The 57,671-nt window shown below is 71.4% G+C and carries 40 protein-coding genes and 1 pseudogene (2 of these 41 cut by a window edge); 13 read left to right on the top strand and 28 right to left on the bottom strand.

What is annotated here, in order from left to right; all coding sequences use genetic code 11:
* Nucleotides 1–155: the 5' portion of a DUF5133 domain-containing protein gene (locus J8N05_RS44335; RefSeq protein ID WP_210894349.1), read on the bottom strand. 136 nt of this gene lie to the left of the window's left edge; 155 of the gene's 291 nt are visible here — the first part of the coding sequence; the start codon lies at nt 153–155; its stop codon lies beyond the left edge, outside the window.
* Nucleotides 156–463: 308 nt separating this feature from the next.
* Between J8N05_RS44335 and J8N05_RS44330 the strand changes: the two genes are divergently transcribed.
* Complete coding sequence (locus tag J8N05_RS44330; protein ID WP_210893399.1) at nt 464–976, top strand: pep a2; 513 nt, start codon at nt 464–466, stop codon at nt 974–976.
* Nucleotides 977–1,087: 111 nt separating this feature from the next.
* Here J8N05_RS44330 and J8N05_RS44325 read toward each other — a convergent pair whose 3' ends face one another.
* The 5 genes and pseudogenes from J8N05_RS44325 to J8N05_RS44305 form a co-directional block, all read right to left on the bottom strand.
* Nucleotides 1,088–4,111: a glycosyl hydrolase gene (locus J8N05_RS44325; RefSeq protein ID WP_210893397.1), complete on the bottom strand. Its 3,024-nt coding sequence runs from the start codon at nt 4,109–4,111 to the stop codon at nt 1,088–1,090.
* Nucleotides 4,112–4,287: 176 nt separating this feature from the next.
* Nucleotides 4,288–4,884, bottom strand: a complete 597-nt coding sequence (locus J8N05_RS44320; protein WP_210893395.1) for a hypothetical protein — start codon at nt 4,882–4,884, stop codon at nt 4,288–4,290.
* Nucleotides 4,885–4,945: 61 nt separating this feature from the next.
* The gene (locus tag J8N05_RS44315) at nt 4,946–6,859 is read right to left on the bottom strand and encodes an AMP-dependent synthetase/ligase (protein WP_210893393.1); all 1,914 of its coding nucleotides are present in this window, start codon (nt 6,857–6,859) and stop codon (nt 4,946–4,948) included.
* A gap of 129 nt (nt 6,860–6,988) precedes the next feature.
* Nucleotides 6,989–7,819: pseudogene (locus J8N05_RS44310) on the bottom strand (ThuA domain-containing protein); the annotation flags it as partial.
* 44 nt (nt 7,820–7,863) lie between these two features.
* A complete protein-coding gene (locus tag J8N05_RS44305; protein ID WP_210893390.1) occupies nt 7,864–10,059 on the bottom strand; it encodes an RICIN domain-containing protein in 2,196 nt (731 codons plus the stop codon).
* A gap of 382 nt (nt 10,060–10,441) precedes the next feature.
* Between J8N05_RS44305 and J8N05_RS44300 the strand changes: the two genes are divergently transcribed.
* Nucleotides 10,442–11,329 (top strand): alpha/beta fold hydrolase, encoded by an 888-nt coding sequence (locus J8N05_RS44300; protein WP_210893387.1) that lies wholly within the window; start codon nt 10,442–10,444, stop codon nt 11,327–11,329.
* Nucleotides 11,330–11,352: 23 nt separating this feature from the next.
* Here the strand turns inward: J8N05_RS44300 and J8N05_RS44295 are convergent, their stop codons facing one another.
* Nucleotides 11,353–12,147: an NPP1 family protein gene (locus tag J8N05_RS44295; RefSeq protein WP_383943011.1), complete on the bottom strand. Its 795-nt coding sequence runs from the start codon at nt 12,145–12,147 to the stop codon at nt 11,353–11,355.
* Nucleotides 12,148–12,334: 187 nt separating this feature from the next.
* Here J8N05_RS44295 and J8N05_RS44290 point away from each other — a divergent pair, with 187 nt between their 5' ends.
* Together J8N05_RS44290 and J8N05_RS44285 are read left to right on the top strand one after the other, a co-directional pair.
* Entirely contained in the window at nt 12,335–14,188 is a 1,854-nt protein-coding gene (locus tag J8N05_RS44290; RefSeq protein ID WP_407700011.1) for a phospholipid carrier-dependent glycosyltransferase, read from the top strand.
* Between the two features lie 108 nt (nt 14,189–14,296).
* Nucleotides 14,297–15,211: an endonuclease/exonuclease/phosphatase family protein gene (locus tag J8N05_RS44285; RefSeq protein WP_210893383.1), complete on the top strand. Its 915-nt coding sequence runs from the start codon at nt 14,297–14,299 to the stop codon at nt 15,209–15,211.
* Here the strand turns inward: J8N05_RS44285 and J8N05_RS44280 are convergent.
* Nucleotides 15,181–16,929, bottom strand: coding sequence for an acyltransferase (locus J8N05_RS44280; protein ID WP_210893381.1), 1,749 nt, complete (start codon nt 16,927–16,929; stop codon nt 15,181–15,183). The genes J8N05_RS44285 and J8N05_RS44280 overlap by 31 nt on opposite strands.
* Nucleotides 16,930–17,107: 178 nt before the next feature.
* Between J8N05_RS44280 and J8N05_RS44275 the strand changes: the two genes are divergently transcribed.
* Nucleotides 17,108–17,752 (top strand): DUF6629 family protein, encoded by a 645-nt coding sequence (locus J8N05_RS44275; protein ID WP_210893379.1) that lies wholly within the window; start codon nt 17,108–17,110, stop codon nt 17,750–17,752.
* A 551-nt stretch (nt 17,753–18,303) separates the two neighbouring features.
* Here J8N05_RS44275 and J8N05_RS44270 read toward each other — a convergent pair.
* From J8N05_RS44270 to J8N05_RS44250, 5 genes are all read right to left on the bottom strand, one after another.
* On the bottom strand, nt 18,304–20,661 hold the full coding sequence (locus J8N05_RS44270) for a M4 family metallopeptidase (protein WP_247706948.1): 2,358 nt from the start codon (nt 20,659–20,661) through the stop codon (nt 18,304–18,306).
* 296 nt (nt 20,662–20,957) lie between these two features.
* Nucleotides 20,958–21,962, bottom strand: coding sequence for a helix-turn-helix transcriptional regulator (locus J8N05_RS44265; RefSeq protein WP_210893377.1), 1,005 nt, complete (start codon nt 21,960–21,962; stop codon nt 20,958–20,960).
* A 121-nt stretch (nt 21,963–22,083) separates the two neighbouring features.
* Nucleotides 22,084–25,899: a S8 family peptidase gene (locus tag J8N05_RS44260; RefSeq protein ID WP_210893375.1), complete on the bottom strand. Its 3,816-nt coding sequence runs from the start codon at nt 25,897–25,899 to the stop codon at nt 22,084–22,086.
* Between the two features lie 145 nt (nt 25,900–26,044).
* Entirely contained in the window at nt 26,045–26,995 is a 951-nt protein-coding gene (locus J8N05_RS44255; protein WP_210893373.1) for a TauD/TfdA dioxygenase family protein, read from the bottom strand.
* 46 nt (nt 26,996–27,041) lie between these two features.
* On the bottom strand, nt 27,042–27,746 hold the full coding sequence (locus J8N05_RS44250; protein ID WP_210893370.1) for a TetR/AcrR family transcriptional regulator: 705 nt from the start codon (nt 27,744–27,746) through the stop codon (nt 27,042–27,044).
* A 204-nt stretch (nt 27,747–27,950) separates the two neighbouring features.
* Here J8N05_RS44250 and J8N05_RS44245 point away from each other — a divergent pair, with 204 nt between their 5' ends.
* Nucleotides 27,951–29,477 (top strand): APC family permease, encoded by a 1,527-nt coding sequence (locus J8N05_RS44245; protein WP_210893368.1) that lies wholly within the window; start codon nt 27,951–27,953, stop codon nt 29,475–29,477.
* Between the two features lie 29 nt (nt 29,478–29,506).
* Entirely contained in the window at nt 29,507–31,165 is a 1,659-nt protein-coding gene (locus J8N05_RS44240; RefSeq protein ID WP_210893366.1) for an amidohydrolase, read from the top strand.
* Between the two features lie 45 nt (nt 31,166–31,210).
* Here the strand turns inward: J8N05_RS44240 and J8N05_RS44235 are convergent, their stop codons facing one another.
* From J8N05_RS44235 to J8N05_RS44225, 3 genes are all read right to left on the bottom strand, one after another.
* Nucleotides 31,211–31,684: a carboxymuconolactone decarboxylase family protein gene (locus J8N05_RS44235; RefSeq protein ID WP_210893364.1), complete on the bottom strand. Its 474-nt coding sequence runs from the start codon at nt 31,682–31,684 to the stop codon at nt 31,211–31,213.
* Nucleotides 31,685–31,801: 117 nt separating this feature from the next.
* Nucleotides 31,802–32,335: a GNAT family N-acetyltransferase gene (locus J8N05_RS44230; RefSeq protein WP_210893362.1), complete on the bottom strand. Its 534-nt coding sequence runs from the start codon at nt 32,333–32,335 to the stop codon at nt 31,802–31,804.
* Between the two features lie 158 nt (nt 32,336–32,493).
* Nucleotides 32,494–32,934 (bottom strand): MarR family winged helix-turn-helix transcriptional regulator, encoded by a 441-nt coding sequence (locus J8N05_RS44225; protein ID WP_247707018.1) that lies wholly within the window; start codon nt 32,932–32,934, stop codon nt 32,494–32,496.
* Nucleotides 32,935–33,191: 257 nt separating this feature from the next.
* Between J8N05_RS44225 and J8N05_RS44220 the strand changes: the two genes are divergently transcribed.
* Nucleotides 33,192–34,160, top strand: a complete 969-nt coding sequence (locus tag J8N05_RS44220; protein WP_210893358.1) for an alpha/beta hydrolase — start codon at nt 33,192–33,194, stop codon at nt 34,158–34,160.
* A gap of 39 nt (nt 34,161–34,199) precedes the next feature.
* Here the strand turns inward: J8N05_RS44220 and J8N05_RS44215 are convergent, their stop codons facing one another.
* The 5 genes from J8N05_RS44215 to J8N05_RS44195 all read right to left on the bottom strand — a co-directional run bounded on the left by J8N05_RS44215 (nt 34,200) and on the right by J8N05_RS44195 (nt 44,981).
* On the bottom strand, nt 34,200–35,969 hold the full coding sequence (locus tag J8N05_RS44215) for a PP2C family protein-serine/threonine phosphatase (protein WP_210893356.1): 1,770 nt from the start codon (nt 35,967–35,969) through the stop codon (nt 34,200–34,202).
* A 193-nt stretch (nt 35,970–36,162) separates the two neighbouring features.
* Entirely contained in the window at nt 36,163–36,549 is a 387-nt protein-coding gene (locus tag J8N05_RS44210) for an STAS domain-containing protein (protein WP_210893354.1), read from the bottom strand.
* 245 nt (nt 36,550–36,794) lie between these two features.
* On the bottom strand, nt 36,795–39,197 hold the full coding sequence (locus J8N05_RS44205) for a SpoIIE family protein phosphatase (protein ID WP_384271712.1): 2,403 nt from the start codon (nt 39,195–39,197) through the stop codon (nt 36,795–36,797).
* Between the two features lie 187 nt (nt 39,198–39,384).
* Nucleotides 39,385–43,665: a HAMP domain-containing protein gene (locus tag J8N05_RS44200; RefSeq protein ID WP_210893352.1), complete on the bottom strand. Its 4,281-nt coding sequence runs from the start codon at nt 43,663–43,665 to the stop codon at nt 39,385–39,387.
* Nucleotides 43,666–44,102: 437 nt separating this feature from the next.
* Complete coding sequence (locus J8N05_RS44195; RefSeq protein WP_210893351.1) at nt 44,103–44,981, bottom strand: RNA polymerase sigma factor SigF; 879 nt, start codon at nt 44,979–44,981, stop codon at nt 44,103–44,105.
* Between the two features lie 492 nt (nt 44,982–45,473).
* Between J8N05_RS44195 and J8N05_RS44190 the strand changes: the two genes are divergently transcribed.
* Together J8N05_RS44190 and J8N05_RS44185 are read left to right on the top strand one after the other, a co-directional pair.
* A complete protein-coding gene (locus J8N05_RS44190) occupies nt 45,474–46,337 on the top strand; it encodes a SigB/SigF/SigG family RNA polymerase sigma factor (RefSeq protein ID WP_210894344.1) in 864 nt (287 codons plus the stop codon).
* A gap of 350 nt (nt 46,338–46,687) precedes the next feature.
* Nucleotides 46,688–47,632, top strand: a complete 945-nt coding sequence (locus J8N05_RS44185; RefSeq protein ID WP_247706947.1) for an anti-sigma factor RsbA family regulatory protein — start codon at nt 46,688–46,690, stop codon at nt 47,630–47,632.
* Nucleotides 47,633–47,696: 64 nt separating this feature from the next.
* Here J8N05_RS44185 and J8N05_RS44180 read toward each other — a convergent pair whose 3' ends face one another.
* Complete coding sequence (locus J8N05_RS44180) at nt 47,697–48,269, bottom strand: Dps family protein (protein WP_210893350.1); 573 nt, start codon at nt 48,267–48,269, stop codon at nt 47,697–47,699.
* Between the two features lie 39 nt (nt 48,270–48,308).
* Entirely contained in the window at nt 48,309–48,479 is a 171-nt protein-coding gene (locus J8N05_RS44175; RefSeq protein WP_210893349.1) for a hydrophobic protein, read from the bottom strand.
* Between the two features lie 301 nt (nt 48,480–48,780).
* Between J8N05_RS44175 and J8N05_RS44170 the strand changes: the two genes are divergently transcribed.
* A complete protein-coding gene (locus J8N05_RS44170; RefSeq protein WP_210893348.1) occupies nt 48,781–49,152 on the top strand; it encodes a PRC-barrel domain containing protein in 372 nt (123 codons plus the stop codon).
* Nucleotides 49,153–49,385: 233 nt separating this feature from the next.
* Nucleotides 49,386–49,868: an ATP-binding protein gene (locus tag J8N05_RS44165; protein ID WP_247706946.1), complete on the top strand. Its 483-nt coding sequence runs from the start codon at nt 49,386–49,388 to the stop codon at nt 49,866–49,868.
* 81 nt (nt 49,869–49,949) lie between these two features.
* On the opposite strand, the gene J8N05_RS44160 is transcribed toward J8N05_RS44165, so the two are convergent.
* A complete protein-coding gene (locus J8N05_RS44160; protein WP_210893341.1) occupies nt 49,950–50,384 on the bottom strand; it encodes an ATP-binding protein in 435 nt (144 codons plus the stop codon).
* A gap of 287 nt (nt 50,385–50,671) precedes the next feature.
* Here J8N05_RS44160 and J8N05_RS44155 point away from each other — a divergent pair, with 287 nt between their 5' ends.
* Nucleotides 50,672–50,848, top strand: coding sequence for a hypothetical protein (locus tag J8N05_RS44155; RefSeq protein ID WP_210893339.1), 177 nt, complete (start codon nt 50,672–50,674; stop codon nt 50,846–50,848).
* A gap of 130 nt (nt 50,849–50,978) precedes the next feature.
* On the opposite strand, the gene J8N05_RS44150 is transcribed toward J8N05_RS44155, so the two are convergent.
* From J8N05_RS44150 to J8N05_RS44135, 4 genes are all read right to left on the bottom strand, one after another.
* A complete protein-coding gene (locus tag J8N05_RS44150) occupies nt 50,979–52,721 on the bottom strand; it encodes a dolichyl-phosphate-mannose--protein mannosyltransferase (RefSeq protein WP_210893337.1) in 1,743 nt (580 codons plus the stop codon).
* Nucleotides 52,722–52,761: 40 nt separating this feature from the next.
* Nucleotides 52,762–54,816 (bottom strand): glycoside hydrolase, encoded by a 2,055-nt coding sequence (locus tag J8N05_RS44145; protein ID WP_210893328.1) that lies wholly within the window; start codon nt 54,814–54,816, stop codon nt 52,762–52,764.
* Nucleotides 54,817–54,902: 86 nt separating this feature from the next.
* Nucleotides 54,903–56,945: a beta-galactosidase gene (locus J8N05_RS44140; protein WP_210893326.1), complete on the bottom strand. Its 2,043-nt coding sequence runs from the start codon at nt 56,943–56,945 to the stop codon at nt 54,903–54,905.
* A gap of 99 nt (nt 56,946–57,044) precedes the next feature.
* A protein-coding gene (locus J8N05_RS44135) for an ABC transporter substrate-binding protein (RefSeq protein ID WP_210893324.1) crosses the window boundary here: on the bottom strand, nt 57,045–57,671 show its 3' end. It continues 714 nt past the right edge of the window; only the last 627 of its 1,341 coding nucleotides appear in the window; the start codon falls outside the window, past its right edge; the stop codon is at nt 57,045–57,047.

The raw sequence follows: 57,671 nt of genomic DNA, 5'->3' as shown, positions 1-57,671 counted from the left end.
GCGCAGCGTTTGCCCATGAGGACGCAGAGCGTGTAGCCCGTGTCCTCGAACTTGCCTCGCGCGCCGTGGTCGGCGGGGGCCGCGAGCATCATGCGTTCCCAGGTCCGGTACAGCTCCAGCAGCCTGGCGACCTCGTCCTTGGCAGGCAGCAGCATCTCACCGGTCACCTTCCATTCCCTCGGATGCGCACGGTTCGCCCGGATGTGCGTGATGACCGTGCACGCGGAGACATCGACCGACCACGTCGGCCGACACCCTCACTCATGGTGCACGTGCGGCCACTCAACGTCCTGTTGTCGCTTCAACCACATGGGGCCGTCGCTCGGGTTGCACGAATGGAGTACCGCTCGCACTGTGGGAATGACTCAGAAGCGATCACTGCTCACGCTCTGCACTGAGGGCCCAGGCCCCGGGGCGAGGAGGAGCGAGAGCTTCGCCGGTTGCCGGTGAGGAGCCAACGACGATGAAGACCGTAGTCCCCTGCTACTACCACCTCGACGTGGAGGTCAGTCCGGAGCGGGTCGATCGGGTCAGGCGCATTCTGGCCGCCCACCTCCGGTACTGGAACCTGGAGAACCTCGTCGAGCCCGTCTGTCACTGCGCGGAGCTGCTCCTGCGGACGATCGACGCGCACGCGACGGACAAGAACACCACGCTGGAGATGTGGTGGAACGGCCAGCACCTCATCACCGCGATCGCTGACATCGACGGGAAGTCCCACCCGGAGGCCGCGACGCGGGGCTGGCTGGCGCACGTCGCCGCGCTGAGCGACGGCTGGGGGTGCTGTGCCACCGGCAGCGGCGGACGGATCGTCTGGTTCTCCCGCCGGGCCCGTGCCATGGAACGCTCCCCGCTGGTCCCGACCACCCCCGCGCCCAGCCTGCGCGAATCCCGGCACGCGCCCCGCGAGTTGCCGGTACCGGCCGTGGCGGCGCCGGCGCCCGAGGAGCCGCTGGTGGGCGCGGCGACCGAGTGACGACGGCCGTTCGGCCCGCCACCGCCTGGGCGGTCGCGGGCCGTCGGTCTGCCGTTCGAAGAGACCGACCGGACGCCGCGGGCGCGGCGCCCCGGTCGGCCGATGGTCCGATCAGGCGATCCGCGCCTCCCCGTACGGGACCAGCCGGACCGGGCCCAGCAGGCCGTACGCCGCCCGGGTCAGACCGCCGTACACCGCGGGGTCGCTGATGCGCAGGCGGTTGGCGAGCGGGGTGGCCACCTCGACCTCGATGGTGTTCGTGCCGCGTTCCAGCAGGTCGCCCAGGTCCACCACGGGGTGGATCTGATCGACCGGGTCGAGCCGATGGCCGTTGACCGTCACCCGGCAGGTGTCCGTGACCGAGCCCAGCTCCAGACGCGCACGGTGTCCGCCGGTCCAACCGCGGCCGAGGGTGAAGGTCGTGCGGTAGCGGCCGATGCCCGAGACGTCCGCCAGTTCGGGGATCTGCGACCAGGGCACCAGCGCGTCCAGCGTCACCTCGTGCTCGACGACGAACGTCCGGGTGGCCGAGGCACCCGGACGCCAGTCCTGGACACGCAGCTTCCACGACGTCAGCTCGCTCGGCTCCGGGATGTCCTTCAGCGTGGCACTGACGGCGCGCCCCTTGGAGAGCGAGGTCCGGTACGTGCCCGCGGCCGTGGCCCGCACGGTGAGACCGGCGTCGGTGAAGCGCACCTCCTCGGCCTCGCTGGCGACGGCGTACGGGCGGGAGCCGTTGCGGTCGCCGAAGAGCCCCGGCCTCCCGATGGCGACGATCAGGGTCTCCGCGGGCTGGAGCGTGACCCGCACGGTCACCGAGTCGCCGTCCTCCGTGTACCGGGCGACGCGCTCCGCCTTCCCGGTCCACGGGTCCAGCAGGTACGGCACAGCCTTGGCCGTGGTGCGGTGCAAAGTGACCTCGTGGTCGATCGCGCCGACCGCCGGCTTGACCGTCTCGGCGTGCTTGCCGTTGCACAGGTAGTAGTAGTCGACACCGTCGGCCACCCGGTGGGCGTTGAGAAGCGTCGAGGCACTCGCGTACGTGACGTCGGGCCGCACTCCGAGCGCGGTGAGCGCGTCGCCGACCAGGGTCTTGTCGGTGACCGTGCGGACCAGCGGCCGGGCCAGCAACTCCTTGACCACGGAGCGCAGTTCGTCGCTCTCGCCGGTGTCCGGGACGCCGGGCGGCACCACCGTGTCCCAGGCGCCGAGCAGCACGATCGGAAGTCCGGCCCGGCTGAACCGCAACAGGGCGCGCGCGTCGCGCAGGGCGAGCGTCACCGTGGACCCGTAGAAGAAGTCGCCCTCGACGAACAGGGCCTTGTACGCGGGGCCGTCCGGTGCGAGCCGTCCCTTGCGCACGACGGCCGAGGGCAGGTCGAGCAGCGGGCCGCTGAGGAACTGGTGGCTCCAGCCGAGGGTGATGCCCGTCGCGGTGAACCAGGACGCGCCGATACCGGTGGCCGTGTAGCCGGTCTGCCGGAACACCGCCACGTCCGCCCTGGCCCTGCCCGTCTGCAGCACCTGGTGGACCCGGCCGAGGTAGCCGGCGACGTCCGGGACGTGCTTCCAGGTGGGGTGCCTGGGACCCCAGGACTCGCCGTACCCGGCCACCCCCTTGTACGGGGTGAAGGCCGCGTAGCCCGGCCAGTTGACGCCGGGGAACTCGGCGTAGGAGAAGCCGTGGACGACCGTCTGGTTGACCCCGGCGGCATAGGCGCCGCCCATGGTGCGCAGGAACTTCTGCCAGGTGGTGCTGTACGCGCCGCCCGCGTACGCGCCGGCCTCGCACGAGAGCACCGTGTTGCCGGCCATGTCACGGCCGCCGGCCAGGCAGCGGTAGTCGTCGAGGTTCTTGAAGCCCAGCGACTCGCCCTCGGGGATGTCGAGGACGGCGGCCGAGGCGATGGCGTCGGTCTGCAACCCGTAGGGCTGGGACCGCAGTTGGAGTCCGAGCGAGTGGGCCCAGGTGCGCAGCGCCGTGACGTGGTGCTTGTTGAAGAGGGTGGAGACCGTCTCCCAGAAGTCGTGCCGGATCTGGCGGGTGACGGCGGCCTCGAAGGCGTACACCTGGTTGCTGTTGTCCAGGACCAGGGCGGGCAGCAGCGGCAGCAGGGAGCGGCCGGTGTGGTCGCGGAACGCGTCGGGCAGGCCCGGTGTCCACTGCAGTCCGTCGGTCTCCAGCTCGATGGAGTCCTCGAAGAGCGCGCCGCCGGACACCTTCAGCAGACGGCGGACGGACTTCGTCAGGATGTGCTTCTCCCAGAAGTCGGTCACCGCGCGCGTGCCGGCCGCGCTGAAGTGGTCGACGACGTAGGCGGGCGGGTCGGTGTGCGGTCCGGCCTCCGGGGTCTGGCCGGAGCCTCGCACCCAGTACGAGATCACGACCCAGGTGCCGTCGTCGGGCGCGGTCCAGTCCAGGGAGCCGCCGCTGACGGTGGAGGTGAGGTCGCGGACCGAGTCCAGGTCGAGGCCGGTCTCCTTGCGGGTGGAGTTCGCGGTGTTCACCCGGGCCGCCTGCACCAGGAGCAGCCGCTGCGCGGTCACACCCGAGGCGGCCTCGTGCACGGGCTTCGGGACGGGTCCCGAGAACGTGGCGCCCGGGGCCAGGGTGGCCGCTCCGTGGGCGAGTTCCTTGACGGCCGCGTCGCTGTCGGGGGTGATGCCGGGCACGGCGGCGGGCCAGCTGGGCCCGACGGTGAGGTCCACGGTCAGTCCGCGCCGGGCGGCCTGGCTCAGCGCGGCCTCGACTCCCGCGACCCAGGCGGCGGTTCCCCAGCCGTGCCGGGCCGTGTCCAGCGAGGAGGTGTCGCTGACGCTGTGGTGGACGGCGGCTATCTCGGCGCCGCCGAAGCCCGCGTCGGCGATCTGGTCGATCTCCCGTCTGATCTCGTCCGGCTGCACCAGGCCGTCGGGCCACCACCAGCGGAACTTCGGGCGCACCGCGCGGCCCGGCTCGGCGAAACGCAGGGAGGAGGAGCCGGTGGCTCCCGCGGTGGCGGCCGAGGTCGCGGCCGAGGCGCTGCCGGGCGCCGCCCAGTCGATGACGCCGGCGGCGGCGGCCGTGGCCGCCGCGGCGGCGAGGACGGTACGGCGGGGGAGCCCCGTCCGGGGAACTGCGGTGTGGTCGTTCATGGTTCTTGTCCACTCTTGGAGGGCAGCACAAAGAAGACCCCTGAGGGGCCAGGGAGAGTTGAATCGTTTTAATCGCTACGACGCTGCGAAAGTAAGTCGCTCGATCAAGAGGCGTCAAGAAGCGCGCACGACACAAATTTCTGCGCGGCCGGGCCGGACAACCCGCCGGCAGCGTGCTAGCGGCGGATGTCCTCGACCTCGCCGAAGCCGCCTGTCGGGCTCCAGCGCAGCCGCGTGAGCCACTCGGTGGACGATCTCGTGAACAGCAGGTCTCCGGTGCCGGCCACGGGCGCGGCCTTCTCCCAGCCGTCGAAGTCCTCGGTCACCCGCGTGTCCCAGGTCGCCAGGTTCCGCGTACCGACCGCCGCGACCGACTCCGTCGGCGGTTCGCCGTCCGCGCAGTACGCACCCCAGTTCGCGATCACCGTGACCGTGTCACGGAAGGCCTTGAGCGTGATGCTCTGACAGGCGTCGCCCTCGGTCGCGTACACCAGTCGGGGTGTGCTCCACGGGCCGCCCGCGGTGTCCTGGTGCTGCTCCATGAGGCCGCGTCCGGCCGCGTAGTACAGGCCCACGCGGCCGCCGTCGGACCACGGGACGTCCTCGGCGAAGCGGGCGTGCGACGGGGCGGGGGAGCCGCTGCCGGTGTCCCCGGCGCCCGCACCCTCGGCCCCGGTGTCCGCGCCCCCGCAGGCGGCGGTGGACGTCAGCAGTGCGACCGCAGCGGCCGTCGCCGCCCGGAGCTGCCAGTGGGCACCCTGTACGCGTCGCATGTGTCTCCCCGGGCTCGCCGTGCGGGCACGGTCCATGGGATCACGAGTCGGCGGCGCCGGATCACCCGAAGACGTTGTCCGTCTCGTCCCAGCTGAAGGGATCGGTGGTGGGCGCGGGCGGCAGGGCCCGGGGCGTGCGCGACGACGACTGGTACATCGCCTCGATCTCGGCCGCGTACCGCTCCGCGATGGCGTCCCTGCGCAACTTCATCGACGGCGTGAGCAGCCCGTTGGCCAGGTCGAACGCCTCCGGCAGCACCCGGTACACCCGGATGGACTCCGAGCGCGACACGGTGGAGTTGGCCGCGCCGACAGCGCGGTTGATCTCTTCCCGCAGGGCGTGCTCCTCGCGCAGTTCGCGGTCGTGGGCGTCGCCCGGCACGGCGTGGATCGAGCGCCAGTGGGCCAGGTACTCGGGATCGAGGGTGATCAGGGCCCCCACACAGGGCCGGTTGTCACCCACGACGACCGCCTGGTGGACCAGCGGATGGACCCGCAGACGCTCTTCGAGAGCCGCGGGGGCGACACTCTTGCCGCCGCTCGTGATGACGATGTCCTTCTTGCGGCCCGTGATGCTCAGATAGCCCTCGTGGTCGAGCTGTCCGATGTCGCCGGTGGCCAGCCAGCCGTTGTGGAGCGCGGCCCGGTTGCCCTCCTCGTCGTTGACATAGCCCTGGAAGACCGAGGGCCCCCGGACGAGGATCTCCCCGTCGTCGGCCACATGGAGCTCCGTGTCGGGCAGCGGCTGTCCCACGGTGCCGAACTTCTCGCGGCCGACGGGCTGGGCCGTGATGCCGCCGCTCGTCTCCGTGAGCCCGTACCCGTCGTGGACGAAGATCCCGATCCCCGAGTAGAACAGGGCCAGTTCACGGTTGAGGGGCGAACCGCCCGAGACGGCCCCGCACACCCGGCCGCCCAGGGCCGCGCGCAGCTTGCGGTACACCGTCTTGTCGTAGACGGCGTGCTGCAGCCGCAGATCGAGGCCGGGGCCGGGCCCCGTGCCCAGCCGCTGCCGCTCGGTCGCCGCGGCGAAGTCCTGCGCGGTCCGCACGGCACGCTCGAACAGGGCGCTCTTGCCCGTCTCCTCGGCCTTGCGGAGGAAATTCTTGTACAGCTTCTCGAAGACGTACGGGACGGCGTAGAGGTAGGTGGGCCGGAACGACAGCAGGGCCTCGGCCAGGGTCTCCGCGCGCAGGTCGGGCTCATGGCCCATGAGGATCCCGCCGCGCATGCACAGCCCCTGGATCATGAGGCCGTACACATGGGAGAAGGGCAGGAAGGCCAGGACGGCGGGCTGCTGCCCGGGCGGCGCGGCGGTGTGTCCCCACCCTGCCAGCAGGGTGTCGCAGGGGCTCGCCAGGCTGCTGTGGCTCAGCGCGCAGCCCTTGGGGTGTCCCGTCGTGCCCGAGGTGTAGGCGATGACGGCCGTCGAGTCCGGCAGCACGATCCTGCGCATCGACTCGACGGTGGTGACCGGCACCGACAGGCCCGCCTCGGCCAGGTCCGCCAGCGCCCCGGCGTCGAGCTGCCAGACGTGCCGCAGGGCCGGCAGTGTGGCGCACACCGAGCCGACCGTCATGATGCCCTGCTCGTCCTCCACCACCACGGCGACGCAGCCCGCGTCCTTGAGGATCCACGCGACCTGCTCGTGCGAGGAGGTCGGATAGATCGGGACGATCTCGGCGCCCACCGTCCACAGGGCGTAGCTGAGAACGGTCCACTCGTAGCGGGTGCGTGCCATGACGGCCACGCGGTGGCCCGGGAAGATCCCGGCCGCGATGAACCCCCGTGCCACGTCGAGCACCTGGTCCCGCAGCTCGATCGCGGTGACCTGCGACCAGGCTGCGGGAGAGGTGTCGGAGCGGCGTGCCAGTTGCGGCAGGAAGGGATCGCGTTCGGCTGTCTCGAAGAGACTGTCCGCGAGCCCGCCCTGCATCAGGGGCGAGGCCTGTCTGGATACTTCCAAGGGGTGCATGTGCCGCTCCAGAATCTCCTCAGAGCGCCCCTCCGATGGAGTCCGGAATCGAGGGCGTTCGAAATCTAGCCCACGACGGCGGGAGTTGGGTCACGAACGGACGATCGACCTGTCCTGATCTCGTTGCGCTGCGCCACCGAGCCACTTCAGTCCGTCGAGCAGAAAACGGTTCTGGGAGGCACTGGCGAAGGTCGACGACAGCGGGGTGTTCGTCGCGTAGTCCATCGCGTTGTGACCGACGTTCGCGTAGAGCATCCGGTACTTCGTGTTGGTCCACAGAACCGGGTAGTAACCGCTGTACCAGGTCTGGTTCGGATCAGTGCCCACCGGGAAGCTGCTCTGGTCGATGGAGGCCAGGATCCTGATGTCCGGATTGCGCCGTAGGTCGTTCGACCAGCTGTACCACTCGTTGACCGATGACGCGAAGGTGGCGGGCAGGTTGCCGGTGGAGGGATGGGTGCGGTCCTCCACCCGCAGAGTGGCCGACGTCGGGCCCCAGGTGTTCGACTTGAAATTGCCGCTGCCGAGGAACTGCTGGTGGTACCAGGGCCATTGCTGCGCCTCGGTCGTGAAGGCGGAGACGTGGAAGCCCAGCCAGCCGCCGCCCGCGCGCATGTACCGCTCGAAGCCGGACCGCTGGGCGGCGCTCTGCGGCAGGTCGTCGAGGAAGAGGACGACCTGGTACGCGTCGACGCCCCCGTTGGACAGCAGGTTCCAGTTGGTACTCGCCGTATAGGTGAAGCCGTTCTCGGCGGCGCGGGCGGGGAACCACTGGTTGGCCTCGCGGGTGAAGCTGATGTGCGCGGCGTCCCACGTACCGCTGTAGAGGGCGAGCACCTTGAAGGGTGCCGCCTTCGGGGCCGCGTGGGCGGGTGGCGCCGCCAGTCCCAGCAGGGTCGCCAGCAGGACGAGCACCTGCAGGGCGATGCGTACCGGTCCGGACGTTCTGATGCCGTCCATGATGTGCCCCTTCCTGTACGTCGACTTGGGGTGGGTGCGCGCGGTCACGGGTAACTGACGAGGTTGGCGACGTTGGTCGAGGAGTTGGACGGGCCGCCGCGGTCGTTGACGACGTGGCGGATCGTGCCGGTGCCGCCGAGCGAGACCGTCACCATGCTGCGGAAGCGCACGCTCGCCGAGTTCGGTGCCTCGATGGCGTGTTCGGCGGTGACGGCCGGGTTCACGTTGAAGTAGCAGTAGCTGCCGAAGCCGTACACCTGATGGCTGGTCACGGAGTTGGCGACCTTGTAGGCGGCGTAGCCCTGTGTGGAGCCGTTCATCCAGGCCGCCTGGTCGGGCGGGTCGTAGGGCATCTCGTTCTGGTAGAAGTACGTGCGCCCGCCGTTGCCGTTCCAGATCGTCTGGTGCTTCTGGTAGTGCTCGACGAACAGGCCGTACATGGTGACGTCGTCGCCGTTGACCACGAGCCCCGTGTCGGCGGTGTTGGTGTTCCAGCCGACGCCGTTGCCGTGGTCCGCGCGCCAGATCCACAGATGGTCGCCGATGACGTCGTCGCTGTTGACCGTGAGACTGGTGGTGGCCTTGCCGACGGCCGCGCCGCCGACCCGGAAGAACACGTCGTGCAGGGAGCTGGGGTTCGCGCCGTGGTCGGCGGACGAGCCGCCCGGGCCCATCTCCAGGAGCTGCGCCGAGTTGGTGGTGCCCGCGTCGAAGAGGATCCCGGCGAGCTTGACGCCGTCCACGTCCGCGACCGTCATGGCCGTCACACCGTTGTCCGGGATGAAGGTGGCGAGGCCGAGACCCAGTACGACGGTGTCGGGGCGGGTCACCTTCAGGGTCTGGTTCAAGTGGTAGACGCCGGGGGTGACCAGCAGGTTCTTGCCCTGCGCGAGGGCGCCGTTCAGTTGTGCCGCGGTCGCGCCGGGCTTGACGACGAAGAAGTCCGACAGGGGCAGCGAGGTGCCCGCCGGGGTGCCGGCCGCCCAGGTGGTGCCGCGCGAGTCGGTGCGCACGGCGGGGACGAACACCTTGTAGGCGCCGGCCGCGTCGACGTACAGGAAGGGCTTCTCGCGGGAGACGGGCGTGCGGTCGACCGTGGTGTACGGGGGGCTGGGGAAGGTGTTCGCGGGGGCGTTCTGCGCGCCGACGAAGACCATGTTCCAGTTGGAGCCCGTCCAGCTCGACCACTCGGTGTTCCGTGACAGCCACTGCTGCTGCGAGCCCGACCTGACCTGCCCGTCGATCTTCGTGTCGGCCATGTAGCCGCCGCTCGACCAGCCGCCGTCGTCGAGCTGGAGGTTGCCGCGCAGATGCATCCGCCGGTACGGGGCCGCCTGCGAGACGGCCCAGCGGTCGGTGCCCGAGGTCGGTGTCACCGACAGGTTCTCCGCCGAACGCCAGAAGTTCTGGGTGGCGTTGCCCTGGAACCAGTCGGCCTCGGCGTGCACCGCGCCCCGGATGGTGACGTCGTCGGGGGAGAGGCCGAGCCCCGCGACCTGGGTGTAGAAGCCGACGTTGGCGTTCGCGTCGTAGGTGCCCGGCTTGAAGAGGAAGGCCTTGCGGGCCGTGCCGAACTGGTTGGTCTCCTGCTGGGCGAAGGCCGCGTTCAGGCTGTTCTGGATCGTGGCGGCCGGGGTGGACGGGTCGAACACGGTGACGTTCGGGCCCAGGTCCGGTGTGCCGGGCGGCTGTTGGACGTCCACGGGATCGACGCGGAAGGACTGGGCCGCGGAACCGTTGCAGGTCCACTGCTGGAGCTGGACGCCGTCGGCGGTCGACGCGCTCGGCACGTCGAGGCACTTGCCGCTGTTGCGGTTCACGAAGTGATAGGTCGTCCCGGACGCGTCCGCGACCGGCTGCCACTGCTGGTTCGTCCCGCCGCCGTACGTCCACAGCTGCACGGCCGCGCCGTCGGCGACCGACACGTCGGCGACGTCCCAGGTCTTGGTGGCGTCGGCGCGGTTGTCGACCCGTACCCGTCCGTCGGAGGTGTCGCGCAGCTGCCACTGCTGGGCCTGGCTGCTGTTGCACGCGTACTGCTGGACGGCGGTGCCGTCGGCCGTTCCGGCGCCCCGGGCGTCGACGCACTTGCCGCTGCCCGCGTTGACGACGGTGGCCCAGCCGGTGGGGAGGGCCGCGGCGAACTGTTCGGCCCGTGGCGCGGGCGGGGCCGCCGCCACGGCGCCCGCCGCCGACGCCACCAGGGCGAGGGCGGTGAGCAGGGCGGATGTCCGGGGCATCCGGCGGCCCGGTGATCTTGGCGACCTCGGTGATCCGACCGGCGATCCGGCCGGTGATCCTGTCGATCCGAACACGGATTCTCCTGTGCGTGGGGGGTGGGGGGTGAGAAGACGACGTTCAGGAATGCGGTGAATGCGTTCAAGGACGTGAACGATGAGCGCATTCGTGGAATCTCGGCGATCGGTGAACCTAAAGGTCTGAACCAAACTCGTCAAGATGTGAAGCAAAGACGGCCGGCAATCGCCCGGAGCGTGCGAGGAATTGAAGGCGGCCTGGTCTCTGGAGGGGCGGTCCGCGGGACCCGTCACTACGATGAAGGAGATCGTCGCGCCGCCCCATGGTCGGTGTGCGAGGGGGCCGACCGACGTCAGGAGGGCCGCCGTGAGCACGATCGCGGTCAAGGCCGCCCGGTTGAGGAGCGGACTCGTCCTCCCGTACGCGGAGGCGGGGTACCCGGAGGGCGCCCCCGTCGTCTTCGTGCACGGCCTCGCGGACTCCTGGTGGGCGTTCGAGCCCCTGCTCAGACAGCTCCCCGCCGCGCTGCGCGGGTACGCCCCCACCCAGCGCGGCCACGGCGACGCCGAGCGGCCCCCCGACGGCTACGGCCCGGAGGACTTCGCGGGCGACCTGGTGGAGTTCCTCGACGCCACGGGCATCCGCCGGGCCGTCCTGGTCGGCGCGTCGAGCGGCGGTGTGGCCGCGCGGCTGGTCGCGGGCAGCCATCCCGACCGGGTGGCGGGTCTGGTCCTGGCGGGCGTCCCGGCCACCCTCGCCGACAAGCCGGCCGCCATCGCCCTGGGGGAGCGGGTCGAGGACCTGGCCGACCCCGTGCCGCGCGCCCTCGTCGAGGAACTGCTCGCCGGTCTCACGGCCCGCCCGCTCGGACGCGGACTCCTCGCGACGATCGCCGAGGAGAACCTGAAGGTGCCCGTGCGGGTGTGGCGGGAGACCCTGCGCGGCCTGCTGGAGACGGACCTGGCGGCCACCCTGAAGGGAATCCTCGTCCCCACGCTCGTGCTCTGGGGCGACGCCGACGCCGTCCTGCCGCGCGCCGACCAGCAGCGGATCCTCGACACCCTCTTCGACGCGAGGCTCGTCGTGTACGAGGGCGCGGGTCACGCCCTGTACTGGGAGGAGCCCGAACGGCTCGTCCAGGACGTCGCGGCCTTCGCCGCCGAGGTGCTGCCCGCCGTCCCGACGGCCGGGCAGCACCCCGTGTCTGACGTGCGATCAGACGTCGATCAGGCGCTGACGCTCAGCAGGCGCTGACGCTGATCAAGGGCTGACGCGGATCACGCGTTGGGGTCGAACGCGATGCCCGACGGCTTCGCCGACGAGAGGTGCGAGTTGAACGTGCTGTCCTTGATGCCGAGCGTCGCACTCCCGAAGTTGTACGAGGTCAGGGTGTCACGCAGGCTGCCCGGGTAACCGTTCCAGCCGACCAGCGGGGGCCGCTGCCAGGTCCCCTTGTGGTTCTCCGGCGGCTCGTCGCCCGCGGTCGCGGCACGGAAGCAGTGCGTGCTGATCCCGTCCTTGTGGTAGACGACCTTGGCGTGCGTGCCGTCCCAGCGGATCGCCGAGCGGTTGTGGACCGTGAACGAGCCGTGGTTGGACGTCGAGACGTACTGGGCCTCGTTGTTCTGCACCCAGACCACGACGTGCTCCCAGTCGTGCCGGTGCCCGCCGAGCCCGCTGCCGGCCACCGCCTGGTCCTTCTCGAAGTAGGACCCGTAGACGATCGCGCACCAGCCGTTGTTGCACTTGGAGCGCGAGTAGGTGTTGACGCTGTCCAGGTCGGACGCGTCACGGCACTGGCCGTTCAGGGCGCCGCTCGGGTTGAGCCCGCCGTTGACCGTCCCGTCGGGGCCGATGGCCGACGTGGCGTAGCAGCCGTCCGTGTCGTAGTCGTACGTGGGCTGGAACGTCGAGTCCAGCGCGTCCGCGTTCGCGGGCAGCGCGGGGGGCGGCGCCGCCAGGGCGGTGGCCGGGAATACGAGGACCAGAGCCGCGGCGCCCGCGAGTACGCCGAGCGACTTCCGGCCCAGACGCCGGGATCCGAGGGACTTCGATGCCGGTCTGCCGTTCACAGGTGTCCTCCTCATCGGCCCCGTGCAGGCCAACGCCCTTTGTGACATGTGCAGTTCAGGGTCGCGGATTTTCACTCGCGTGCCAAGAGGCCCCAGAGGGCACAACGGTTACGCAGCGCCCAACACTTGTCGCTCAACCGGCCCAAGAACGTCACACACGTGGAGGGTTGATGGAAAGCTGTGCCGCATGAGCGCGCCGCAGGCCACCCGCCCGGCGGGTGACGGGCACACCGCACCCCGCCCGCCGGAGCCGGCGGCTGAGAGTGAACGACCGTGCCGCTTCGGCGGATTGCTGCGATACGTCCGGTCGGCGCGGCACCGGCGATGGCTCTACGCGCTGGCCGTCGTCGCACTCCTCGCCCAGATGGCCGTCGCGATGGTCACCACGGCCGTCGAGCAGACCCCCACCATCGACGAACCCGTGTACGTGGCCTCCGCCGAGGTGTACCTCAAGGAACGCAGCTTCCGTTACAACCCCGAACACCCGCCCCTGGGCAAGCTGATCATCGCGTCCGGCCTGGTGTTCACCGACGCGCACCTCGACGCGGACTTCGTCGGAAGCCAGACGGCACTCGGACGCCACGTCCTGTACGAGTCGGGCAACGACCCCGCCCGCCTGATGCTCTACGCACGCCTGCCGGTGATCGTCCTGACGCTGCTGTTCGGGCTGGTCGTCCTGGCCTTCGCCCGCGACCTCACCGGCCCGCCCGGCGGCCTCGTGGCCCTGGCCCTGTACGCGTTCTCGCCGGACGTCATCGCCAACGGCTCGCTGGCCACGCTCGACGTGCCGGCGACCGGGTTCCTGCTCACGGCCCTGTGGCTGCTGTGGCGGGCCCGGCGCCGACCGTACCTGTGCCTCCCGCTCGCCGGGGTGGCCCTGGGCGCTGCGGCGGCCACCAGGATGAGCGTGCTGCCGGTGATCCCGGTCCTGATGCTGCTGGGCGTCCTGTCGTACCGGCACGCCCGCCGGACACCGGGAACTGAGCCGCGGACACCGGGACCTGAGGTGCGGACACCGGGAACTGAGCCGCGGACCCCAGGACCTGAGGTGCGGGCCCCGGAACCCGACACCCGGACTCGGCCCCCGCGGCTCGACATCCGCGCCCGGATCAGGCTCCTCGCCCACGGGGCGGTGGCCGCCGTAGGAATGGCGGTGATCGCGGGCGCCGTCGTATGGGCCACCTATCTCGTCGTCGACCCGCGGATGCGCTGGGCGGCCCCCGAGAACGTGCCGGACATCCGCGGCACGCGCGGCACCGTCGCGGCCTGGCTGCCGTTCCCCGAGGCCTACCGCGACGGCATGCGGATCCAGTTCGGCTTCGAGTACGACATCTGGCAGGGCTTCCTGTTCGGGCGGCTCTACGAGGGCTCCCTCTGGTACTACCTGCCGGCCGCGCTCCTGGTGAAGACCCCCCTCGGCGCGCTCGCCCTGTGGACCGCGGGCTCGGTCGCGATGCTCGCCGTACGGGCACTGCGCCCGGCCGTTCCGTACGTCCTCGTCCCCGCCGCCGTACTCCTGGCCATCGCCATGCACGGCGCCCGGGATCTCGGCGTGCGCTACGCCGTGTTCATGCCGATGCTCCTGGCGGTCGCCACCGCCGGAGTGACGCTCTGGCGGCGGCGACCGGCCCACTGGGCGACGGCGGCGCTGGTCTGCCTCGTGGCGGTCAGCTCGCTGCGCACCTACCCGTACTACCTGCCGTACTCCAACGAGGCGTTCGGCGGACCGTCGAAGACCCATCTGCGGCTGCACGACTCGAACGTCGACTGGGGCCAGGATCTGGGCCGTCTCGCGGACCACCTCGACCGGCGTCATCCCGGTGAGCGGGTCTGGCTGGTCTACAAGGGCGCGGGTGTGCCCTCGTACTACGGCATCGACGCGTCCGACCCGCTCAGGGCTCCCCTCGGCGAGGTGCACGGACTGCTGGTGGTCTCCGACTCCGCGGTGGCGAAGGCGGACGGGCGGCTGGCCGCGCTGCTCGACACCAGTACGCCGATCGACGACGTCGGCCACTCGATCACGGTGTTCCGGCGCCGCTGACAAGGGCCGTCACGGGCTGTCACGCGGGGACCGCCACTGAAGGACTGTTCAGTCACAACTGCCGCTCGCGCCCGTCCTGTTCGGTCGTGGCGAGGGTACGGTCGCGTCATGACGACGCGTCGTACGAGTCCCGCGAGGAGACGCGGCGCGGCCAGGGCGATCGTGACGGCCCTCCTGTGCGTACTGGTGGCACTCCCCGCGAGGAGCGGCGCCGCGCCGGAGGCGGCCGCCTCCGCACCGGACACCACCCGTGACCTGTACGTCGGCACGTTCAACATCTACGGGAACATCGGCCACCGGGGCGACGCCGGCGACTGGATCAGGGACGAGGCCGACGCCGTCCGGGACCTCACCCTCGGCGACACCGACCGGTGGCTGTTCATCGGCCTCCAGGAAGTCTGCAAGGCCCAAGGGGAACGCTTCGCACGGGAGTTGGGCCTGCGCAGCGCCTTCGTCGACACCGGTACGAAATGCGCCGACGGCCAGCCGTACGGGAACACCCTCCTGTTCCACTCGGCCGCCAGGATCCTGCCGCCGGCACTGCTGCCCAACCCGGACGGCAGAGGCGGCGAGCGGGGCATCGTCTGCGCGGTCGTCCGTGCCGCGGGCCGGCCACACTCGGCGGGGCCGCCGGTCACGGCGTGCAGCACCCACCTGACCGTCGGCGGAGCCAAGGACGGGGAGCGGCGGGCGCAGACCGGGTTCATCCACGACGAGTGGAGGCCGGACGGCGTCCACCGGCTCGGCGCCGAGGGCCCGGTCCTCCTCGCGGGCGACCTGAACGCACCGCCCGACGCACCGGAACTCGACGTCCTGTACAGCGGCAACGGCCGCGAGGCGAGCGGCCTCCGCGAGAGCGGGCCGTCGTACCTCCGGCCGACCTACGACGACGGCCGCAAGATCGACTACCTGTTCAGCTGGGGCCGAGGCGCGTCAGGGCGCTGGCACTGCACCGGCACGTTCCGGACGGTCAACTCGGACCACAGCTTCTACTACAGCGTCTTGTCGACTAGGACCGGCTGACCCGGCGGTCCCGGCGCGGGTGAGCGGGCGGCCTCGGGGCGGTGGACGCCACGCGGCCGGTACCCCAGCCGGTCCGCCACTCCCACCAGATCGGCCAGCAGCCACACGATGGCCAGCCACATCTCGGTGCCCTGGAGGCCGGGCTCCCTGCCGGGTCCCGTACCGCCCTCGCCCGGCGGGCCGAAGCCGAAGCCGGTACCGTCCCGCCACTGCCCCAGCGCGTGCGTCAGCTGCTGCCCGGCCCACGCCCGCACCTCGGCGGCCCGGTGGTCGCTCCGCCGGCCGACGAGCCACAGCGGGTGGGCCACGTCCAGCACGTTGCACGCGTTCTGACGGCCCGCGGCGAACCAGCGCGGATCCGCGCCGTGGTCCAGCACGGTGTCCACCACCCGCTCCGGATACGGCAGTTGGATTCCGAACTGGGCGAACGAACCGCGCGTGAGCCGGTAGTGGCCGTTGACGAGCTGCAGCCGGCCCTCGGCCGGCGAGGACGCCCCGCCCCACATCCCGGTCCACGGATCCACCCGGGTGCTCAGCCAGCCGAACAGCGCCTCCAGGGCGCCCGGTTCGCCCGCCGCGGCGCCCAGCCCGAGGTTGTGGTGCGCGCCGGTGGCCCAGCAGTCGACCCAGGCACCGGCCGTCCACGCCCGGGTCCGCCACGGCAGCGACTCCAGGCGGGCGATGAGTCCGCCCGCCGTCGTACGCTCCACGGGGCGGACCGGGTGGGCGAAGCGCGAACCCAGCAGCTCCAGCGCGTAGCCCACGGACAGCACGTGGTACTCGGCGGCGCCGTCGTCGATCCAGCCGTCCGCCGCGCGAGCGGGCAGCACGCCGGGGCCACCGTCGTCGGCGAGTTCGGGCACCATGCCCTCGGCCGGGTCCTGCAGCGCGCGCAGCCGCTCGGCGTGCCCGGCGGCGGACAACTGCGGCGGAGCCGAGCCGAGGAGCAGATCGGCGATCTCCACGGCGTCGCAGTGGGCACGGACGGTCAGCGGTGCGCCGGGGCGGTCGCGGTACCGGCCCGCGTCGGCGTCCCAGGCGCGTGCGAGGAGGCCCGCGGCCTGCGCGCGGGCCCGGTCGGCGAACCGGGCGACCTGGTCCCCGAGTCCGTCACCGGCCTCCGCGGGCCCGCGCCGGGCGGGGCCGGTGTCGCGCCGGTCGCGCAGCCTGCGGGCCGGATTGCCCGCGGCGACCGACCAGGGCGGCAGATCCTTGGTCACCACCGCTCCGGCGCCCACCACGCAGTGGTCGCCGATGGTCACCCCGTCCAGGACGACGACGTTCGAGCCGATCCACACGTCGTCGCCGACGGTGATGCCCTTGCTGGTGAGGGGTTGCCGGTGCACGGGGAGGTCGGGCCCGAACCCGTGGTTGAAGCCGAGCAGCGAACTGTGGGCGCCGATCCGCACCCCGTCCCCCAGTACGATCCGGCCCCGCACGGTGGCGTACGGATTGACGGTGCAGTCGGAGCCGGTGGTGATCTCGCCGGTGACGTAGGCGTGCCCGGCGATGTACGAGTTCTCGCCGAGCCGCAGCGTGTCGGTGAAGACACCGGCGGCGGGCGAGACGAAACAGCGCGGGCCGATGCTCGCACCGTCGTCCGTCAGCCGCTTCTGATGGGCGGTCTGGGCGTCCCGTTGCGCGGGGGAGGCACGAGAGCCGAAGTCCCAGGGGCAGTGGCCGAAGTAGGAGTCGTCGAGAGCGCTGTCCGAATCCATCACGCCTGATCATAGAGAGCGCTTACTGCCCTCGGCAATGTCTCCGGATGTCGGGGAGGGGTCCGAATGGAGGCATCAGGTACGGCGTCCGGCGGCGCGGACCGTAGCGTGAGCATGGCAAGCCGCAAACCGGTGATACGGACCCCACACGAATTCGACACGAACCCCTGGTGGCGCGATGTGCTTCAGTGCGACGGCCGATCTCGTGGCGGGCTGCGGCATCGCCGCCGTGGGAGTGGCCTGCGTGGCGCGCACCCGCCGCACGGTCGATCTGCCGCTGGCCGCGCTGCCCCTGATCCTAGGCGCCCATCAGATCGTCGAGTCCCTGGTCTGGCGGTCGGGTGGCGGTTCGGGCCCCGCCACCGTGGCCTGGGCGGCGATCGCCCTGCCGTTGCTCGCGGTGTGGGTGCCGGTGGCCGTGCTGTGCGTGGCGCCGCCGGGCGCGCGGCGACGGCTGACGATCCCGCTCGCCGCGGGAGTCGTCACCGCGGCCGTGCTCTCGTACTGCCTCGCCACCCACGGGGTGACGGCGGAGATCCGCGGCCACACCGTCGGCTACGCCGTCTCCCTGCCCGCCTCGGAACTGCTCGTGGCGGGCTATCTGCTGGCCACGATCGGCTCGCTGCTCCTCTCCGGCGACCGGCACCTGCGGATCCTGGGCGTCCTGGTGACCGTGGGGGCGGCGACCTGCTGGGCGCTGTGGGAGGCGGAGTTCATCTCGACGTGGTGCGCGTTCGCGGCGGTGTGCTCGCTGGTGCTGTACGGGTGGGTGCGCGCGCGGTCCGTGACACCGGGGGTTCCCCGGGTTCCCGTGGTCCGCTGACGGCGGGGCACGACCGCGGCTTGTGGCGCACGGCGCGGTGGTCGCACCGGTTCCCGGCGCTCCCTGGTCCGGGAACCGGCACGGCGGGTGCGGCCCCGGTGGGGGCTGGCCGCGCAGTTCCCCGCGCCCCTAAAAGCGGGGCTGCGCCCCGGCTTTTCGCCCTTCAGGGGCGCGGGCAACCCCCACCGGGCCCGCGGAGTCATGCGACGGTCCGGGCCCCGTAAGGGGCGCGGGGAACGGCGCGGGCAACCCCCACCGGCCCGCAGAATCATGCAATGGTCCAGGCCCCGTATGGGGCGCGAGGAACTGCGCGAGTAACCCCCACCGGCCCGCGGAATCGTGCAACGGTCCGGGCCCCGTAAGGGGCGCGGGGAACGGCGCGACAAGCCCCCACCGGGCCCGCAGCCGACACCCGGCCCGCTCTCACGGCGTACGCGGCGGCCGTCGCCCTGGCGGCCCGCCAGGGCGACGGCGAATGCAAGTACTTCACCGTGGCCGTCCCCCGGGCCGCGACCACCGGGTCACGACGGACACCCCGGGGGAGCCACGCCTCAGAACGTGATGCTCCAGCCGTCCAGGTAGCCCGGATCGACGGTGAAGATGCCAGGTGTGTTGTCCGTGACGCGCAGTCTCCACGTGCCGTCGGCCGCAAGCGCCGACGCGTCGACCGTGAACGTCGCGTGCAGTTCGGTACCGGTGTCCCAAACGAAGTCCTTCACCAGCAGCACCGTGCCGTCCTCACCGACCAGGTGGATGACCTGGCCGCCGATGAAGTCGTGCACCAGGTCGACGGTGACCTTGAGGTCGGCGGAGGCGTTGCCCTCGCGGCCGCTGACGACGATCGGCGACTCGACGGTCCGCCAGTTGGGGATGTCGAAGCGGTCGGGGTTGACGAAGTGGTCGCCGCCGGAAGCCAGGACAGTCCAGGTGAAGGACAGGGTGCGGGTCTCCGCCGCGGAGTTCCTGATCGTGACGGCGGCGGGGAAGGCGCCGGCCACCGTCGGGGTGCCGGAGACGAGCCCGGTGACGGGATCGACGGACAGGCCGTCCGGCAGGCCGGTGGCGGAGTACGTCAGGGCGCCGGGCCGGGTGCTCGTCGCCTCGAACGCCCGGCTGACCGGCTGCCCCACCGCGGAGTCCCGGGCGGAGGGCGAAGCCGCGGCGATGTGGTTGACGTACCGCGGGCCGACATTGACGGCTGCCCACGCGTTGCCGACGGCCTCGTACGCGTCGCTCGTCGTGCCGAACAGGTCGGCCGCCGCCTGGAGCGTGGCGGTGCGGGCCCCCGCGTAGTCGGTGGTGCTGGTCATGTAGCGGGTCAGGGCCCGGTACCAGACGTTGGTGGCGTTGTGCAGGCCCAGGCCCGCGACCGGCAGACCGTCGTAGGTGGGGCTGTCGTAGGCGATGCCCTCGACGGTCTTCTCGCCGCTGCCCTCGGCGAGCAGGTAGAAGAAGTGGTTGCCCACGCCGGAGCTGAAGTGCGGGTCGAGCTTGCGGGTCTGCGCGGTCCAGTGGTCCTGCGAAGTGCCCTTCGCGGAGGCGTCCTTGGAGGGCTGGTCCATGTACCGCAGGGGCTTCCCGGTGCCGCGTACGTCGGCCAGTTCGCCGATCCGGTAGTCCGGCACGTCCTCGGCGCTGTCGGCGAAGAACTCCACGGCGGTGCCCATGATGTCGCTGGTGGCCTCGTTGAGGCCGCCCGACTCACCGGAGTAGACGAGGTCCGCGGTCGCGGAGGTGACGCCGTGGGTCATCTCGTGGGCGGCGATGTCGAGTTCGGTGAGCGGCCGGGCGTCGTCCAGACCGTCGCCGTACGTCATGCAGAAGCAGAGGTCGTCCCAGAAGGCGTTGGCGTACCCCTTGCCGTAGTGCACCCGGGAACGGGCACCCACGCCGTCGTCGGCTATGCCGTTGCGGCCGAACCTGTCGTGGTAGAAGTCCCAGGTCTTCTGCGCCCCGTAGGCGGCGTCCACGGCCGCCGTCTGCCGGTCGGCGGGGGTCCCGTCGCCCCAGACATCGTTGTCATCCGTCAGAGGCGTGCCGCTGCCGCCCGCGCTGATGTCGTACGTCGTGTGGCCGCCGCGCTGGGGATCGGTGAGCCGGTAGAGGTCGCCGTCGCGCACGGAGCCGACCTGCACGGTGCCGCTGTACTGGCTCACCCCCTCACCGGCGTGGATCTGCTCGAAGCTCCCCAGCCGCGCACCGCTCCCGGCGTCGGTCACCACCCGCAGGCTGCTCGGCGTCCCGTCCTCCTGAACGCCGTCGACGACACTCTCCCAGGCGAGCACGGGTGCGGCGGCGCCCTCGCCCGCCCAGACGACGAGCCGCGGTGCCCCTTCGGCCACTGCCTCCTCGGTCTTCTCCGACTCGGCGGCGGCCAGCGCCGACTTCCGGGCCTTCGCGGCCGGTACGGAGGCCTTGGTCGTCGGTACCGAGATCGTCGCCGGCGACGACCTGGAGACGCTGCGGGCCGTGCCGCGCTCGTGGACCACCAGATCGCCGCCGAGGACGGGCAGTCCGGCGAACGTACGCTCGTAACGCGTGTGAACGGTCCCGTCGGCGTCCTTGACGACGTCCTTCGGTATCAGCTTCTCCCGCTCACCCAGCTTCAGTGCACGCGCCGTGGCCGTACGGGAGTCGGCCGCCGCGTCGAGCAGCTTCCCGCGTTGTGCCGGGGAGAGTTCGAGCGTTCTGGCGCCGGGTCTGGGCTCCGCCTCGATCTGACGGGGAGCCTTGTCCGCGCGGGCGGCCCCGGGTGTGGCGCTCCACGCGGGGAGCGCCGAGCCGAGAAGCGCGCCCAGCGCGAAGGCCGCGATCGCCGTCGTGCGCGAACGAGCGAGGGTGCGACGGCGGGAGGGGGTGGGACCAGGGGGCGAGGTCGTCGTCCCGGTCGTACGGAGGGTGTCCGTCACTGCAGCAACTCCTGGTGTCCGGCCGTCGAGTGACGGCACGTCAGATCAGTGCCGGGGGCAGGGCTCCCCGGCGGGAGAGGGGGGTGAGAGACGACCGTGCGGTCACTGGATCGTTTCAGCGGAACGGCCGGGTGTCACCACTGCGGAGATCGTTGTCCGGAATACGGTCAGCAGGCGGCGGCCCTGAGCATCGCCGCGCGCAGTGGATCACATGGGCCTTTACGCGTCGGCAACACGGCTTTCATCAGCCACTTTGGCCATTTCTCGCCCTTTGGCCCGCGGTCGGCGGGCGTCCGTCACAGCCAGCCCCGGCGCGCGGCCTGCCAGGCCAGTTGCATCCGGGTCGCCGCGCCCGCCAGCTCCATCATGCGCTGGATGTGACGCTGCACCGTGCGGCGGCTCAGGCCTAGTTGGGTGGCCACCGCCTTGTCGGTGACCCCGGCGACCAGCAGGGCGAGCAGCCGCCGGTCGACCGTGGACAGCGGATCGGGACCGCCGACCCCGTCCGTCCCGGCGACCGCGCCCGAGTCGTCGACGTCCAGCGGGACGGCGTCCTCCCAGTAGCGCTCGAACAGGGCGACGAGGGCGGCGAGCAGATTGCTGTCCCGTACGAGGGCGGCGGTGGGCTCGTCCGGGTTGCCCTGGGGGCCGCCGGGCACCAGCGGGCAGACCGCGATGGCCCGGTCCGCGACCGCGAGGCGCAGCGGCAGATGCGGCACCGCGCGGGCGGTCTCCCCGGCGCGCACCCCCGCAACAACGTTGTCAACGGCTCCCTCGTCGTCGAAGAACGCCTTCTCGTACAGCACCCGGTAGCGCACCCCGCGCGCCAGCGCCTCGAACTCCGAACTGTTGCTGCCCGACGGCATCGCCACGTACTGGGCCTTGCAGAACCACAGCATCTCGTCCTGGGCGCTCGCCTGGATCTGCCGCAGATGCTGGCGCAGCGCCTCGGCGCCCGTGATCACCTCGATCAGCTCGCCCGCGTCCCGCCGCCGCATGGTGTCGCGGTACACCTGCAGCAGGCTGGTGGCCTCCGCGCGGGCGAGATCGAGCGCGTCGGCGTTCCGCTTCAGCCGGGGGATCAGCGCCACGTCCGGGGGAGTGGCCCGGAAGTGCCGCGGCAGCACATCGGTGTGGCTCGCCATGCCCTTGACCGCCAGCGCTTCGAGCACCGCCTCGGCCTCCGCCGGACTCAGCCCGGTGCGCGCGGCGACATCACCCGCCGACGCCTGGCCCGCCGTCACCAGATGCCGGTAGACGGACTCCTCGGCGTCCGACACCCCTGCAGCCTCCAGCGTCATGGCGCCCTCCCCGAGACCGACCGGTTTCACTGATCGGACACCGTACTCCACGGGTGTTACAGGCGGTGAGGGTGAGCGGGACGGCCTGCGCCCCGCTCACCCCCGCTGTGCGACCGAGCGCCTATCCGCGGTGCAGGTAGGCCCGTTGCACGGTCTGCCGCACGGAGTCGCCCGCCGCGTCGCGAGCCGTCACTCTCAGTGTCACGTACGCGTCACCGCGTACCCGCGACGGCTTCGTCACGCCGACCTCGAACGTGTTGTGCCCGCGGTCCTTCACCGTCGCCCGGCTCCAGCTCGCGCCGTCGTCGTACGACGCCTCCACCTGGACGCTCACCCCGCGCGGCACGGCCAGCCCGTCCTGGGCGCGGACCGACAGTCCGACCGAGTGCGTACGAGCGGAGCGGACCGCGTTGTACGCGTCGACCGGGACGTCGTAGTCGAGCTGGAGCAGCGGCAGGGCCGTCGCCGCGCCCGTGCTGCCCGAGCGGAACGACCAGGACGTCTCGGTGCCGGTCCCGTACGCCCATTCACCGGACACCCGCGAGGTCGTGAGGTCCAGCCGGTAGTCGGCCGCGCCGGACGGGACCTCGAAGTCCGCGTACCCGCCGGCCGCCTCCGCGGCCTTCCGGCCGTTGCGGTACAGCACGGCGGCGGCCGAGTCGCCCTGCGCCGCGGCCGAGGTTCCGATGCCGCCGCCCCCTTCGAGCAGCCGCGACCGGTGACCCGCCTGCGAATCGGTGAACTCCGGTATCCGCAGGCTCAGTACGTCACCCGAGCGCACGGACGGAGCCGTGGTGCCGCGCGGGATCGACGGCCGGACGACGGCCCCCTGCCAGGTGTCGCTCGTCCGCTCGCCCGCCCGGTAGGTGCGCGCCGCGTCCGCCATGCCGACGACCAGCGGGGTGTCCACGTCGAACGTGGTCTCGTGGTGCACGAAGTGCTTCCACTGCGTGTCACCGGAACTCACGTACTCGGTCCGGTCGAAGCCGGTCGGCACATAGCGCGTGTACTGCAGCCAGGCGGTGTCCTGGTACGGCCGCCGTGCGAAGCGCTGCTCGGCGGCCCACCGCGCGCCGCCGTTGTCGGCGTACCGGGCCTTCACCACCGCGCTGTTGCGCTCGGACACGGTGTGCACCACCTTCTCGGGGACGCGCTGCGACGACACCTGCATGACGTCGTACAGGTACGGGCTGCGGGCCGTGCCGGTGAAGTCCACCGTGGTCCGCCCCTTGCCGATCCGCTTCAGCAGGTCGGCTCCCGCCTTCGCGCCGATCCGGACGGTCGGTACGCCCCAGCGGTCGCCCTCCGGATGCCAGCGGGTCCACGCGATGTCACTGAAGTGGACCAGCACGATCCCGCGAACCCCCGCCGCTGCCGCCTTCTCGGCCAACTCCCTTTCGTTGACGTTCTGTTCGTTGGTGAGGACCGCGAGCTTGCCGCGGGCCCGGGCGAAGACCGGAGAGGCGGCGTCACCCGCGGCGACCGCGGTCAGGCGCGCCCCCTTCCCGGCGGTCGCCTTCTCGTCGAAGAGCGGAGAGGAGGGCATGTAGTAGGCGTCCGGCGTCTCCTCGCCACCCTTGCCGCCCGACACCGCCATGTCGAGCAGCGGTGCGACGAGCTGCCAGCGCGAGGCGAACTCGAAGGTGCCGTCGGTGACGGTGGAGGTCGGACTCACGTACAGCCGCTTGCCGAGGTCGAAGTACATCGTCCCCTGGGTCAGGCTGTGTCCGTCGATCTTCCGGTACGTCTGGTAGCTGAGGATGCCGCGCTGCTCGGCCGGCCGGGGCGTACGGATGTCGACCAGGGTCGTCCTGCGCTCGTCGAGCGTGACGGACATGTCCTTGGTGACCTTCACCTCGGGCAGGACCACGTGTCGCAGTTCCTGGCCGTCGGCGACCGTGTCCAGGGACGAGTGGTCCACCTGGTAGGTGCCCTCCTCGACCTCGGCGACGGCCGGTTCGGTGCCGCTGCCCGGGTCGGTGTAGCCCACGAAGCCGTCGCTGCCCCAGATCGTCGGCAGCGCCTGGATCTGCTTGCCCTTGAGGTCGACGGTCCGGACGCTGAACCGGTGGACCGGCCCCTGCACGGCCAGGCTCACCGTGGTGTGCACGGTGACCTTCCCGTCGGCGGAGGCCGCGGTCACGTACCCGTAGTAGTCGCCCCGCTCCACCCGGGCCGGATCGACCGTCAGCGGAACCTCGGCGGTGGCACCCGCGGGCACACGCACCGAACCGGAGCCGAGCTTCACCGCCCCTTCCGCCGGGGTCCGCCCGCCCGCCGTGGCCAACCGCACGCCGAGCGCCAACGTGACTGCCGCCCCCGAGGTGTTGGTGTACGTGAGTTTCGTCGTACGGGTCTCGCCGCCACCGGTCTGGAACGGACCCAGGGCCACGGTCCCCGTGGCGGTGACCGGACCCAGCGCCGCCGCGGCCACGTCGATGAGACCGCCGCCCTGCTCGGTGACCTCCTGTCCCGCGGCCGTACGGGCCGTGCTGACCAGCGCGTCCTTCAACTGCGCCGCGCTCCAGCCGGGATGCCGCTGGGCGAGCAGCGCGGCGGCGCCCGCCACGTGCGGGGTCGCCATCGACGTACCGGAGGCCGCCACGTGCTGTGCGTCGACCGGGTCGCCCATGGTCGTGCCGGCCGCGCGGGCCGCCACGATGCCGACGCCGGGTGCCGTCACGTCGGGCTTGACCGCGTCGTCACCGGAGCGCGGGCCGCGGCTGGAGAACGGGGCGAGGGCACCGGCCCGGTCGACCGCGCCGACGGTGAGGGCCGCGTCCGCGGCACCGGGGGAGCCGATGGTGCTCATGCCCTGCTCGCCGCTGTTACCCGCCGCGACGACGAACAACGTGCCCGTGCGCTCGGTGAGTTCGTTCAGCGCGAGACTCATCGGGTCCGTGCCGTCGCTCGGGCTGTCCGAACCCAGGCTCATGTTGACGACCTTGGCGCCCGAGGCCGCCGCCCACTCCATGCCGGCGATCACCTGGGACTCGCTGCCGTAGCCGTCGTCGCCCAGCACCTTGCCGACGAGCAGATCGGCGCCCGGCGCGACACCCTTGCCGCCCTTGCCGCCGGCGGACGCGGCTCCGCTGCCGCCCACGATGGACGCGACATGCGTGCCGTGCCCGAAGGCGTCCCCGGTACCGGAACTGCCGGAGAAGTCCCTGGCCTCGGAGATCCGTCCGGCGAGATCCGGGTGGGACCGGTCCGCGCCGGTGTCCAGGACGGCGACCTTGACGGACTCGCCCCGCTGGCCGGCCTGCCACACGGCGGGCGCGCCGATCTGCGGGACGCTGCGGTCCAGCGAGGCGTTCACCCGCCCGTCGAGCCACACCCGGGGAGCGTCGGAGGCCCGTGCCGTGCTCGACGTGCCCTGGTCCGCGGCCAGTTGCTTCCAGAACCGGCCGAGGTCGTCCTCGGCGACCCGCACCGACCGCGCCCCGATGCTGTCCAGGCGGCGGACCGGCGACCCGTCCTCGGCGAGCGAGGTCAGCCGCCGGACGGCGGACTCCGCCGCGCCGTCCGCCCCCGCCACGATCAGCGGAAGCGCGTCGCTGTGCGCCTCGTCGTACCGCTGGTCGAGGAGCGCGCCCACGTCGAACAGCCCCCGGTCCAGGCGTCCCGCCGAGACCAGCTCCCCGGCGTCGGACGGCAGGACCGTCAGCCGCCCGTCCTGCTCGTAGGTCCGGAAGAGGAGGTGCCGCCGCCCGGGCCCGGGCGTGACCGAAGCGGTCCGCCGTCCCTCGGAGTCGGCGCCCACGGTCACCCGGTCACCGGTGATCAGGCGCACGGTGCCGAGGCTCTTCGGCGCGGGAACGTCGGCCGCCGCCGTCGCCGTGGGCCCCGTACCGCCGCGAGCGGCCACCGGCGCCACCGCGCCGGCAGCCAGGGCGAGTCCTGTCGATATCGCCGCCAGCAGGCGAATCCGTCTCATCAGTGCCGTGCCTTCCGTCGTACGCACAGAGAAGTTCATGCGCTGGACAGAATCCGGTGGCACTCGATGTCATGTCACTCGATTCCGGTGGCACAGGTGGGACATGTCGCAACCACGACACCCGGGCGACCGCCCCGAAGGCCCCTCACCAGACTCCCGGTCCGCTCCCCACGACGGGCTCCGAGGGTCTGCCGTCCACACCGGCGGGGACCTCGCCCGCGAGCATCACCCGGTGCATGACCCGCGGATGGTCGACCTGCGTGGTGTCGCTCGGGGCCAGGTGGATGGTGGCCCGGTTGTCCCAGAAGGCCACGCTCCCCGGCTCCCAGCGGAACCGCACGGTGTACTCGGGCCGCGTCGCCTGCTCCACCAGCATCTCCAGCAGGGGCGCGCTCTCCATCCGCGACAGCCCCAGGATCTGTTCGACGTAGTAGCCGTTGACGAACAGCACACGCTCGCCCGTCTCGGGATGCACCCGCACCAGCGGATGCTCGGTGGCGATCTGCCGGTCCAGCAGATGGCGTGCGTACGCGTCCTCGCCGGGCCGGGTCTGGTAGCCGACCCCGAGGCGGTGCTCGGCGCGCAGCCCGTCGAGGAAGCCCCGCAGCGGTGCCGAGAGACCGGCGTAGGCGGCGGCCAGATTCGACCAGGTGGTGTCGCCGCCGTACGGGGGCACGGTCTCGGCGCGCAGGATCGTCGCCGCCGGCGGATCGACGCGGGCGCCGTGGTCGCAGTGCCAGCCGCGCAGCAGCGAGTGGCGGCGCCTGCGCAGCCACTCGTCGTGCTCCATGCCGTACCGCCCGCCGAGTTCCAGCCGGTCGGCCGTCGTCTCGATCTCCGGGACGTCGGCGGGTGACGCGCTGCCGCGCTTGCGCAGCCGGACCGGTTCGCCGAACCGGCGGGCGAACGCCACGTGCGAGGCATGGTCGAGGTGCTGCCCGCGGAAGAACACCACCTTCCAGCGCAGCATCGCGGCCCGGATCTCGGCGACCACCGTGTCGTCCAGGTCCTCCGCCAGGTCGACGCCGACGATCTCGGCGCCGATGTGGCCGGCGGCCGGCCTGACGTCGATCCGGGTACCTCTGTCCGTCGTCATACGTGCTCCGTTCCGTGCCGATGACCTGATCGTGCTGGTGACCCTGTCATGTCCTTGTGGGGAGGGCGGCGGCCCGGGCCGCCAGGGAGTCGAGCAGCAGGTCCACCGCGAGTTCGAAGGAGCTGCCGGCCATGGCGTACAGCTCGTCCCGCACCTCGCCCAGCGCCGGGTAGGACTCCGGGTCGACCGACCGGTAGGCCGACGTCCAGGCCCGCTCGTCGGCCTCGCGGCGCTCGCGGGGGAGCGCCTGGCACGCGGCGTCCAGGGCGGCATGGCCGAGGACCGTGTCGATGAAGGCCAGGTAGAGCCGCACGGCGTGGCCGGGCGGGAACCCGGCGGACAGCAGCAGACCCACCCCGGTCTCCACGGCACGGAACTCGTTCTCCCGACGCGTGATGCGGTACGAGGCCATGGCGGCGGCCCGCGGATGGGCGAGGTATCCGTCGCGCACCCGCATCGCCATCTCGCGCAGCGAGGCCACCCAGTCGGGACCGGGCACGAACCCCGCCATGGCATCGCCGATGATCCGGTCGGAGACGGCCAGCAGCAGTTCGTCGGTGTTGCGGAAGTAGCGGTAGAGCGCGCTCGGATCGCAGCCGAGGGCTGCTCCCAGACGGCGCACGCTCAGCGCCTCCGGACCGTGTTCGCCGATGAGGCGCAGCGCGGTCTCGGTGATCAGTTCCCTGGAGAGCAGGACGCCTGCCGCGGTGGGGCGACGCCGTCGGCGTTCCTGTGGGGCGCGGGTGGGCATGGCGGGTGATTCCTCTCGTGCCGGGAGACGGCCGGGACGGGTGCCACGGCTGTACCTGCCGATGGACCGCCGCGGATTCAGTGAACGGCCGGCCGCCGCCTTATGTCAACGCCATTGACGCAAAGTGTGCGGACGCTGTTCCATCCATCGCACCCCCACACGGCTCTTCCTCCCGTCCCTCTCCCTCCCCGTGAGGAGCCCTTGATGTCTCTCACCCCGGGCCAGGCCACCGCAGGCCGAAGTGCCCAGGACCGTCCGCCGACGGAGCTGCGCCGCTCCCTCGGCGTCCTCGACGGCGTCGCCATCGCCGCCTCCAGCACGGCCGCCACCACCAGCATCGCCATCGGCATGGGCGCCATCGGCACGATCGTCGGACTCCAGGCCCCGGCCCTCCTGCTGCTGGCGTTCCTGCCCGTCCTCGGCATCGCCACCGCCTTCGCCCGCCTCAACCGCTCGGAGCCCAACTGCGGCAACGGCTACACCTGGGTCGGCACGTCGCTGGGCCCCTGGCCCGGCTTCCTGGCCGGCTGGGTGACCCTCGTCGGCTCGGTCGTCTTCCTCGGCTACACGAGCGCGGTGACCGGCTCGGTCGTGCTGATCTTCGCCAACAAGGCGGGTCTGCACTCCCTCGCCGGGATCGCCCTCGATCCGACGTCCACCGCCGTGAGCACGGTCGTCGGTCTGGTGGTCCTCGCCGGGGTCACCGCCCTCGCGATCACCGGGGTGCGTGCCGCGACCCGGCTCCAGTTCGGCCTGCTGGTCTTCGAGTACGCCGTCCTGCTGGTCTTCTGCACCTGGGCCCTGGTCACCGGCCGGCAGGACTTCTCCTGGTCGTGGTTCAACCCCTTCGAGATATCCAGCGGCACGGCCTTCGCCCAGGGCATGGTCCTCGCGGTGTTCTTCTTCTGGGGCTGGGACGCGGCCTTCAGCGTCACCGAGGAGACCCGCGACCCCGGCGACTCGGCCCGCGGCGGCTTCATCGCCCTCTTCGCCATGCTCGGGCTCTTCATCTTCGCCTCGGTCGCCTTCCAGCGGGAGATGAGCCTGCCCGAACTCATCGCCAACGGCCCCCAGGCCCTCCCGTACCTCGGCGCCGAGCTCGCCGCCGAACCCTGGGCCAGCCTGCCGCTGCTGGCCCTGATGTTCTCCGCCGTCGCCTCCGTCCAGTCCTCCGTCATCCCCACCGCCCGCGGCCTGCTCGCCATGGGCCGCGACCGCACGATGGGCCCGCTGTGGACCCGTATCCATCCCAGGTACGGCACACCCGCCGCCGGAACCGTGGTCGTCATGTCGATCGCGACCGCCATCGCCCTGCTCGCCATGGCCATCCCCGAGCTGAGCGACATGCTGCTCGCCGCGGTCAACGCCATCGGCCTGGTCGTCGCCCTCTACTACGGCCTCACCGCGCTCGCCTGCGCCGTACGCTTCCGCGCCGCCCGCCGCGACGGCCCGCGCGAGGCCCTGCTCGCCGTCGGCGTCCCGGCCGCCTCCGGCCTGATCCTGCTCGGCCTCGGCGGCTACCTCGCCTACTCCTACCTGACCATGAGCGACCACATCGAACTCAGCCCCGACAACGGCTGGTTCATGCTCTCCCTGCCCGTCACCATCGTGCTGAGCGGCCTCGTCATGGCGGCCGTCGCCAAGTACGTCCGGCGCTCGCCCTACTTCACCACCGGACGCGGCACGGACGCCGACGCCCTCTCCCTGCCGATGGACCACACCGGCGTCTGAGCCCCCTCACCCCCCGGAGCGCTGACCCCATGTCCCACCCCCAGGCCGCCGACCTCGTCCTCACCGGCGGGCCCGTGCACACCGTCGACGCCGCGCGCGGCCGGGCCACCGCCGTGGCCGTGCGCGACGGACGGATCGTCGCCGTCGGCCACCACGAGGTCCATGAACTCATCGGACCGGGCACCGAGGTCGTCGACCTCGCCGGACGACTGCTGCTGCCCGGCTTCCAGGACGCCCACGTCCACCCCCTGGGCGCGGGCACCGAACTGGGCCTGTGCCACCTCAACGACACCGTCGACCCGCGGGAGTACCTGCGGCGGGTGAAGGCCTACGCCGACGACCACCCCGACGCCGAGTGGATCACCGGTGGCGGCTGGTCCATGGAGGCCTTCCCCGGCGGTACGCCCACCGCCGCGCTGCTCGACTCGGTCGTCCCCGACCGGCCGGTGTTCCTGCCCAACCGCGACCACCACGGCGTGTGGGTCAACTCCCTCGCCCTGCGACGCGCCGGGATCGACGCCCGCACCCCCGACCCGGCCGACGGACGCATCGAGCGGGACGCCGACGGAAACCCCACCGGCATGCTCCAGGAAGGCGCGGCGCACCTCGTGGGCCGCCTGCTGCCCGCCCCCACGCCCGACGAACAACTCGCCGCGCTGCTACGGGCCCAGGCCGTGCTGCACTCGTACGGGGTCACGGCCTGGCAGGACGCCATCGTCGGCACGTACGCGAACATGATCGATCCGACGCCCGCCTATCACGCGGCGGCCGACCGCGGTCTCCTCACCGCCCGGGTCGTCGGGGCGCTGTGGTGGGACCGGGCCAGGGGCGCCGAGCAGATTCCCGAACTCGTCGCCCGCCGGGCCGGGTCGAGCCGCGGGCGGTTCCGGGCCACCAGCGTCAAGGTCATGCAGGACGGCATCGCGGAGAACCACACCGCCGCGCTGCTCGGCCCGTACCTCACCCGCTGCGGGTGCGCCTCCGACAACTCGGGGATCAGTTTCGTCGAGCCGGCCGAGCTGAAGAAGTACGTCACCGAACTCGACGCGCTCGACTTCCAGGTGCACTTCCACGCGCTCGGCGACCGGGCGGTGCGGGAGGCGCTGGACGCCGTGGAGGCCGCCCGCACGGCCAACGGGTGGCGGGACACCCGCCATCACCTCGCACACCTCCAGGTCGTGCACCCCGAGGACGTACCGCGTTTCCGCGCGCTCGGGGCGAGCGCCAATCTGCAGGCGCTGTGGGCGGCGCACGAACCGCAGATGGACGACCTCACCATTCCCTTCCTCGGCCCCGAACGGGCCGCGTGGCAGTACCCGTTCGGGGACCTGCTGCGGGCCGGGGCGACCCTCGCCGCGGGCAGCGACTGGCCGGTCAGCAGCCCCGACCCCCTCGCCGCGATCCATGTCGCCGTCAACCGGATCGCCCCCGACGCGCCCGAGGGCACCCCGCCCTTCCTGCCCGGCCAGCGGCTCGACCTGGGCGCCGCCCTCGCCGCGTACACCGCGGGCAGCGCCCACGCCAACCATCTCGACGACGACACCGGCAGCATCGGCGTGGGCAAGCTGGCCGACCTCGTGGTCCTGGACCGCGACCCCTTCGCCGGACCCCCCGAGGAGATCGCCGCCACCCGCGTCCTGCAGACCTTCGTCGACGGCCGCCGGGTGTACGCGGCGGCCGACGCGTGAGCCGGTGCGTGACCGGCGTCCGGCCGGCGCGGTGGTGCCTGCCGACTAGCCGAACTGGCCGACGCGGTAGTCACCGGCGGGCTGCTGGACGATGACGTTCGCCCGGTTGAAGGCGTTGATGAGGGAGATCAGGAACACCAGGCCGCCCAGCTGCTGCTCGTCGTAGTGCTTGGCGGCGTTCTCCCAGGCCTCGTCCGTGACCCCGCCGGCCGCGTCGGCGATACGGGTGCCCTGCTCCGCCAGTTCCAGCGCGGCGCGCTCGGCCTCGGTGAAGACCTTGGCCTCACGCCAGGCCGCAATGAGGTTGAGCCGGGTCGGGGTCTCGCCCGCGGCGGTGGCCTCCTTGGTGTGCATGTCGGTGCAGAAACCGCAGCCGTTGATCTGGCTCGCGCGGATCTTCACCAGCTCCTGCGTCAGGGTCGGCAGCCCCGAGTCGGAGACGACCTTGCCCGCGGAGGCCAGGTGCTTGACGAACGTGGCCGCGGCCGGGCTGCCCATGAGGTTCAGTCGGGCTTCCATGATGTGCTCCTCAGTCGTTGTAGGGAGTTGCACAGTCATGACGGGAACGGCGCGCGCGATGTGACATGGGGAGGGGGAATGTGACGTGGGTCTCGCGTCCTGCCCGGGTGCCCGGGCTCAGGCCCGGCGGTCCGAGGCGAGCAGGCCGAACTGCAGGTCGTCCGTCCACTCGCCCTTGAGCCAAGTGGCCTGCCGGAGAAGGCCCTCCTGTACGAATCCGAGCCGCCGCAGCAGCCGGGCCGAACGGGTGTTGCGGGCGTCGCACTCGGCGGACACCCGGTGCAGCCCGCGGCGCCCGAACAGGTCGTCGAGCACCGCCGTGACGGCTTCCGCGGCGTAGCCGTGGCCCTGCCGGTCGCCGGCCAGCGTGAACCCGATCTCGGCCTGCATGAGGTTCTCGTGCAGCCGGACCCCCACGTCGCCCACCAGGCACCGGTCGGCCTTGAGCTCGATCGCGTACTGGAACCAGCCCGGGCGCTCCGGCGACCCCTCGGCGAGTGTCCGTACGAACTGGTCGGCCGTGTCCAGGGACAGCGGCGCGGTCCAGCCCTGGTAGCGGGCCACGGCGGGGTCGGAGCGGTACTTCGCCAGCGGTGCGGCGTCCTCGGGGCGGAAGCGGCGCAGGAGGAGTCTGGGGGTTTCCAGCAGCATGGCTCGATGGTAGGCGGGGCCGTGCCCCTGCCCACCCCCTTTGGCTGCGGGCCCGGTGGGGGCTGGTCGCGCAGTTCCCCGCGCCCCTGACGTGCGGGGCTGCGCCCCTGCCCGGCCCCGCGCCCCTTGGACGGCGGGGCTGCCCGCCTGCCTGCCCCCTAAGTGGTGCTGACGTTTGTCGTCAGGAGGCGGAGCAAGTGTTTTGCTGTGGCGTCCTGTTCGGGGGTCAGAGCCATGGCGTCGCCCATCGCCAGGGGGACCGTGTTCGCGCGGTCCTGGAGGCGCAGCCCGGCCTCGGTGAGGTGCAGGGCGACCGAACGCTCGTCCTCCGCCCGGCGTTCGCGCCGCAGCAGCCCGTTCGCCTCCAGGCGCTTGAGGAGCGGTGACAGGGTGCTGGACTCCAGCTGGAGCGCCGTGCCCAGGTCGCGTACGGAGATCGAGTCCTGCTCCCACAGCGCGAGCATCACCAGGTACTGCGGATAGGTCAGTCCCAGCTCGTCCAGCAGGGGGCGGTAGCGGGCGGTGACCGCCCGGGAGGCCGCGTACAGGGCGAAGCAGAGCTGGTCCTCCAGCAGGAGCGATCCTCCCTGCGGCGCCACGGGCGCGGCTCCCTGCGTCGATTCGGCTCCGGCGGTGCTCACGGCGTACCTCCGTACTCGGTGATCTACGTGATCTACCTCGATCTGCCTCGGTGATCCATACCCTATCGCCGAACCCGTCATCGAGTCCTCCCGATCGTATCGCGCCCTAATGAGTTGTGCACGACTTAGTCGTGAGCTACTGTTCTGGACGTGCCCCCGCTCCCGGCGAAGCCCGCGAGGAGCGTGCCCGCGGCACCAGATCCGAGGAGATCGTCATGACCGACACCACCGGAGTCCGCCCCGTCCTGGAGCCCGCCGCCGCGGCCTTCGCCGAGGCGACCGCCAACCCGCCCTACCTGTTCGACCTCGGCCCGGCCGAAGGCCGCAAGGCCGTCGACGAGGTCCAGTCGGGCGAGATCGCCCTGCCGTCCGTCGACGAGGAGTGGATCACCGTCCCCGGCGGCCCCACCGGCGAGGTCCGCACCCGGATCGTGCGCCCCGCGGGAGCGACCGGCACCCTCCCGGTCATCGTCTACATCCACGGCGCCGGCTGGGTCTTCGGCAACGCCCACACCCACGACCGCCTGGTGCGCGAACTGGCCGTCGGCGCGAACGCCGCGGTCGTCTTCCCCGAGTACGACCTCTCGCCCGAGGCGCGCTACCCCGTCGCCATCGAGCAGAACTGGACCGTCGCCCGGTGGGTCGCCACCACCGGCGCCGACCACGGGCTCGACGCCTCCCGCATCGCGGTGGTGGGCGACTCCGTCGGCGGCAACATGGCCGCGGCCCTGACGCTGATGGCCAAGGAGCGCGGCGATGTCGCGCTCGTCCAGCAGGTGCTGTTCTACCCGGTCACCGACGCCTCCTTCGACACCGGCTCGTACCACCAGTTCGCCGAGGGCTACTTCCTGCGCCGCGACGGCATGCAGTGGTTCTGGGACCAGTACACGACGGACGAGAAGCAGCGCGCCGAGATCACCGCGTCCCCGCTGCGCGCCACCACCGAACAGCTCACCGGGCTGCCGCCGGCCCTGGTCATCACCGGCGAGGCCGACGTCCTGCGCGACGAGGGCGAGGCGTACGCGAACAAGCTGCGCGAGGCCGGTGTCCCGGTCACCGCGGTCCGCTACCAGGGCATCATCCACGACTTCGTGATGCTCAACGCCCTGCGCGGGACCCACGCCGCCGAGGCCGCCATCAGCCAGGCGATCGCCGTGCTCAAGGCCGCCCTGGCCACCGGCTGACGGCAGGCCGTACGGCCACCGCCGCTCGGACGGGTCGGCTCAGAACGCCAGCTTGGTGGGGGTCCTCGCCAGTTCGGCCGCCCGGCTGTGCAGATGGCAGAGCAGCAGGCACACGTCGTCGTCCCGCTCGGAATCGGCCAGCAACGGGTGCAGCAGACTGTCGGCCGAGGCGTCGAGGTCGGCGTCCAGGTCCGCTGAACGGAAGGTGCCGAGCGCCGCGGCCAGCCGCTCGATTCCCGGGTCGATGCCCTGGGCGCGGCGCTCGACCAGACCGTCCGTGTAGAGCGCCAGGGTCGAACCGGGCGTGAGGGTCACGGTGTGGTCCTGGATCACCTGCTGCAGCGGGATGCCGAGCATCGCACCGGGTTTGGCGTCGAGCGTGCGCACCTGCCCGTCGGGGGTGCGCAGCACGGGGGGCGGATGGCCCGCCGCGGCCCAGGTGAGCGTCGGGTCGTCGGGGTGGAAGCGCGCGATGACGGCGGTGGCGTACAGATCGGGCTGGAGGTGGTGCAGGAAGATGTGCAGCTTGGTGAGGAGCTGGCCCGGGGTGCCGCCGTCGACGGCGTACGCGCGCAGCGCGGTGCGCAGCTGGCTCATCATGACGGCCGCGTGCAGTCCGTGCCCGGTCACGTCGCCGATGACGGTGATGAGGCTGCCGTCGGGCTGGCGGAAGGCGTCGTACCAGTCGCCGCCGATGTTCAGACCGTGGGTGGCCGGCAGATAGCGCGCGGCCAGATGCAGTCCCGGGGTGGTGGGCAGCTCCGTGAGCAGGGCCCGCTGCAGGGTCTCGGCGATGTCCCGGTTGTGCTCGAAGCGCCGGGCGTTGTCGATCGCCACGCCGGCCCGGCGGGTGAGCTCGATCAGCATGACGACGTCGTCGGAGCCCCACCGCGCGGCCGGCGGCGTGAGGATCAGTACGCCCTGTGCATCCCGCCGGGTCCCCAGCGGGATGCACAGCAGGGGCGCCGCGGGAAGCGGCGTCGTGGAGGGATGGTCGTCGACACCGGGCAGGTCGCCCGGATGGTCGGCGGCGTACTGCGGGCGCCCGGTGCGGGCCGCGACCAGGGCGGCGGCCGGACGCGGCGCGTTCACCCGCTCCTCCTCGTCCCCGTCGAAGAGCCATACGTCGACACTGCCGGCGTACTCCGGGACCAGCAGGCTCTCCAGCCGGCGGATCACCTCGTCGTGGTTGAGCGAGGCCGTCAGCACCGCGCTGGCGTCGGCCAGGAACGTCAGTCTTCGGCGGGCGGTCTCCGCTTCGCTGCGCGCCTTGCGCTCGGCGACCAGGAGGTCGCGCTGGGACCGGCCGGCCGCGTCCAGCTCGGCGTGCAGGGCCAGTACGCCCTGGTTGGTCTGATCCAGTTCCTCCCGGTGGAAGGTGACCAGGTCCTCCTGCTCGCCGAGTCTCTCCAGCACCAGGGCCGTGTCCTCGTCGGCGCCCAGCAGCGCCTCCGCCAGCGTCTCTTGGTCGTCCGCCGCGGGCCCGGCGTCCGTCGTTCGCGCACCCCCGGCGCAGGCGACCGTCATGTGCCACGTCGGCCGCCCCTCGCCGTCCGCGTTCGCGTCCGCGTCGTCGGCCGAGGTCACGACGGCCCGCAGCAGCGCGTCCCCGGGCGGTTCCGTGGCCGTCTCCAGCTCCAGCCGCCAGGTGCCGCCCCGGGTGAGGCACTGCCGCAGCTGTGCGCTGAGCGCGGCCGTCAGACGGGTCCGCTCCATGGCGGACACCCCGTGCGCGGCGGCCAGGCGTGCCGTGTCGACACGGGCCCGAGCGGCGTCGGGGACGGTGGAGATGTGCCAGGTACGAATCATGGTGTGCGGTCCGACGGAGTGGGGGCCGGTGCGGCGACGTCGATGTCGTCCCCTACGGGCCGGGCGGAGCTGCTCGCATCGCGCGCCGTCATGCCGGCGCGCGTGTTCCTTGCCTTGGTCAAATGTTGTCAGACAACAACTGTCGTACATGACGGTGCTCCGCCGTCCCCCGATGGCGGAGCGTGTGTGAGGCTCAGGCGGAGTCGTCGCCGCGCTGCTGCTTGTCCACGAGCGCGAGCGAGTCCTCGACGCTGTTGGACACGGGCACGGTGATGCTCACCCCGGTGAGGTCGAGGATCCGTCGCACGGGCGCCGTCGGCGAGATGATGTGCACGCTCCCATCGAGCTCCCGCGTCTGCTGATACGCCCTGATGATGATGTTCATACCGGACGAGTCCATGAAGGGGACGGCCGAGAGGTCCAGCAGGAAGTGACGACGACCGTGCTGGAACTGGTTCGCCAGATGGTGCTGGAGTCCTGTCGAGGTGTCGATGTCCAGATGTCCCTCGACCGTGAGCAGGACGACGTCCTCGCGAGGCAGGGAGACCTCTACGGACAACGGGTTCTGGGCTATGGACACAAGTACCTCCCACAAATTCATAACGGTCTGGGGCGGCTACCCCCGTACGTGCATTCGATGCCGTCGCCGACGGCCCGCGCGACGTGATCAAACTCTCGTCGGCGGTTGCTTGCGGCACGCGCGGGCAGGGGCCTCACCAGCGGGTCTGTGTCTCTCGTCGCACATGCCCGCGCGTCTACCCCGGCTGCGCCGCCGCATGCGGACCTTTTCGTCCATGGTCCGCGAAGAGGCTTCGCGGACACGTCCTAGGACACACGGATGCCCACGATGCAGGTGTCGTCGTCGGTGTCCGACCTGCTGTACGTGAGGAGCCGGTCCAGCTGCTGGTCGAGCGTGCACGGCGCCGTACGGACCGTGGTGAGCAGCTGGGTCATGGACTCCTCCATCGTGCGGTCCCGCCGCTCGATCAGACCGTCCGTGTACATCAACAGCGTGTCGTCGACCGCCAGTTGCACCTCGTCCTCGCCGTACGCCACATCGGGCACGGCGCCCAGCAGCAGGCCCTTGAGGAGGGGCAGCGACACCGCCTCCGCGTCCCGCACAAGGACGGGCGGCAGATGACCTGCCCGCGCCCAGCGCAGCGTACGGGTGTCCGGGTCGTAGATGCCGCAGACCGCGGTGGCCGTGATGGACCCCGACAGATGGTGCGCCACGCTGTTGAGCCAGGTCAGCAGCTGGCCGGGGCCCGCCCCTGTCACCGCGAGCCCGCGCAGGGCGTTGCGCAGCACGACCATGCTCGTCGCGGCCTCTATGCCGTGCCCGGCCACGTCGCCCACGCACAGGAGCACCAGACCGGACGGCAGCACGACCGCGTCGTACCAGTCGCCGCCCACGAGCTGTTCGGTCTCGGCGGGCCGGTAGCGGACGGCCACGTCGAGCCGGGGCGCCTGCAGCGGCGCGTGGGTCGGGGGCATGATGGCGTGCTGCAACTGCAGCGTCAGCCGGTTGCGCTCGGCCGCCTGCTGCTCGGAGTGCGCGAGCTGGTCGCGCGTGGCGGCCAGCGCGACCTCCGTCCAGTGCTGGGCCGAGATGTCCTGATAGGCCCCGCGCACGACGAACGGCCGACCGTCGGCGTCGAGCACCGGCTCCGCCACCACCCGGATGTGGCGGGTCACCTCGTCGGGACGCTGGAGCCGGAACGCCGCGGCGGCGGGGCGCCGGTGGTGGAGCAGGGTGCGCAGGAAGCGGCCGATGGCGACGGCGTCGTCCGGGTGGGCGTGCAGGGACAGCTCCTCCAGCGGCACGGGACCGCTCGACGGCGCTCTTCCGTACAGGCTGAAGAGCTGGCCGTTCCAGGTGATCTCGCCCGTGAGCAGGTTCTCCTCGAAACCGCCGATACGGCCCAGGCGCTGGGCGTGCTGGAGCAGGCTCGCCAGCCGTGCCGTCTCGTCCTCGACGCGCCAGATGAGCAGCACGCTGTTGCCGTGGCGGCTGATGCTGATGTCGGCCACGGACGCCAGGGCCACCTGGTCGACGAGGGCCGTGAGGTTCATGCGCTGGGCGCGGAACGGCTCCCCGGTGGCGTAGACGCGCTCGACCCGCTGGAAGAGTTCGCTCTCCCCGGCGGCCATCGGGTAGGCCTCCAGCAACAGGGAGCCGCTGATGAGGCCGCGCGGCCGGCCGGCCGGATCCAGGAAACGGCTGTTGACGTGATGGATGTGGAAGTCGACGAGCTGACCGCCGTCGAGGTACGGGACGAGGACCAGCGCGGGATCGTGCAGCCCGTCGGCCAGATCCATCAGTTCGGCGGCGTCCGGCAGGACACGGGGTTCCCCGGTGCTCTCGCCGCCGTGCACGAACGCGTACGTCTCCAGGGTGTGGGCGCACAGTTCCGCCAGCGCCTCCACCTGACGGATCACCTGCGGCGACTGCGGTGCCAGGGGAGTGGGCCAGACGACTTCGAGGACGCCGTGGACACGCCCGCCGGTGCCGGCGAGAAGGGCGGCCCTGCCCCCGTCGGGATAGTGGTGCTGGCCGATGGAGGGGAGACCTGTCGCCGACAGGGAGCCGATCCACTGCCCCGAGCGCTCGGTGAGGCTCGTACGGGCCACCGTCATCACCCCGGGGGGCACATAGCGCCAGCGTCCGGCCTCCGCGGGGGAGAACCCGGCGCTGCCCGCCAGCGTCAGCGAACCGTCGGACCCCGCGGTCCAGATGGCCACGGCCACCGCGCCGAGCGGGGTCAGCGCGTGCTGCAGGAGCGAGTCGGCGACGGCCTGGGTGTCGGGGGCCGCCAGAGCGCCGCTCTCGGCCTCCCGCAGCCGTACCGCGGCGGAGCGCTCGCTCCCGGCGCGAGGGGCCGACGGGCTCTCGTTGCCCTGCGCCCCGGCCAGGAAGGCGCCGGTCACGTCCGACAGGCGGTCGCGGGCGGACTGGTTGATGACGTCGACGGCGAGTTCGAGCGGTGTCACCTTCGCCTGTTCGGCCAGCTCGGCGAGCTGCCGGGCGGCCTGGGCCGGACCGCAGCCCAGCCGCTCGACCAGGATGCCCTTGGCGAGTTCGATCAGAGCGCGTCCGTCGGCCTCTGCCTGCGCCGACCGCACCTCACGGCGCAGCCGCTCCACCGTCGCGGCCAGCCTGCCCACGGGGTAGTCGGTGCTGAGGGCGGTGTCCTTGTCGGCCACCTTGTCGACGTCGGTGGCCACCACGTCGACATCCGTGGCCACCACGTCCGCGTTCGGGTCGACGGCGGCGGCGTCGCCGCTCTCGCCGGCGGGGTCAGGGTGTTCTTCTGGAAGGCTCACGATGCGCTTGCTCCTCGGCGGGGATGCCCATGGGGGCGGGTCGCGGGGACCTGCGCCCGGCCGGTGCGCGCACACGGCCGGGCGCGGTCGCTCACGCAGGCAGCCAACGGCGGACGCAGGCGATGAGGTCCTCGGTGTCGACCGGCTTGGTGACGTAGTCACTGGCCCCGGAAGCGAGCGACTTCTCCCGGTCGCCGGGCATCGCCTTCGCCGTGACGGCGATGATGGGAAGCCCCGCGTACCGGGGCATCCTGCGGATCTCGGCCGTGGCGGCGTAGCCGTCCATCTCCGGCATCATCACGTCCATCAGGACGAGGGCGATGTCGGGGTGGTTGACCAGCGTCTCGATGCCCTTGCGGCCGTTGTCCGCGTGCAGGACGTGGAACCCCTGGAGTTCCAGGATCCCGCTCAGTGCGAAGAGGTTGCGCGCGTCGTCGTCGACCACCAGGACCGTACGGCCGACGAAGGCGTCCTCGACGGCCCGGGGCGAACCGGGCTGCGGCTCCTCCGCGCGGGCCAGGGACGGCACGTCCCCCAGCTCCTCGGCCGACAGGTGGAGGGCGATGCGCTCCCGCAGTTCGTCGAGACTCGACAGGAACTCCAGGGCACGGGTGCCGGAGCGCGCCTGGAGCTCCTGTTCCTGCGCCAGGTCCGCTCGGTGGCCGCTGTGGACGAGCACCGGGACGTTCGCGAGCGCGGAGTCGCCCTGCATCGCGTCCAGGAAGCGGGGCGCCTCGCCGCCGGGCATGCCGAGTTCGAGGACGACACAGTGGCAGGGACCCGCGGCCAGCGCGCTCGCCGCCTCGTGGGCTCCGGAAGCGGTGATGACGTCCACCGTGCCGCGCGGGTCACCGGCGTCCTGGCCGCGGGTGACGTCCGAGACCGCGCTCTCCGCGACCAGGGTCAGCAGTCCGCGCTGCCGCTCCTCGACGACGAGCAGCCGGCGTCGTTGGCGCCTGGCCGGGGCCACCGGGCCCGACAGCGGGACACCGGCCGTCGGCTCCTCGGAGGCGGACGCGCCCGGCGGCAGCTCCCGGGGGCGGTCGTCGATGACCAGGGTCTCGTAGTCGGGGCGCGCCACGGGCAGGAACAGCGTGAACGTGCTGCCCTGTCCCGGCGTGCTGTCGACCGTGACGGCACCGCCGAGCAGATGCGCGATCTCGCGGGTGATGGACAGGCCGAGACCGGTGCCACCGTATTTGCGGCTCGTGGTGCCGTCCGCCTGCTGGAAGGCGCCGAAGATCGTCTCCAGATGCTGCTCGGGGATACCGATCCCGGTGTCCTGCACCCGGAAGGCGACGATGGTGCCGCCGCGGAACACCCCGCTGGGCACCTCGTGGTCCGCCGCCGGCTCGATCCGCAGCTCGACGCCGCCCTGCTCGGTGAATTTGACCGCGTTCGACAGCAGGTTGCGCAGGACCTGACGCAGCCGGGAGTCGTCGGTGAGCAGGTCGGCGGGTGCGCCGGGCGCGGTACGCACGGTGAAGTCGAGGCTCTTCTGGGTCGTCATCGGCCGGAACGTCGCCTCGACGTACTCCAGGAGCTGGCGCAGCGGCACGACCTCGGGGCTGACGTCCATCTTCCCGGCCTCGACCTTCGACAGGTCGAGGATGTCGTTGATCAGCTGGAGCAGGTCGGAGCCCGCCGAGTGGATGATGCCCGCGTACTCGACCTGCTTCGGCGTGAGGTTGCGGGAGGGGTTCTGCGCCAGCAACTGGGCGAGGATCAGCAGGCTGTTCAGGGGGGTACGCAGTTCGTGGCTCATGTTCGCCAGGAACTCCGACTTGTACTTGGAGGCCAGCGACAGCTGCTGCGCCCGGGTCTCCAGCTCCTGGCGGGCCTGCTCGATCTGCAGGTTCTTCGCCTCGATGTCGCTGTTCTGCGCGGCCAGCAGGGAGGCCTTGTCCTCCAGCTCCTCGTTGGAGCGCTGCAGTTCGTCCTGCTGGACCTGCAACTCCTCGGAGCGGGCCTGCAGTTCGGCGGTCAGCCGCTGGGACTCGTCGAGCAGTTCGTCGGTACGTGCGTTGGCCACGATGGTGTTGACATTGACGCCGATGGTCTCCATCAGCTGGCCCAGGAAGTCCAGGTGGATCTGGGTGAAGCGGGTGACCGACGCCAGCTCGATGACTCCCAGCACCTGGTCCTCGACCATGATGGGCAGCACCACCAGGGCGGTCGGCACGGTCCGGCCGAGCCCCGAGGAGATGGACACGTAGTTCGGCGGCAGCTCGTCGACGGTGATGGCGCGCCGGCTGCGCGCGGCCTGGCCGACCAGCGAGCGCCCGAAGGGGATGCGGTCGGGCCGGTCGTCCTCGTCGGGATATCCGTACGAGCCGACGAGCCGCAGCTCGCTGCCGTTCCCGGTCTCCTCCGCGAGGTAGAACGCGCCGTACTGGGCGGAGGCGAGGGGCGCGAGCTCGTCCATGATGAGCTCGGCCACCACGGACAGGTCCCGGTGGCCCTGCATGAGTCCGGAGGCCCGTGCCAGGTTGGTCTTGAGCCAGTCCTGCTCCTGGTTGGCCCGTGTGGTCTCGCGCAGGGACTCCACCATGGAGTTGATGTTGTCCTTGAGCTCGGCGACCTCGCCCGAGGCCTCGACGGTGATCGAGCGGGTCAGGTCGCCCTCGGCGACGGCGCTGGTGACCTCGGCGATCGCGCGGACCTGCCGGGTCAGGTTGCCCGCGAGTTCGTTGACGTTCTCCGTCAGGCGCTTCCAGGTGCCGGAGACGCCCTCCACCTCGGCCTGGCCGCCGAGCCGTCCCTCGCTGCCGACCTCACGGGCGACGCGGGTGACCTCCGCGGCGAACGCGGAGAGCTGGTCGACCATCGTGTTGATGGTGGTCTTGAGTTCGAGGATCTCGCCGCGGGCGTCGACGTCGATCTTCTTGGACAGGTCGCCCTTGGCCACCGCCGTCGTCACCAGGGCGATGTTGCGCACCTGGCCGGTGAGGTTGTTGGCCATCGAGTTGACGTTGTCGGTGAGGTCCTTCCAGGTGCCCGCCACGTTCGGCACCTGGGCCTGGCCGCCGAGCCGTCCCTCGGTGCCGACCTCGCGGGCGACGCGGGTGACCTCGTCGGCGAACGCGGACAGTGTGTCGACCATCGTGTTGATGACGTCCGCCAGGGCGGCGACCTCGCCCTTGGCCTCGACGGTGATCTTCTGGCTGAGGTCGCCGCGGGCCACGGCCGTCGCGACCTGGGCGATCGAGCGGACCTGGCCCGTCAGGTTCGACGCCATCACGTTGACGTTGTCGGTGAGGTCCTTCCAGGTTCCCGAGACCCCGCGGACGGTGGCCTGTCCGCCCAGGTTGCCAGCGGTGCCGACCTCGCGGGCCACCCGGGTCACCTCGTCGGCGAAGGCGGACAGCTGGTCCACCATCGTGTTGAGGGTCTCCTTCAGGGCGAGGATCTCGCCGCGGGCGTCCACGGTGATCTTCTGCGACAGGTCGCCCCTGGCCACCGCCGTCGCCACCTGGGCGACGTTGCGGACCTGCGCGGTGAGGTTGCCCGCCATGAAGTTCACCGAGTCGGTGAGGTCGCGCCAGGTGCCCTTGACGCCCTTGACGTCCGCCTGGCCGCCGAGCCGTCCCTCGGTGCCGACCTCGCGGGCGACGCGGGTGACCTCGTCGGCGAAGGCGGACAGCTGGTCGACCATGATGTTGATGGTGTTCTTGAGTTCGAGGATCTCGCCGCGGGCGTCCACTGTGATCTTCTGCGAGAGGTCGCCGCGGGCCACCGCGGTCGTCACCTGGGCGACGTTGCGGACCTGTGCGGTGAGGTTGCCCGCCATCAGGTTGACCGAGTCGGTGAGGTCGCGCCAGACACCGCCGACACCGGGCACCTGGGCCTGACCGCCGAGCCGCCCCTCGCTGCCGACCTCGCGGGCGACGCGGGTGACTTCGTCGGCGAAGGCGGACAGCTGGTCGACCATCGTGTTGACGGTCTCCTTGAGCTGGAGGATCTCGCCCCGGGCCGGCACGTCGATCTTCTGCGACAGGTCGCCCTTGGCCACCGCGGTGGCCACCTGGGCGATGTCACGCACCTGGGTCGTGAGGTTGCCCGACATGGCGTTGACCGAGTCGGTGAGATCGGCCCAGGTGCCGGAGACGCCCGGCACCTCCGCCTGGCCGCCGAGGGTGCCTTCGGTGCCGACCTCGCGCGCGACGCGGGTGACTTCGGACGTGAACACGGACAGCTGGTCGACCATGCCGTTGAAGACGGTGGCGATGTCACCCAGAAGGCCGTCCCCGTCGTCCGGCAGACGCGTACCGAAGTCGCCGTCCCGTACCGCCGTGAGGCCGGCCAGCAGCTGGCGCAGCTCCTGGTCGCCCGGCGTGCGGTCGACGGTGTCGGTGGTCGTCTGGCTGGTCATGCGCACCCTCGTTCCATGCCTCTTAGGTCCCTGTGCAACCTGTGCGAAAGGGACGCGGAACTACAGGCCCACTGCCGGACCACACCCTCGTCGGACTCCCTGTTGTACGGGACCGCCCGACGAGGAAATACGCCGCAGGCTAACCCGTAAGTGAGGTTGTGAACAAAGTGTGGTGCCAAAATCGCCAAGCCGAGGACAGGGCGGCCTCAAGGCGGGGACAAGCCGAGGCCAGAGGGGTGTCCGGGAGGCGTGAGGGCGCTGTGACGAGGGTGACGCGGTGCCCGGATCGGACGCATCGGAGGTCGCGGCCGACGCATCTCAAGGGACCCCACGACCGAGCCCGCCGTCGTGGTCCGGTGAGCGGGGGCTCGTGGGGACCGCGACGGCGGGCTCGGTCACCGGCGGGGGGTTGCCGGTGAGGAGGGGGTTAGGGGGTGTCAGGCCACCGAGGGGTCGAGCAGCCCGGCGCGGAGCCGCTTGATGATGCGGCTGATCAGACGCGACACATGCATCTGGGAGATACCGAGCAGTTCGCCGATCTCGGCCTGGGTGCGCTCCTCGACGAACCGCAGGTGGATGATGCGGCGCTCGCGCTCGTCGAGCTCGGCGACCAGCGGCGCCAGCGAGTTCAGGTCCTCCACCAGTTCGAGCGACCGGTCGTCCTCGCCGATGAAGTCGGCCAGGACGGACTCGCCGTGCGAGCCGCTGTCGGAGGTCAGGGCCGCGTCGAGCGACGAGGAGTTGTAGCAGTTCGCCGCCTTGCGGGCCTCGATGACCTCCGCCTCGGGCAGCGACATGAGGTGGGACAGCTCGGCGGTCGTGGGGGCGCGGCCCAGCCGGGTCCGCAGTTCCTCCGTGGCCTTCGCCAGCTCGACCCGGGCCTCCTGCAGCCGCCGCGGCACATGGACGGCCCAGCTCGTGTCACGGAAGAAACGCTTGATCTCGCCGACGATGTAGGGGACGGCGAAGGAGGTGAACTCCACCTCGCGCGACAGCTCGAACCGGTCGATGGCCTTGATCAGCCCGATGGTGCCGACCTGGACGATGTCCTCCATCGAGTCGCCCCGGCCGCGGAACCGGGAGGCCGCGTACCGGACGAGGGAGAGGTTCATCTCGATCAGGGTGTTGCGGGCGTACTGGTAGTCGTGGGTGCCTTCCTCCAGCACGGCCAGACGGTCGAAGAACTGCCGCGACAGCTCCCGGGCGTCCTTCGGCCTGACGCGCGACGGGTCCTCGATGAGAGGCAGTTCCGTCTCCTGCGCCGTCCGGGTCCCCTGTGCCGTGGCCGTTGCCCCGTCTGCCGTCACGGCTGCCATGCCGCCCACCCCACTCACCGTCGCTGTTGATGACATACGCCGTGTGCCCTGCTTCTCGCGGCTCATGCCACCTCATTTCGAAAGAGATCGGAACCACCGAGGATCTGGCCAGAAGTCGACGCTCCGACGTGGTCGTTCCTCGTCGGAGAACTCTCGCACGAACCGCCCACCGACCGTGCGCACGGGTGGGCCGTACGCCGTTCCGCGCGTCGCGGGACGCCGCGACGGCACCGCGACGGGACCGTGACGGGGCGTCGATTTCGAGACCGGGTGTTTCCTCTCGGCAGGCAAGGGCAACCGGAATTTCGTGCTTCGGACCGGAGGCACGCCCGCGGGAACGGCCCAGCCGACCGCGGTGGCCCTCCGGCGCCCCCGGAAGTCATCGTCCCTGCGGCATCCCCTCGCACGTCACTTGTTCAGGAGCGAATCCACATGAGCATCGACTTGTCGATAAACAGCCCGGAGGAGTCCGTACCTGCCGAGGCGCGGTCCATGTCCACGGCGACCACCACCGCGTCGGGTCCCTCGGCCCGGACCGCCACGGCGAGGCACCCGCACGACGACGCTCCTGATTCGGCGACCGACTTCGCCCGACTGGCCGCCCTGGAGGAGGGGCCCGAGCGGGACGCGGTCCGCGACGAGTTGACGAAGGCCTGGCTGCCCATGGCCCACCGCATCGCCGGCCGGTTCCGTGACCGGGGCGAGAACATAGAGGACCTGCGGCAGGTCGCGGCCGTCGGCCTGGTGAAGGCCATCGACCGGTTCGACCCCTCCCGCGGGGCCTTCGAGAGTTACGCGGTGCCCACCATCACCGGTGAGGTCAAGCGCCACTTCAGGGACCGCATGTGGGCCCTGAGGGTGCCGCGCCGGGTTCAGGAACTGCGCAACAAGGTGCGCATCGCCCGGCGCGATCTCACGATGAACCCCGGTACCCCCGAGCCGACGACGGCCGAGATCGCGGCGCACGCCGGGCTGACGGAGGACGAGGTCGGCGCGGGGATGGAGGCGATGGAGAGCTTCAGCACCCTGTCCCTGGACGCCGAACTGTCGTCCGCCGACGACAACTACAGCCTCGCGGACACCCTGGGCGATCTCGACTCCTCCTACGACATGGTCGTCGACCGCGAAGCCGCGAAGGAAGGGCTGCGCCGGCTGCCGGAGCGCGAGCGGAACATCCTCTACATGCGCTTCTTCGAGGACATGACGCAGAACCGCATAGCCGATCAGCTCGGCATCTCCCAGATGCACGTCTCCCGGCTCATCACCCGCAGCTGCGCACGGGTGAGGGACGAGGCGCTGGGCGCACAGGCCCGCCCCGGCCGTGGGAACGCCGACGGCGGGACGGGCGCCGCCTGACGCGGCACCGCGGTCCCGACGACGCGGGCGAGACCGGCGTCCGGCGCGTTCTCCGAGCCGGTCGCACTCGCGTGTCACACCCGGTTGCGACCGGCCCGGCGTGTGCAGGGGGAACACCCGAGTGACGAGGGAACGTCCGTGCGACGGCGTAGGGTGGGCCCCGGGGTGAGACCGGTGGATCTGAGGAACGGCACGGACGGCTTGTCGGCGATGGCGCCGTCGGACGACGGCGAACCGACGCGAACCGTCCGGCCGACGGCACCCCCGGCGCCTGCCTCCCACCCCGTCCGGATCCCGCCGCGCAGCCGCCGCAAGGACGGGGCCGTCCGGCCCCCGACAGGAGCGCCGACGTGACGACGACGGCCACCGAGCCGACGACCGGCGCGCCCTTCGTGCATCCCGCGCTCTTCTACCGTGACGACCAGGAGTACCTGGCGGGCACGGTTCCCTTCGTACGGGAGGGGCTGGCGGCCTCGGAGCCCGTGGCGGTGGCCGCTCCCGCCGCGCGGCTCGAACTCATCACGGCGGCACTGGGCCCGGTGGCGGAGGGCGTGCATCTCGTCGACATGACCCTGGCCGGCCGCAACCCCGGCCGGATCATCCCCTCGGTCCTGCGAGCCTTCGCCGACGCCCGCCCGGGCGTCCGCGTCCGTATCATCGGCGAGCCGATCTGGCCCGGCCGCACGGCCGTGGAGTATCCCGCCTGCCTCCAGCACGAGGCCCTCATCAACGAGGCGTTCAGCGGCCGGGAGGTGACCATCCTGTGCCCGTACGACGCCCGGTCCCTGCCGCGGGACGTGCTCGCCGACGCCCATGCCACCCACCCCGTCCTCATCGCCGCGGGACGCGAGCGGCCCAGTGAGACGTACGACCCGGACAAGGTGCTCGCGCGCTGCAACGAACCGCTGTCCCCGCTGCCCGGCGCGGCGACCTTCCGCTACGACGCGAAAACGCTGCCCGCTGCCCGTGACTTCGCCCTCGCGCAGGCGCGGAAGCGGGGGATGAGCGCGGTCCGTCTGCAGGATCTGGCCCTGGTCGTCGCCGAGCTGACCACGAACAGCGTGGTGCACGCGGGTGGCACGGGGACACTGCGCCTGTGGGCGGAGGACGAGCAGATCGTCTGCCAGGTGCAGGACGTCGGCCGGCTGGCCGACCCCCTCGCGGGGCGTCGCCCCGCGCACCCCGGCCAGATCGGTGGCCGTGGCCTCCTGCTCGTGCACTACCTCTCGGATCTGGTGCGCCTGCACACCGACGACGCCGGCACGACGATCCGCAGTTACGTCTCACGCGCCTGAAGCATGCGCAGGGGCCCGGATCCGTGACGGATCCGGGCCCCTTTCGCGTCACGATCCCTGCCTGTTACCGGACCCCGTCCTCGTGCGCCGAGCGCGCGGCCTCGTTCTCGGTGCGGGCGCCCGCCGTGGCGAGGTCGCCACCGGAGCTTTCGAGGTGCGCGCGCACGAACCACTGGAACTGTTCGAGGGAGCGCAGCTGCCCGATGAGGAGATCCTCCGTCACCGGGTCGAACTTGCCGACCTCGGCCAGCGCCGCACGATGGCTCTCGACGATGCCCGTGTAGACCAGGTCGAGGGCGCCGAGATGGGCGATCGCGTCCGCCCGCCCGATGTCGTAGTCGTCCCAGGTCCGCTCGGCGACGAGGGCGCCGGGCGTCCCCAGGGGCACTCCGCCCAGCGCCGAGACCCGCTCGGCGGTGTCGTCGGCCATGGCCCGGACCCGGTCGACCTGCGGGTCGAGCATTTCGTGAATGGCGATGAAATGCGGGCCGACCACATTCCAGTGAATGTGCTTCAGGGTGAGCGAGAGGTCATTCAGCGCGTGCAGTCGCAGGCGGAGCAGTTCGACAAGCCTCCCGCCGTCCTGGACGCTCAGTCCGGGAACAGTGTATTTGGGCTCGGTTCGGGACGACGTCATTCTTCGTTCCTCCTTGGGAATTCGTTGCGCGAGGTGGTGCTACCAGCGGTACCAGCGTCCACGGCGGCCCCCGGACGCGGTCGGCCGTACGACGAAGCCGAGCAGCCAGACGACCAGCACGACGACCGCGATCCACCACAGTGCCTTGAGTGCGAAACCCGCACCGAAAAGGAGTAGGGCGAGCAGAAGAACAAGAATGACGGGAACCATTGTTATCGACCTCCAGCGCTTCTGGTTCCCGGCTTTCCTGGTGGTACGCCTGTTCTTTTCGGGGCGGTGCGCCTTTCTCGTCCCGGCCGTCACCGGCCGCCGCCCGTCCTTTTGCGGATCGTGAGCCGGACGGCGGACCATGAGCCGGACGGCCCGCGCGGGACGGCGAGGCCACTGCGCGCAAATCACTGGGAATGGGTGCCGGACATCGGGGTATTGGGCTGCCCGAGGAGGACGGCGGGCGGCGCACACCGGCCGCGGTCCTCCGATCGCAACTCGACCACGGGAAGGAAGCAGCGACGTGACCACCGACAGCATCTGGTCGTACGCACAGACCAGCGGATACGCGGAGGGACTGCTGCTCACGGGGTTCACGGTCGCCGCGGTCGACGGGACCTTCGGGCACGTCGACCGGCAGGTGGACCAGTCCGGGATGCGGCATCTGATCGTCGACACCGGTGGCTGGGTGTTCGGCAGGAGCGTGCTGGTCCCCGTCGGCCTGGTCACCTTCATCGATCCGGAGGCCCGGGAGATCAAGGTGGCGTGCACCGAGGACGAGATCAAGGCCGCGCCCCGGTTCAAGACCGACCGCGAGACGCTGGACCCCGAATATCTCACCGGAGTGGGCCACTACTACCGGAGCCTGCCCCCGCGGCAGGCGACCACGACCTGAGCCGGCGCGACGCGTCCGCTGCAATGGATGGCGATTCAGCGGGAAGGAGGAGCCCGTAGAGGCGCGGAGCGAGGAGACAGCGATGATGCCGATCACGACCGCGCGGCCACTCGTCCCCGCGACGAGGCGCAGGTGATGGCGGTGCCGGGGACGGTGACCGGTCCGTGAAGCCGCTCGACGGCTCCGGACCGGCACCGGGCATCGAAGAACCGGAGTGCAGGGACACGACGCATATGGACCGAATCGACACGACCGCCCTCGCGTCCGCGGACAGTCCGCCAGAGGTGATGGCCTCGGCGCCCGCCCCGGTCACGGCCGCGGCGGATGCGCCGGCCCCCGTCACGACCGCGGCGACGGCCCGCGCGTACGCCCGGAGCGTGGTGCTCGAACAGTGGAACAACGCGGACCGCACGGCGACGGAGGCGGCCCTCATCGATCTCTCGCTGGTCGTCTCGGAGCTGGCCGCGAACGCCGTCCGGCACGGGGGAGGGCTGGCCGGGTTCGAGGTGACGCCCACGCCTGAGGGAGTGCGGCTGGCCGTGCACGACAACAGTGACGTCGTCCCCGCCGCCGCCTTCGGCGCGGGAAGCCTGCCGACGCAGCACCACGGCAACGGCTACGGCTGGCCGGTCATCATCCGGCTGGCGTGCGACATCGCCGTCGACCTGCGTCCGGGCGGCGGCAAGACCGTCAGCGTGCTGGTGCGGCTCGTCTGAGGGCCGGCACCGGTACGCCGACGGCCTCGGACGCTTCGCGTCCGAGGCCGTTCCGCGACGGTTCCTGCCGAGCGGGGGTGCTCACCAGGGCAGGAACACATGGATGTCCTTGCCCTTGTCGGTCACCACCACGCTCACCTGGTCGCACAGCGTGTGGATCAGATGCCACCCGACACCCCCGTCACCCCGGCCGGGATGGAACGGCCGCGGCGCGGGCGGTGTGGTGCTGGTGTCGTGCATGGTCACGTGCACGCCGTCGAACGTACGCCGCAGCCGCAGCTCGAACGGGCCCGGCGCGTACTGCACCGCGTTGGCCGCCAGCTCCGTGACGACCAGCAGGATGTCGTCCCAGTGCTCGGGTGCGGACGGTGGCGCGGTGCGCGTGAGCGCAAGGAGGAACTCCTCCGCGGCGAGTCGCGCGCCCGTCACATTGGGCAGCTCGCCGGGAAAGGTGGTCGTCCGGGTGTACATCTCCTCAGAAGGCAGTTTGTCGTCCCAACGCGGCTCGATCGCCATTGCGCCTTCCCCAGCCCACTCCCCACGGGGCTGTGCTGATCCTGTGCTTCCACCGCTGCTGCTTCCCGTCGGCGAGGGGTCTACTCGTCCGGGTCCGGTGGGGATGGTAGGTGAACCGGAACGCAGTGGTCTCTGGTGATCCCTGTGTGCTCGGCGAGTACCACGATCGGACCGAGTCATGGGTGCTTGTCCGCCGCTTATTCCCGCGTCTGTTTCGGCCTGGCCGGGGCACACGGAGGTCGGGGACGGGAGCCGCTCCCGTTCCGTGACCGGAAAGAGGAGAATCCGTGCTCGGCATAGCAGCTGCAGTCCTGTTCTTCATCGCGTTCCTGATCAACGCCGCGGACATCGCGACCAACGACACCTTCACCTCGACGAACGTGATGCTCATCGGTCTGACGGTGCTGGCGCTGCACGTCGCCGGGGTGGGCACCGGGTGGGGGAGCCGGAGCCGCAGGCGGTGAGGTGCGAGACGCCGTCGAGGCTCGCGCCTGACACGAGAGTGCACGACGCGGGAGCACACGGCGCGGGAACGGACCGCACGGTGACGCCTTGTCGCCGTGCGGTCCGCACGTCGTGGCCCCGCCCGACCGGTCATACCCAGGTGTCGAACCACATCCTGGAGTGCCACTCCGAGTACGGGATCGTCGCGCCCGAGTAGATCGGGAAGAAGTAGACGAAGTTCCAGACGATCAGTAGCACCACGGCCCCCGCAGCGACCGTCCCCAGCGTCCTGCGTCCGCCGGCCGTCCCCGGTGGCCCCACCAGCGCGCCCATCGCCATCGCGACCGCCAGGCACAGGAACGGCACGAGGACGACCGCGTAGAAGGCGAAGATCGTACGGTCCTGGTAGTGGAACCACGGCAGATAGCCCGCCGCCACCCCGCACAGGACGGCCCCCGCCCGCCAGTCGCGGCGCAGGGCCCACCGGAAGAGCAGATACAGCAGCGCCAGACACGCGGACCACCACAGCAGCGGTGTGCCCAGCGCGAGGACCGCCCGGGAACAGCCCGAGGCCGTGCGACAGCCGTCCTGGACGAAGTCCGTCTCGTACGCGTAGGCCACCGGACGGCCCTGCACCAGCCAGCTCCAGGGATTCGACTCGTACGGGTGCGGCGAGCTGAGTCCCACGTTGAAGTCGTAGACCCGGCTCTCGTAGTGCCACAGGCTGCGCAGGGCGGCCGGTATCCATGACCACGGGCCACCGCGGCCCTCCGCCCAGTGCCGCCCCCAGCCGCCGTCGGACAGGAACCAGCCGGTCCAGGTGGCGAGATAGGCGGCCACGGCCACCGGCACCACGGACAGTACCGACCAGCCGGCGTCCTTGCGCAGCACGGCGAGGTACGGCCGACGGGCCCCGGCGACGCGGCGTGAGCCGACGTCCCACAGCAGGGTTATCACCAGGAAGAAGGCCAGGAAATAGAGGCCGTTCCACTTGCAGGCGGCGGCCAGGCCGAGGAGGAGCCCGGCCGCGACACGCCACGGCCGTACGCCCGTGCCCACCCGTTCGGCCGTGTCAGCGTCGGGGCCCGCGAAGCCGTCCTCGTCCACCGGCAGACCCGCCGCGAGACGGGCCCGGGCCCGGTCGCGGTCGATGAGCAGGGCGCCGAACGCCGCCAGCACGAAGAACATGACGACGAGGTCGAGCAGCGCCATGCGGCTCATCACGAAGTGCAGGCCGTCCAGGGCCATCAGCAATCCGGCCAGACAGCCCAGCGTCGTCGAACGGAACAGCCTGCGGCCAGTCCGGCACAGCATCAGCACCGACAGCGTGCCGAGCAGCGCCACCATGAAGCGCCAGCCGAACGGATCGAGGCCGAACATCCACTCGCCGACGGCGATCACCCACTTGCCCAGCGGCGGATGCGCGACGAAGGCCCCGGCGTCGGAGAGCGGGATCACCTGAGGGTCCGCGAGAACCTGCGGGTCGGCGACCTTGCGGTCCGGCCAGGTGCCCTCGTAACCGAGCCGGAGCAGCGACCAGGCGTCCTTGGCGTAGTACGTCTCGTCGAAGACGAGACGCCGGGGGCGGCCGAGATGCCAGAAGCGGATCGCTCCCGCCAGGGCGGCCACCAGGAGCGGGCCCAGCCAGCCCATGGCCCTGGCGAGCCGGTGGGCCGCCACCGGGCCGAGACCGAGGGCCTCCCCGAAGCGGGTACCGGGCTCCGGGAACGGCGGAACGAGGAGATCCCGGGTGTCGGTGCGCGGGAGCGCCACGAACCCGAAGCGGCGCAACCGCTCCGCCCAGGCGCCGGGTTCCGGGTGCACGGTCTTCGTACGCGCGTCGGCGTCGGAGCCGGCTGCGAAGCCCGGCTCCGACGCGGTGTCACTGGTCACCGGGTCATCGTAGGGAACGGGATCACGGACAACGCGGCCGCTAGGCGGCCGGGTTGGCCACCTCCGCGACCTTCCAGCGCTGGTTGGCACCGGAGTTGGGTGTCCACAGCGTCACGGCCGCGCCCTCGTTCGTGGCCTGGCCGCCGACTTCGAGGAGCCGTCCGGTGGCCGCGTTGACGAGGGTCCAGGTGCCGTCGCCGGTCGACGACATGATCCACTGGGTGGCCCGGTCGCGTGGGCCGGTGTCGGCCTCCAGCACCGGGGCGCCGTCACGCACGGCCAGCCGCTTGCCCTCCACCGGGTTGCTGAACACGTACCGCTGGCGGTTGCCCGTGTCGCCGGATATCTGGCGCAGCTTCCACTGCTGACCGGGCGCGTCGGCCGTCGCGCTTCTGATGACGAGGCCCGTGCCGTTGTCGGCGACCGTGAGGGCCTTGCCGCTCTGGACGCCGGTCAGCGCGTAGGAGTGGCCCTTGCGCAGTTCGGCGGCGTCCTCCGCGACCCCCGAGACGCCCTTGACCAGGAAGGAGGTCACGGACTGGGCGGGCACGGTGAAGGTGGCCCTGCGGTCGCCGACCTCGATGGCCCTGTGGCGCTCCAGTTTGCCGTCGACGCTGGTGACGACGGGGGTGACGGTGGCGTTGCGGCCGACCTTGCCGAACTTCGACAGATCGACCGTGACGGTACGGGACTCGGTGGTGCTGTTGACGTGGACGACCGTCGCCCTGTCGCCCTTCTTGGCGACGGCGGCGGCGCTCGACGTGTCGTCCGTCTTGATCAGCCGGTCACCGGGCTTGATGTAGTGCGTAAAGTTGCGGGCCGTGTCGAACTTCGTGTTCGTGTAGACGGGGCACGACTTCAGGGTGTCCTTCGAGGTGCAGCCGAACGAGAGCTGGATGCTGCCCCAGTTGCCGCCCTTGGCGGACTCGCCGCCCGGCTTCATGTTGTCGTAGTCCTCGACGGGCTGCCAGAACACCCAGGCCCTGGGCTCCAGTTCACGCAGATCGTCGACGATGCGCTGGGCGAGACCCAGGCCCGGACGCATGTCTGTGAAGCTCTGCCCGTCGCCCCAGTCGCCCTCGACCTCGCTCTGCCACAGCGGCTTGTCGGCCGCCTTCGCCAGGTCCCGTACGGTGGTGCGCTGGCCGGTGCCGTAGGTGTGCACGTTCAACTGGCCGACCAGGTCCCGCACTTCCTGCGGGTAGGTGTTCCAGTTCGTCGCGAAGATGGACGGGTTGGTCTCGTCCATCGCCGAGATCTCCGCCCTGGTCTTCGCCTTCTTCAGCGCCGGGGCCAGGGCGGCGATCACCTTCTGCTGGAGCCCGGGGCCGATGTGCGCCCCTTCCTGACGGCCGCCGACGGGCTCGCCGTCGGCGCCCAGCCGGGTGCTCCAGTAGGTGGTGTTCGGCTCGTTGAACGGGTCGACGGTGTCGACCTCGATGCCCTCGGCCTTCTCAAGTCGCCTGGTGGCACCCGCCAGATAGGCGGCGAAGTCGTCCACGGACTCCGTCTTGAGCTGGTCCTCGGTGGCGTCGAAGCCGCCCGACACATAGCCGCTCTTCGTCATGAACCACGGCGGGGAGTTGCTGAACGTCTCCCAGTGGTCGATGTCGTCCTTGATCCGGTCGACCCACCAGCGCTGGGTGGCGTCGGCGTCCTTGTTCCAGTCGGCCGGATCGTCGGCGCTCCACCAGTCGGTGTCCTCGCGGGTGGTGCCGGCCGGCGCCCGCCACCAGCCCTCCACCGCACCACCGGCCCGCAGATAGTCCTCGACGTCCGGGGCGTTGCCACCGCCGATGTTGTACCGGGCGATGTTCAGCGCCAGTCCGTCGTCCCCGAAGAGGAGCTTCGCGAGCTTCTCGCGTATCTCTTTCGGATAGCCGCCGGTCACGTTGGCGAACCAGACCAGGCTGGTGCCCCACCCCTCGAACTTCTGCTGTGCGTACGAGGGGTCGGGCCGGACGGTGACCGACGGGATGTCCGCCGCCGGGGCCTGCGCGGTGGACGGGGGCGCCAGGGTGAGGGCGGCCCCGGTGGCCAGCGCGGTGAGTCCGGCGGCTCCGAGGAGACGTCTGCTGCGGGTACGGCGTGCCATCGTGTGCTCCCAACTGAGGTGTGGTCGCTGCGCGGTGGAATGCGGAGGTGCGGGGGAGGGGTGCGGGGAGGGCGGAGCGGGTGCGGTCAGGCGCTGGGCCGGCGCACCACGGCGACACCCCGGGGCCCGAGGACGAGACCGCCCCCGGCGTCGGTGCCGCCCACCAGGACCTCTCCGGCGAGAGACGTCAGGGTCACGTCCTCGTCGGTCCGGTTGACCAGGAACAGGAAACGGCCGTCGGGGCCGCGGCGCACGGTCTGCTCGACCGATCCCCGTGCCTCGGCGGGCAGTTCGCTCTCGACGCCCGCCGGGCCGAGCAGCGCGGGCAGCAGCCCGGCGAGCCCTTCGGCACCGAGCCGGGTGGAGACGTACGCGGCCGAACCCTGGCCCACCGCACGGCGGGTGACCGCGGGCCGCCCGGCGTACGCGCCGCTGCGGTAGTGCGCCAGCACCTTTACCGCGGGGTCGGTGACGTCGATCCGGTCGGTCCACAGGGTGCCCGTGGCGGCGCCGTCCAGCTCCACGGAGTCACCGTCGAGCAGCGGCCCGAACTCCTCGATGCGGATGCCGAGCAGGTCACGCAGGGCGCCCGGGTGACCGCCGAGCCAGACGTGGTCGTTCTCGTCGACGACGCCCGAGAAGTACGTGGTGACGAGGTGGCCGCCGGCCTCCGCGTACCGCGTGAGCTCCTTGGCGAGCGGGGCCGGGACCACGTGCAGCACCGGGGTGATCAGGACGTCGTACCGGTCGAGGTCGGTCGTGGTGGTCACCACGTCGGCGCGGATGCCGAGGGTGTGCAGCGCCGAGTACCAGTCCAGGGCCTCCTGGCGGTAGTCGAGGAGGGCGGTGGGGTGCGAGTCCTGCTCGCTCGCCCACCACGACTCCCAGTCGTAGACGATGCCCACGCGGGCCGGTTCGCGCTCGGAGCCCGCGACCGGTGCCAGCGCCTTGAGGGTCTGCCCCAGTTCGACGACCGCGCGGAAGACCTCGCTGTCGGCGCCGGCGTGCGGCACCATCGCGGAGTGGTACTTCTCGGCGCCCGCCGCCGACTGGCGCCACTGGAAGAAGCACACGGCGTCGGCGCCGTGGGCGACGTGCAGCAGCGAGTCGCGGGCCAGGTCGCCCGGCCGCTTGGCCACGTTGACGGGCTGCCAGTTGACCGCGCTGGTGGAGTGCTCCATCAGGAACCACGGCTGCCCGCCCGCTATCCCGCTGGTGAGGTTGGCGGAGAAGGACAGCTCGTCGCGGTCCTGCGGGCCCGGGTGGACGTAGTGGTCGTTGGAGACGAAGTCGATCTCGCCCGCCCAGTCGGGGTAGTTCATGCCCTTGGTGTTGCCCATCACCATGAAGTTGGTGGTGACCGGCACGTTCGGCGTGATCTCCCGCAGTACCTCCCGCTCCGCGATCAGGTACTCCTTCAGCGCGTCGGAGGAGAAGCGCTTGAAGTCGAGCTGCTGCGTGGGGTTGGGGTGGGAGCCGGCCAGCCGGGGCGGCAGGATCTGCCCCCAGTCGCTGTACCGCTGCGACCAGAAGGCCGTGCCCCAGGCGTGGTTGAGGGCGTCGAGGGTGGTGTAGCGGGCGCGCAGCCAGTCGCGGAAGGCGTGGGCCGCGTCGTCCGAGTAGTCGTAGATGTTGTGGCAGCCCAGCTCGTTCGAGACGTGCCAGGCCACCAGCGCCGGGTGGTTCGCGTACCGCTCGGCCATCGTGCGTACCAGGCGCAGCGCGTGGTCGCGGAAGACGGGCGAGGTGGGACGCCAGTGCTGGCGCGCCCCCGGCCACACCGTCTCACCGGAGGCGGTCACCGGCAGGATCTCCGGGTGCGCGGTGGTGAGCCAGGGCGGCGGGGACGCGGTGGCGGTGGCCAGGTCGACGCCGATGCCGCCCGCGTGCAGGAGGTCCATGACCTCGTCGAGCCAGGCGAAGTCCCACTGGTCCCGGTCCGGCTGGATGCGGGCCCAGGAGAAGATCCCCACGGAGACCAGGTTGACGCCGGCCTCCTGCATCAGCCGGACGTCCTCCTCCCACACCTCGCGAGGCCACTGCTCGGGGTTGTAGTCGGCGCCGTACGCGAGACGCGGGGTGCGGTCACCGTCCGGCCCGTCCAGCTGGGACAGGAGGGTGGAGATCATCGTGGTCCTTCCGGGGTTGCACTGGGGCCCGCCGTCGCGTTCCCGGTGGACGGGAACGCGACGGCAGGACCTGGGGGAGGCGGTGGGGGCTGGGCTCGTCTACTCGACGGTGAAGCCCTGCTCCTTGCCGTACTTGACGGAGGCGTCCTGCCAGGACTTCAGGCCATCGGTGAGCTTGGTGTTGCCGACGTAGGCCTTGCCGACGGTGTCGTTGAAGATCGAGTTGGCGTACTGCTGGAAGGGCAGGTACGACCAGTCGTCGGCGACGTTGGCGGCGGAGTCCGCGAAGATCTCGTTGGCCTTCTGGCCGCCGAAGTACTCGAACTCGGTGTTGAGGAACGAGTCCGCCTGGAGCTCCGCGTTGGTCGCCGGGAAGGCGCCCTCCTTGACCCGGCTCTGCACACCGGCGCCGGAGTTGGCGTACTCGACGAAGGCGTAGGCGAGTTCCTTGTTCTTGCCGAGCTCGGGCAGGGTCAGCGAGCTGCCGCCGTTCTCCGCGCTCGCCTTGTCGCCCTTGGTCCAGGCCGGCATGGGCGCCGCGCGCCAGTCACCGGCGGCGTTCGGGACGCCGGTGACGAAGTTGGCGGGCATCCAGGCACCGCTGGCGAGGGTGGCGATGGTGCCGTCGCCCAGGCCCTTGTACCAGTCGTCGGTCCAGCCGTTGATCGGCGCGAGGAGCTTCTCGTCGATCAGCTTCTGCCAGGTGTCCGTGTACTTCTTGGCGCC

The organism is Streptomyces liliiviolaceus (assembly GCF_018070025.1).
Classification (GTDB): Bacteria; Actinomycetota; Actinomycetes; order Streptomycetales; family Streptomycetaceae; genus Streptomyces; species Streptomyces liliiviolaceus.
This window is presented reverse-complemented; position numbering and strand designations above follow the sequence as displayed.

Bases quoted from the DNA above. Each gene is read 5' to 3' on its own strand.
- J8N05_RS44330 (WP_210893399.1), top strand. From the start codon at position 464: ATGAAGACCGTAGTCCCCTGCTACTACCACCTCGACGTGGAGGTCAGT.
- J8N05_RS44325 (WP_210893397.1), bottom strand. From the start codon at position 4,111: ATGAACGACCACACCGCAGTTCCCCGGACGGGGCTCCCCCGCCGTACC.
- J8N05_RS44320 (WP_210893395.1), bottom strand. From the start codon at position 4,884: ATGCGACGCGTACAGGGTGCCCACTGGCAGCTCCGGGCGGCGACGGCC.
- J8N05_RS44315 (WP_210893393.1), bottom strand. From the start codon at position 6,859: ATGCACCCCTTGGAAGTATCCAGACAGGCCTCGCCCCTGATGCAGGGC.
- J8N05_RS44305 (WP_210893390.1), bottom strand. From the start codon at position 10,059: ATGCCCCGGACATCCGCCCTGCTCACCGCCCTCGCCCTGGTGGCGTCG.
- J8N05_RS44290 (WP_407700011.1), top strand. From the start codon at position 12,335: ATGAGCGCGCCGCAGGCCACCCGCCCGGCGGGTGACGGGCACACCGCA.
- J8N05_RS44285 (WP_210893383.1), top strand. From the start codon at position 14,297: ATGACGACGCGTCGTACGAGTCCCGCGAGGAGACGCGGCGCGGCCAGG.
- J8N05_RS44280 (WP_210893381.1), bottom strand. From the start codon at position 16,929: ATGGATTCGGACAGCGCTCTCGACGACTCCTACTTCGGCCACTGCCCC.
- J8N05_RS44275 (WP_210893379.1), top strand. From the start codon at position 17,108: ATGTGCTTCAGTGCGACGGCCGATCTCGTGGCGGGCTGCGGCATCGCC.
- J8N05_RS44265 (WP_210893377.1), bottom strand. From the start codon at position 21,962: ATGACGCTGGAGGCTGCAGGGGTGTCGGACGCCGAGGAGTCCGTCTAC.
- J8N05_RS44260 (WP_210893375.1), bottom strand. From the start codon at position 25,899: ATGAGACGGATTCGCCTGCTGGCGGCGATATCGACAGGACTCGCCCTG.
- J8N05_RS44255 (WP_210893373.1), bottom strand. From the start codon at position 26,995: ATGACGACGGACAGAGGTACCCGGATCGACGTCAGGCCGGCCGCCGGC.
- J8N05_RS44250 (WP_210893370.1), bottom strand. From the start codon at position 27,746: ATGCCCACCCGCGCCCCACAGGAACGCCGACGGCGTCGCCCCACCGCG.
- J8N05_RS44245 (WP_210893368.1), top strand. From the start codon at position 27,951: ATGTCTCTCACCCCGGGCCAGGCCACCGCAGGCCGAAGTGCCCAGGAC.
- J8N05_RS44240 (WP_210893366.1), top strand. From the start codon at position 29,507: ATGTCCCACCCCCAGGCCGCCGACCTCGTCCTCACCGGCGGGCCCGTG.
- J8N05_RS44235 (WP_210893364.1), bottom strand. From the start codon at position 31,684: ATGGAAGCCCGACTGAACCTCATGGGCAGCCCGGCCGCGGCCACGTTC.
- J8N05_RS44230 (WP_210893362.1), bottom strand. From the start codon at position 32,335: ATGCTGCTGGAAACCCCCAGACTCCTCCTGCGCCGCTTCCGCCCCGAG.
- J8N05_RS44220 (WP_210893358.1), top strand. From the start codon at position 33,192: ATGACCGACACCACCGGAGTCCGCCCCGTCCTGGAGCCCGCCGCCGCG.
- J8N05_RS44215 (WP_210893356.1), bottom strand. From the start codon at position 35,969: ATGATTCGTACCTGGCACATCTCCACCGTCCCCGACGCCGCTCGGGCC.
- J8N05_RS44200 (WP_210893352.1), bottom strand. From the start codon at position 43,665: ATGACCAGCCAGACGACCACCGACACCGTCGACCGCACGCCGGGCGAC.
- J8N05_RS44195 (WP_210893351.1), bottom strand. From the start codon at position 44,981: ATGGCAGCCGTGACGGCAGACGGGGCAACGGCCACGGCACAGGGGACC.
- J8N05_RS44190 (WP_210894344.1), top strand. From the start codon at position 45,474: ATGTCCACGGCGACCACCACCGCGTCGGGTCCCTCGGCCCGGACCGCC.
- J8N05_RS44180 (WP_210893350.1), bottom strand. From the start codon at position 48,269: ATGACGTCGTCCCGAACCGAGCCCAAATACACTGTTCCCGGACTGAGC.
- J8N05_RS44175 (WP_210893349.1), bottom strand. From the start codon at position 48,479: ATGGTTCCCGTCATTCTTGTTCTTCTGCTCGCCCTACTCCTTTTCGGT.
- J8N05_RS44165 (WP_247706946.1), top strand. From the start codon at position 49,386: ATGGACCGAATCGACACGACCGCCCTCGCGTCCGCGGACAGTCCGCCA.
- J8N05_RS44160 (WP_210893341.1), bottom strand. From the start codon at position 50,384: ATGGCGATCGAGCCGCGTTGGGACGACAAACTGCCTTCTGAGGAGATG.
- J8N05_RS44145 (WP_210893328.1), bottom strand. From the start codon at position 54,816: ATGGCACGCCGTACCCGCAGCAGACGTCTCCTCGGAGCCGCCGGACTC.
- J8N05_RS44140 (WP_210893326.1), bottom strand. From the start codon at position 56,945: ATGATCTCCACCCTCCTGTCCCAGCTGGACGGGCCGGACGGTGACCGC.